This is a genomic window from Neoalteromonas facilis (assembly GCF_002807665.1).
Taxonomy (GTDB): domain Bacteria; phylum Pseudomonadota; class Gammaproteobacteria; order Enterobacterales; family Alteromonadaceae; genus Alteromonas_E; species Alteromonas_E facilis.
In genome coordinates this window covers 518,916-576,586 of record NZ_PEAY01000003.1, presented here as the reverse complement: position 1 = coordinate 576,586, position 57,671 = coordinate 518,916, and the positions used below count along the sequence as shown (strand labels likewise).

The 57,671-nt window shown below is 43.5% G+C and carries 52 protein-coding genes and 2 pseudogenes (1 of these 54 only partly in view); 22 read left to right on the top strand and 32 right to left on the bottom strand.

Annotated features, from left to right (window positions below):
• The 10 genes from ispG to trmJ all read right to left on the bottom strand — a co-directional run.
• Window positions 1–566, bottom strand: partial view of a flavodoxin-dependent (E)-4-hydroxy-3-methylbut-2-enyl-diphosphate synthase gene (ispG, locus tag CSH93_RS10895; RefSeq protein WP_100643260.1) — the 5' portion only. The gene continues 559 nt to the left of window position 1, outside the view; 566 of the gene's 1,125 nt are visible here — the first part of the coding sequence; it begins with the start codon at window positions 564–566; the stop codon falls past the left edge of the window.
• Between the two features lie 7 nt (window positions 567–573).
• On the bottom strand, window positions 574–1,611 hold the full coding sequence (locus CSH93_RS10890) for a RodZ domain-containing protein (protein ID WP_100643259.1): 1,038 nt from the start codon (window positions 1,609–1,611) through the stop codon (window positions 574–576).
• A 10-nt stretch (window positions 1,612–1,621) separates the two neighbouring features.
• Window positions 1,622–3,112: a type IV pilus biogenesis/stability protein PilW gene (pilW, locus tag CSH93_RS10885; RefSeq protein ID WP_164078351.1), complete on the bottom strand. Its 1,491-nt coding sequence runs from the start codon at window positions 3,110–3,112 to the stop codon at window positions 1,622–1,624.
• 97 nt (window positions 3,113–3,209) lie between these two features.
• Window positions 3,210–4,388: a dual-specificity RNA methyltransferase RlmN gene (gene rlmN / locus CSH93_RS10880; RefSeq protein WP_100643401.1), complete on the bottom strand. Its 1,179-nt coding sequence runs from the start codon at window positions 4,386–4,388 to the stop codon at window positions 3,210–3,212.
• An 8-nt stretch (window positions 4,389–4,396) separates the two neighbouring features.
• Window positions 4,397–5,494 carry an RNA-guided endonuclease InsQ/TnpB family protein gene (locus CSH93_RS10875; protein WP_100643257.1) on the bottom strand — a complete coding sequence of 366 codons (1,098 nt, stop codon included), beginning with the start codon at window positions 5,492–5,494 and terminating at the stop codon, window positions 4,397–4,399.
• A gap of 107 nt (window positions 5,495–5,601) precedes the next feature.
• A complete protein-coding gene (ndk, locus tag CSH93_RS10870; RefSeq protein ID WP_100643256.1) occupies window positions 5,602–6,033 on the bottom strand; it encodes a nucleoside-diphosphate kinase in 432 nt (143 codons plus the stop codon).
• Between the two features lie 100 nt (window positions 6,034–6,133).
• The gene (locus CSH93_RS10865; protein WP_100643400.1) at window positions 6,134–6,688 is read right to left on the bottom strand and encodes a lipid-binding SYLF domain-containing protein; all 555 of its coding nucleotides are present in this window, start codon (window positions 6,686–6,688) and stop codon (window positions 6,134–6,136) included.
• 286 nt (window positions 6,689–6,974) lie between these two features.
• The gene (locus CSH93_RS10860; RefSeq protein ID WP_100643255.1) at window positions 6,975–8,144 is read right to left on the bottom strand and encodes an IscS subfamily cysteine desulfurase; all 1,170 of its coding nucleotides are present in this window, start codon (window positions 8,142–8,144) and stop codon (window positions 6,975–6,977) included.
• Window positions 8,145–8,172: 28 nt separating this feature from the next.
• Window positions 8,173–9,006, bottom strand: coding sequence for a serine O-acetyltransferase (gene cysE / locus CSH93_RS10855; RefSeq protein WP_100643254.1), 834 nt, complete (start codon window positions 9,004–9,006; stop codon window positions 8,173–8,175).
• A gap of 18 nt (window positions 9,007–9,024) precedes the next feature.
• The gene (trmJ, locus tag CSH93_RS10850; protein WP_100643399.1) at window positions 9,025–9,786 is read right to left on the bottom strand and encodes a tRNA (cytosine(32)/uridine(32)-2'-O)-methyltransferase TrmJ; all 762 of its coding nucleotides are present in this window, start codon (window positions 9,784–9,786) and stop codon (window positions 9,025–9,027) included.
• A 216-nt stretch (window positions 9,787–10,002) separates the two neighbouring features.
• Between trmJ and suhB the strand changes: the two genes are divergently transcribed.
• On the top strand, window positions 10,003–10,776 hold the full coding sequence (suhB, locus tag CSH93_RS10845) for an inositol-1-monophosphatase (RefSeq protein ID WP_100643253.1): 774 nt from the start codon (window positions 10,003–10,005) through the stop codon (window positions 10,774–10,776).
• Between the two features lie 175 nt (window positions 10,777–10,951).
• Here the strand turns inward: suhB and CSH93_RS10840 are convergent, their stop codons facing one another.
• From CSH93_RS10840 to CSH93_RS10810, 7 genes are all read right to left on the bottom strand, one after another.
• Window positions 10,952–12,928 carry an acyltransferase family protein gene (locus tag CSH93_RS10840; protein ID WP_100643252.1) on the bottom strand — a complete coding sequence of 659 codons (1,977 nt, stop codon included), beginning with the start codon at window positions 12,926–12,928 and terminating at the stop codon, window positions 10,952–10,954.
• Window positions 12,929–13,069: 141 nt separating this feature from the next.
• Complete coding sequence (gene secF / locus CSH93_RS10835) at window positions 13,070–14,011, bottom strand: protein translocase subunit SecF (RefSeq protein ID WP_100643251.1); 942 nt, start codon at window positions 14,009–14,011, stop codon at window positions 13,070–13,072.
• Between the two features lie 11 nt (window positions 14,012–14,022).
• Entirely contained in the window at window positions 14,023–15,867 is a 1,845-nt protein-coding gene (gene secD, locus CSH93_RS10830; protein ID WP_100643250.1) for a protein translocase subunit SecD, read from the bottom strand.
• A 50-nt stretch (window positions 15,868–15,917) separates the two neighbouring features.
• A complete protein-coding gene (yajC, locus tag CSH93_RS10825; protein ID WP_100643249.1) occupies window positions 15,918–16,253 on the bottom strand; it encodes a preprotein translocase subunit YajC in 336 nt (111 codons plus the stop codon).
• A 22-nt stretch (window positions 16,254–16,275) separates the two neighbouring features.
• A complete protein-coding gene (gene tgt / locus CSH93_RS10820) occupies window positions 16,276–17,388 on the bottom strand; it encodes a tRNA guanosine(34) transglycosylase Tgt (RefSeq protein ID WP_100643248.1) in 1,113 nt (370 codons plus the stop codon).
• 66 nt (window positions 17,389–17,454) lie between these two features.
• The gene (gene queA, locus CSH93_RS10815) at window positions 17,455–18,489 is read right to left on the bottom strand and encodes a tRNA preQ1(34) S-adenosylmethionine ribosyltransferase-isomerase QueA (protein WP_100643247.1); all 1,035 of its coding nucleotides are present in this window, start codon (window positions 18,487–18,489) and stop codon (window positions 17,455–17,457) included.
• Between the two features lie 283 nt (window positions 18,490–18,772).
• Entirely contained in the window at window positions 18,773–19,036 is a 264-nt protein-coding gene (locus CSH93_RS10810) for a DUF6471 domain-containing protein (RefSeq protein ID WP_100643246.1), read from the bottom strand.
• 189 nt (window positions 19,037–19,225) lie between these two features.
• Here CSH93_RS10810 and CSH93_RS10805 point away from each other — a divergent pair, with 189 nt between their 5' ends.
• From CSH93_RS10805 to CSH93_RS10775, 7 genes are read left to right on the top strand one after another with little or no spacing between them, the layout of a single operon-like run.
• Entirely contained in the window at window positions 19,226–19,624 is a 399-nt protein-coding gene (locus CSH93_RS10805) for a DUF2170 family protein (protein ID WP_100643245.1), read from the top strand.
• An 18-nt stretch (window positions 19,625–19,642) separates the two neighbouring features.
• Window positions 19,643–20,323 (top strand): PspA/IM30 family protein, encoded by a 681-nt coding sequence (locus CSH93_RS10800; protein ID WP_100643244.1) that lies wholly within the window; start codon window positions 19,643–19,645, stop codon window positions 20,321–20,323.
• Between the two features lie 9 nt (window positions 20,324–20,332).
• A complete protein-coding gene (locus tag CSH93_RS10795) occupies window positions 20,333–21,388 on the top strand; it encodes a potassium channel family protein (protein ID WP_205663287.1) in 1,056 nt (351 codons plus the stop codon).
• Window positions 21,389–21,391: 3 nt separating this feature from the next.
• Complete coding sequence (locus CSH93_RS10790) at window positions 21,392–22,036, top strand: YjfK family protein (protein ID WP_100643243.1); 645 nt, start codon at window positions 21,392–21,394, stop codon at window positions 22,034–22,036.
• 35 nt (window positions 22,037–22,071) lie between these two features.
• The gene (locus CSH93_RS10785; RefSeq protein ID WP_100643242.1) at window positions 22,072–22,488 is read left to right on the top strand and encodes a DUF350 domain-containing protein; all 417 of its coding nucleotides are present in this window, start codon (window positions 22,072–22,074) and stop codon (window positions 22,486–22,488) included.
• A gap of 10 nt (window positions 22,489–22,498) precedes the next feature.
• Window positions 22,499–23,116 (top strand): DUF1190 domain-containing protein, encoded by a 618-nt coding sequence (locus CSH93_RS10780; protein WP_100643241.1) that lies wholly within the window; start codon window positions 22,499–22,501, stop codon window positions 23,114–23,116.
• Window positions 23,117–24,310, top strand: a complete 1,194-nt coding sequence (locus CSH93_RS10775) for a glutathionylspermidine synthase family protein (RefSeq protein ID WP_100643240.1) — start codon at window positions 23,117–23,119, stop codon at window positions 24,308–24,310.
• A gap of 1 nt (window position 24,311) precedes the next feature.
• Here CSH93_RS10775 and CSH93_RS10770 read toward each other — a convergent pair whose 3' ends face one another.
• The gene (locus tag CSH93_RS10770; RefSeq protein WP_100643239.1) at window positions 24,312–24,950 is read right to left on the bottom strand and encodes a YiaD family glycine zipper/OmpA-like lipoprotein; all 639 of its coding nucleotides are present in this window, start codon (window positions 24,948–24,950) and stop codon (window positions 24,312–24,314) included.
• Between the two features lie 197 nt (window positions 24,951–25,147).
• Window positions 25,148–26,323, bottom strand: a complete 1,176-nt coding sequence (locus CSH93_RS10765; protein ID WP_100643238.1) for an RNA-guided endonuclease TnpB family protein — start codon at window positions 26,321–26,323, stop codon at window positions 25,148–25,150.
• Window positions 26,324–26,356: 33 nt separating this feature from the next.
• Here CSH93_RS10765 and tnpA point away from each other — a divergent pair.
• The 3 genes and pseudogenes from tnpA to CSH93_RS10750 form a co-directional block, all read left to right on the top strand.
• A pseudogene (tnpA, locus tag CSH93_RS10760) lies at window positions 26,357–26,800 on the top strand (IS200/IS605 family transposase); the annotation flags it as partial.
• 101 nt (window positions 26,801–26,901) lie between these two features.
• Window positions 26,902–27,441 (top strand): rhomboid family intramembrane serine protease, encoded by a 540-nt coding sequence (locus CSH93_RS10755; RefSeq protein ID WP_100643237.1) that lies wholly within the window; start codon window positions 26,902–26,904, stop codon window positions 27,439–27,441.
• A gap of 46 nt (window positions 27,442–27,487) precedes the next feature.
• A complete protein-coding gene (locus tag CSH93_RS10750; protein ID WP_100643236.1) occupies window positions 27,488–28,216 on the top strand; it encodes a VC0807 family protein in 729 nt (242 codons plus the stop codon).
• A 66-nt stretch (window positions 28,217–28,282) separates the two neighbouring features.
• On the opposite strand, the gene CSH93_RS10745 is transcribed toward CSH93_RS10750, so the two are convergent.
• Together CSH93_RS10745 and CSH93_RS10740 are read right to left on the bottom strand one after the other, a co-directional pair.
• Window positions 28,283–29,722, bottom strand: a complete 1,440-nt coding sequence (locus CSH93_RS10745; RefSeq protein ID WP_100643235.1) for an alkaline phosphatase — start codon at window positions 29,720–29,722, stop codon at window positions 28,283–28,285.
• Between the two features lie 63 nt (window positions 29,723–29,785).
• Complete coding sequence (locus CSH93_RS10740; protein ID WP_100643234.1) at window positions 29,786–30,739, bottom strand: chemotaxis protein CheV; 954 nt, start codon at window positions 30,737–30,739, stop codon at window positions 29,786–29,788.
• Window positions 30,740–31,025: 286 nt separating this feature from the next.
• On the opposite strand from CSH93_RS10740, the gene CSH93_RS10735 reads away from it, so the two are divergent.
• A complete protein-coding gene (locus CSH93_RS10735; RefSeq protein WP_100643233.1) occupies window positions 31,026–32,621 on the top strand; it encodes an isocitrate lyase in 1,596 nt (531 codons plus the stop codon).
• Between the two features lie 77 nt (window positions 32,622–32,698).
• Here the strand turns inward: CSH93_RS10735 and CSH93_RS10730 are convergent, their stop codons facing one another.
• Together CSH93_RS10730 and CSH93_RS10725 are read right to left on the bottom strand one after the other, a co-directional pair.
• Window positions 32,699–33,493, bottom strand: coding sequence for a lipase family protein (locus CSH93_RS10730; protein WP_100643232.1), 795 nt, complete (start codon window positions 33,491–33,493; stop codon window positions 32,699–32,701).
• Window positions 33,490–34,953 (bottom strand): WS/DGAT/MGAT family O-acyltransferase, encoded by a 1,464-nt coding sequence (locus CSH93_RS10725; protein ID WP_100643231.1) that lies wholly within the window; start codon window positions 34,951–34,953, stop codon window positions 33,490–33,492. Before CSH93_RS10725 ends, CSH93_RS10730 begins: the two co-directional genes overlap by 4 nt.
• Window positions 34,954–35,147: 194 nt before the next feature.
• Between CSH93_RS10725 and CSH93_RS10720 the strand changes: the two genes are divergently transcribed.
• Both CSH93_RS10720 and CSH93_RS10715 read left to right on the top strand, forming a co-directional pair.
• Window positions 35,148–36,089 (top strand): LysR family transcriptional regulator, encoded by a 942-nt coding sequence (locus CSH93_RS10720; RefSeq protein WP_100643230.1) that lies wholly within the window; start codon window positions 35,148–35,150, stop codon window positions 36,087–36,089.
• Window positions 36,090–36,221: 132 nt separating this feature from the next.
• Complete coding sequence (locus CSH93_RS10715) at window positions 36,222–38,402, top strand: malate synthase G (protein WP_100643229.1); 2,181 nt, start codon at window positions 36,222–36,224, stop codon at window positions 38,400–38,402.
• Window positions 38,403–38,414: 12 nt separating this feature from the next.
• On the opposite strand, the gene CSH93_RS10710 is transcribed toward CSH93_RS10715, so the two are convergent.
• Both CSH93_RS10710 and CSH93_RS10705 read right to left on the bottom strand, forming a co-directional pair.
• Window positions 38,415–39,464, bottom strand: a complete 1,050-nt coding sequence (locus tag CSH93_RS10710; protein WP_276307703.1) for an asparagine synthase-related protein — start codon at window positions 39,462–39,464, stop codon at window positions 38,415–38,417.
• 35 nt (window positions 39,465–39,499) lie between these two features.
• Window positions 39,500–40,036 carry a hypothetical protein gene (locus CSH93_RS10705; RefSeq protein ID WP_100643227.1) on the bottom strand — a complete coding sequence of 179 codons (537 nt, stop codon included), beginning with the start codon at window positions 40,034–40,036 and terminating at the stop codon, window positions 39,500–39,502.
• 253 nt (window positions 40,037–40,289) lie between these two features.
• Between CSH93_RS10705 and CSH93_RS10700 the strand changes: the two genes are divergently transcribed.
• A complete protein-coding gene (locus CSH93_RS10700; RefSeq protein ID WP_100643226.1) occupies window positions 40,290–41,117 on the top strand; it encodes a patatin-like phospholipase family protein in 828 nt (275 codons plus the stop codon).
• Here the strand turns inward: CSH93_RS10700 and rfbB are convergent.
• Window positions 41,114–42,133 carry a dTDP-glucose 4,6-dehydratase gene (gene rfbB / locus CSH93_RS10695; protein ID WP_205663285.1) on the bottom strand — a complete coding sequence of 340 codons (1,020 nt, stop codon included), beginning with the start codon at window positions 42,131–42,133 and terminating at the stop codon, window positions 41,114–41,116. The two genes, CSH93_RS10700 and rfbB, sit on opposite strands and share 4 nt — an antisense overlap.
• A gap of 114 nt (window positions 42,134–42,247) precedes the next feature.
• Between rfbB and CSH93_RS10690 the strand changes: the two genes are divergently transcribed.
• Window positions 42,248–43,597, top strand: coding sequence for a UDP-glucose dehydrogenase family protein (locus CSH93_RS10690; protein ID WP_100643224.1), 1,350 nt, complete (start codon window positions 42,248–42,250; stop codon window positions 43,595–43,597).
• Between the two features lie 81 nt (window positions 43,598–43,678).
• On the opposite strand, the gene CSH93_RS10685 is transcribed toward CSH93_RS10690, so the two are convergent.
• The 3 genes from CSH93_RS10685 to CSH93_RS10675 form a co-directional block, all read right to left on the bottom strand.
• On the bottom strand, window positions 43,679–44,695 hold the full coding sequence (locus tag CSH93_RS10685; protein WP_100643223.1) for an NAD-dependent epimerase: 1,017 nt from the start codon (window positions 44,693–44,695) through the stop codon (window positions 43,679–43,681).
• A gap of 9 nt (window positions 44,696–44,704) precedes the next feature.
• The gene (tviB, locus tag CSH93_RS10680) at window positions 44,705–45,976 is read right to left on the bottom strand and encodes a Vi polysaccharide biosynthesis UDP-N-acetylglucosamine C-6 dehydrogenase TviB (protein WP_100643397.1); all 1,272 of its coding nucleotides are present in this window, start codon (window positions 45,974–45,976) and stop codon (window positions 44,705–44,707) included.
• Between the two features lie 108 nt (window positions 45,977–46,084).
• Complete coding sequence (locus CSH93_RS10675; RefSeq protein ID WP_240615574.1) at window positions 46,085–46,807, bottom strand: S1 family peptidase; 723 nt, start codon at window positions 46,805–46,807, stop codon at window positions 46,085–46,087.
• A gap of 263 nt (window positions 46,808–47,070) precedes the next feature.
• Here CSH93_RS10675 and CSH93_RS10670 point away from each other — a divergent pair, with 263 nt between their 5' ends.
• The 4 genes from CSH93_RS10670 (at window position 47,071) to CSH93_RS10655 (ending at window position 51,582) form a co-directional block, all read left to right on the top strand.
• Window positions 47,071–47,886: a PEP-CTERM/exosortase system-associated acyltransferase gene (locus tag CSH93_RS10670; RefSeq protein WP_100643396.1), complete on the top strand. Its 816-nt coding sequence runs from the start codon at window positions 47,071–47,073 to the stop codon at window positions 47,884–47,886.
• Window positions 47,887–47,890: 4 nt separating this feature from the next.
• A complete protein-coding gene (locus CSH93_RS10665) occupies window positions 47,891–48,748 on the top strand; it encodes a ThiF family adenylyltransferase (RefSeq protein ID WP_100643221.1) in 858 nt (285 codons plus the stop codon).
• 159 nt (window positions 48,749–48,907) lie between these two features.
• Window positions 48,908–49,864: a THxN family PEP-CTERM protein gene (locus CSH93_RS10660; protein ID WP_100643220.1), complete on the top strand. Its 957-nt coding sequence runs from the start codon at window positions 48,908–48,910 to the stop codon at window positions 49,862–49,864.
• Between the two features lie 77 nt (window positions 49,865–49,941).
• Window positions 49,942–51,582, top strand: a complete 1,641-nt coding sequence (locus CSH93_RS10655) for an asparagine synthase-related protein (RefSeq protein WP_100643219.1) — start codon at window positions 49,942–49,944, stop codon at window positions 51,580–51,582.
• Here CSH93_RS10655 and CSH93_RS10650 read toward each other — a convergent pair.
• Window positions 51,562–52,692 (bottom strand): hypothetical protein, encoded by a 1,131-nt coding sequence (locus CSH93_RS10650; protein ID WP_100643218.1) that lies wholly within the window; start codon window positions 52,690–52,692, stop codon window positions 51,562–51,564. The two genes, CSH93_RS10655 and CSH93_RS10650, sit on opposite strands and share 21 nt — an antisense overlap.
• Window positions 52,693–52,877: 185 nt before the next feature.
• On the opposite strand from CSH93_RS10650, the gene CSH93_RS10645 reads away from it, so the two are divergent.
• Entirely contained in the window at window positions 52,878–54,218 is a 1,341-nt protein-coding gene (locus CSH93_RS10645) for an O-antigen ligase family protein (protein WP_240615583.1), read from the top strand.
• A 108-nt stretch (window positions 54,219–54,326) separates the two neighbouring features.
• Here the strand turns inward: CSH93_RS10645 and CSH93_RS18285 are convergent.
• Both CSH93_RS18285 and CSH93_RS10640 read right to left on the bottom strand, forming a co-directional pair.
• A pseudogene (locus tag CSH93_RS18285) lies at window positions 54,327–54,456 on the bottom strand (transposase); the annotation flags it as partial.
• A 105-nt stretch (window positions 54,457–54,561) separates the two neighbouring features.
• Window positions 54,562–55,380, bottom strand: coding sequence for a polysaccharide pyruvyl transferase family protein (locus CSH93_RS10640; protein WP_100643216.1), 819 nt, complete (start codon window positions 55,378–55,380; stop codon window positions 54,562–54,564).
• Between the two features lie 638 nt (window positions 55,381–56,018).
• On the opposite strand from CSH93_RS10640, the gene CSH93_RS10635 reads away from it, so the two are divergent.
• On the top strand, window positions 56,019–57,644 hold the full coding sequence (locus tag CSH93_RS10635) for a right-handed parallel beta-helix repeat-containing protein (protein WP_124748966.1): 1,626 nt from the start codon (window positions 56,019–56,021) through the stop codon (window positions 57,642–57,644).
• Window positions 57,645–57,671 lie beyond the last annotated feature (27 nt).

Below are 57,671 nucleotides of genomic sequence, written 5' to 3'. Positions count from 1 at the left end.
ACGGCTAAAAATACATCTGAGGCCTTAACGCTGACTTTAAACTGAGTAAAGTTAAGCTTATCGAGAATATCCACATGTCGCATGGCAGACTCAACCAGCGCCTCTGGTGTTGGCTCACCGTACTTTTCTTGCAAATCTTTCTCTAATGATCCGCCATTTACACCAATTCGGATTGGAATGTTTTTGTCTGCCGCGCAATCAACGACCGCTCTTACACGGTCCATCTTGCCTATGTTACCTGGGTTTATACGCAAGCAATCAGCACCGTATTCAGCGACTTTAAGTGCGATGCGGTAGTCAAAGTGAATATCGGCGACCAAGGGTACAGTCACTTGCTGTTTAATCTTTTGAAACGCTTCTGCCGCATCCATAGTCGGGACGGAGACTCGTACAATTTCGCCTCCCACCGCCTGTATACGTTTGATTTGCGCGACGGTAGCTTCAACATCCGTCGTTGGCGTATTGGTCATGGATTGCACTGCTATAGGTGCACCATCGCCAATCGGAACATTGCCTACATTAATGCGCGTCGACTTACGTCGAACAATAGGAGTTTCAGCAAACATGGTAGATTTACTCTCGAGGTACGCTAAATCGTGCACTGCGACCTGCTGGAATATCACTCATATCAACAGGCTCGCCATCATAAGTTATAGAGACATTTTGTGGGGCACCCAGTGTGACCACAAACGGGGGAACGCCAGATATTGGCATTACGCGGCCTTGTACTTTAGTACCGTAAGCAATCGCCTCACCGGTCGCGTCGGTAATATTGACCCAGCAGTCATCCTGAAAGGTGAACACTAGCTCGATTAGTCCATTTTCCTCATCAGCTGAACCAATGGTAGACACCTCGACCTCGTCCACTTGATCAATATCGGCATCGCCGCTATCTGGTTGTCGCGTATTGTCTTCGCTAGCGACTTCCTCAAAAGTTTGTTCAGCCGTCGAGAATTGTGATGCGACCTCATCCTCACTCGTTATGTCTGCGCTAAAGCCATTGGTGCGGTCGACTGTTTCATCATTGATACCATCACTCGCTGACACCTCAGTATCAGCGACTCTCACTTCATTTGATTGCGGTGGATTATTTTGTGCTACCGTCGAACTTGCCGTGTTCGCGGCCACCATTTCACCTTGGGGTTCAGCGGTCAATGCTGCCGATGTTGAAGTGTCGGTTCGGTTGAGCGCAGTATTATCCGGTTGCTGATACCACCACAAAATAAACAATGCGATGACAACCAACAAAATAAAATAGGTAAACATCATCCAACGACTGTCATTGGCTTCTTTTGATACTCGCTTAGAAAAGCTTTGCAGCTTGTGAGGTGGCTTCTGAACGTTTGCATCTTGACTTAATTCTTCAAGAAGGGGCTCTGGATCTAGACCGACATTCTTAGCATACAGCCTAACATACCCTTTAATAAAAGTTGGTGACGAATACTGACTAGTATCATCTAGCTCGAGTTGCTCGATCACACTCACCTTTAAAAATAATTTATCCGCTAGGGCTTGTTGGGATAGGCCCTGAGCTTCACGCGCAGCCTTAAGTCGTTGACCCACGCTTGGCGTCGATTGCGCCACTTCCTGTTCCATTTGATCTTCTGTCATTGACTTAGCATTACTCTTGGGTAACTGATTCAGGGTCTACAACCCATAATGTCATGCCTTTCTGAATGGACCCATTTTCGGGTAACTGGTTCCATTCAATAAGGCTACTCATCTTGATGTTATACCGAAGTGAAATCCGATAAAGATTCTCACCTGCAGCAACCGTATGTTTTTGTACAACTTTATCTTCTGTATCCAATTCAGAGTCCATCGCTGTACTCGAAGATACAGTCGAAGCAGCCTCTGCATTAGATAAGGTATCACTGTCTTGCAAAGATTGTTCAGTTGATGTCTCTGCTTGATCTACCGCCCCATTCTCTTCGACAACATCCTCTACTGGGTAATCGTTGGTCGCGGAAATGCTATCATCAACATCGGTTTCATCAGTCACTGTAGCAACATCGCTGGACGCATCGGCTACCGGGATCTCATCGCTGTCTGGCTTGACGGTAGTTTCGACGGTAGCCTCGACGACAGTCTCGGCTTCAGTATTGGCGGCAGTCTCTTCACTGACCTCTGCCATTGTATCAGTTACACTATCAACTACAGTTTCAGCGGCGCTTTCCGCCTTCGCCACTTCTGCGGTTTCTCTCGCTTCTGTTAGTGCCTTATCCTCTTCATTGATACTTGGCGCAGTATCAACATCAGATTTCACTTGTTCAGGCTCAGGCTGGATCGGCTCCACTGGTGCCGCAACGGGTTTAGGCGTTTGTGCCACTTTAGGCGTCACCAATGGTTTATCCATTGACGCAACATAACGTTGGGTTAATCCATGGCGGGGATACATGCGCATCATCATGTCGCCGAACCCCTTCGCTTCGTCCATTTGCCCAAGCCCTTGCGCAATTTGCACAGACATCCAAAGTGTCTCTGCTGAAACGCGGGCTACTCGCTGGTAGCGTGCTAGAGTTTGCTTTGCCAGTGCAAACTGCTCTTCTCTGACTTGTAATTCCGTCAGTAAAAATAGGCTTTTCGCTCTGGTTGGCTGGTGTTTGAGCGCTGTTTGTAAATAATCAATGGCCTCGTTAGGGCGATCCTGACTTAAGCTACATAGCGCGATATTTTCATAGGTTTCCGCTGAATTCGCATAGCTTTGGCTATTCACCGCTTTGAGAAAGAAGGTTTTAGCTTGATCATAACGACCTTGTTGACATAAAAACGCACCGTAACTATTGGCAATATCAGGATTACGCGGATCAAGATCCATCGCATTTTCATAGGATTGCTCTGCGCGGGCGAACTCTTCAACTAACTGGTAATAATAGGCAAGACTGTAGTGCGCATCCGCCAAACGGGGCGCAAATTCCAACGCTTTGTCTAGATTTAATTTGGCTTGGGTATAGTTACCATTTTTAAGATAGGTTAGACCTAAAGAAATGCGTGTTTTAGCGGCTTCTACTTGGTCAAAATCGTTAGTCCGTTCAAAACCTTCCGGTAACGGCTCGCTGACGCAACCGGCCAAGGCGAGCAGTAACAAAAGCGCAAATAATCGTGCAAACATGAGATTGCTCATTCCATCGTTATAGTTATCTGCACAAATTTATCAGAATAGCGGCCAATAACAATGCCTTATCGTGGTTTTATTGGGCGTAACGCCATTATTCTGCGACTTTTACCGGGATCGACTGCCCTTTTTCTTGTTTCTTGAGCAATCGCTTGGTGCGATCGACGACATCACCGACCAATTGACCACATGCCGCATCGATATCGTCACCTCGGGTTTTACGCACCATAACAGTAAAACCATGCCCCATGAGCACTTTGGCAAAACGGTCTATGCGACTGTTGCTAGAACAGGTGTAAGGTGAACCCGGATAGGGATTAAACGGGATCAAGTTGATCTTGCTAGGAGTATCCTTCAATACTTTCGCCAGCTCATGCGCTTGGTCCGTACTGTCGTTGATCTGATTTAGCATCACATACTCGACGGTAACGCGGCCTTGATTCGCCTTAGATTTCGCTAAGTAACGTCGTACACCCGCCAAAAACGCCTCAATATTGTACTTTTTATTGATTGGCACAATTTCATTGCGCAGCTCATCTGTTGGCGCATGTAATGAAATAGCAAGCGCCACATCAATTTGATCGCCTAGCATGTCTAACGCGGGCACAACCCCTGAGGTTGATAACGTGACACGGCGTTTTGATAGGCCAAAACCGAAATCATCCATCATGATGTCCATGGCCGGCACGACATTTTTAAGATTTAACAGCGGCTCACCCATCCCCATCATGACAACGTTCGTGATCGGGCGTTTACTGGTGTCGTTGGATAAACCCAGCGCCGTTGCTACGCGCCAAACCTGACCAATGATCTCTGCAACAGACAAGTTCCGGTTAAAACCTTGTTGTGCGGTTGAACAGAAAGTACATTCCAGTGCGCAGCCAACCTGAGAAGAAACACACAATGTGGCTCTGTCAGTTTCTGGGATCCAGACCGTTTCCACTTCCTGACCGCCGTCAAGTTTCAATGCAAACTTAATCGTACCGTCAGTCGCGTTTTGTTGATACGCAATTTCAGGTGCTCTCACTTCACAGTTTGCTGATAACTTTGCTCGCAACGATTTATTGAGGTTAGTCATTTTGTCAAAGTCATGTTCACCATGTTGATAAATCCACTTCATCAACTGGTCTGCACGAAACGGCTTTTCGCCAATCGAAGCAAAATATTCGCGCATTGCAGCGCGGTTGAAATTAAGCAAGTTGACACTTTTTTCACCGGCATCGATGTTTCCAGTGTTTACCGCTTGTTGCTCGACAGATTGACTATTTGACATTTTAGGCCTCATTGAATACGCAAAAAGGGAGCGTTGACATCTATCCCTCTTTTTAAAGAGAGAATTCCTTCAGCAAGACGGCGATGCCCCGCCGCGGCAATGTTAAGTGCAGCATTGATATCTCTGTCATTTTGAGAATCACAACTTGCACACTTCCATTGCCTCATTCCAAGACCTGTTCTACCTTTCGGACTATTGTCGGGTATCTCCCCACAATTGGAACAAGTCTGGGTTGAAAATGCTTCATCTATCACGTCAAATACAACACCTGCGTAAGCACATTTATATTCCAATGTTGACTTGATTTTTCCCCACGCTGCATCAGAAACTGACTTGGCGAGGTGTGTCTTAAGCATTTGTTTTGAATTAATATTTCCTACAAATATTGCTCTGCTGGAATCTACTAGTCTCCGAGTAAACTTATGAATGTTATCTTTCCTACGATTTGCTATCTTTGCGTGAATATTTCTCAATCGTTTCTTGTTTCCGGCTCGCTGTGCTTTTCGCAAATCATCTTGCAACGAGCGATATTCTTGTTTATCCATCATGTCACCATTCGAGGCGGTAGCGGCCACTTTGCAGCCTAAATCAACACCTATGATTTGGTCACCTTTGGAAAGATGATTATCCACTTCAACTACTACATTAAAGTACCATCTTCCTCTAGCATCTTCGTTAAAGGATCCAGCTCTAAAACTGAATTTAGACATTCCAAAACTATCCCAAATGCCAAAGTACTTGCCGTTGAAAAAAATGCATCCATTTTTGAACTTAGCGGCTCTTGAGTTCACTGGTATCCAACCTAAAGCCTTACTTGCTCCCATTGACTTACGCCAACGAAGTGAGACCTTTTTAAATTGTTTACGCCGAGTCACATATTCTGAAGCTATACATTGAACGCTCTGACTATGCAGCCCTAACTCTTTCGCAGAGCCTTTAGTATAAGGGTGAATGTCATATGCTGACATATAAATATGCCGCTCTTTAATCGCTCTGCTACTTATTTCGTTTATATAGTTCCAGACATAGTTCACTGAACGAGCTTGTCTATTCAGCTCTTTCTTGTGTTTGTCTTTAACTCTAACTTTAAGGGTTTTCAGTCTCATGCTGTAATTATATACAGCATCCCAGCAATTGCTAATTCAAAATAAAAAGACACAGAAACTTCACATTTCTGTGTCTTTATTTTAAACAAAAAATGTTTCGCAATATTTTAGCGAGTGCGTGGGCAAATCTCTTCTTCTGAGAAGAAGTATGCAATTTCACGCGCTGCTGATTCTGGCGCATCTGAACCGTGAACCGCATTTTCATCGATTGATTCAGCATAATCAGCACGTAAAGTACCTGCAGTTGCATCAGCAGGGTTAGTAGCACCCATGATTTCACGGTTGCGTACTACTGCGTTCTCACCTTCTAGAACCTGAACCATCACTGGGCCAGAAGTCATGAAGTTTACCAACGCGTTAAAAAATGGACGCTCTTTGTGCTCAGCATAAAAGCCTTCAGCTTGCTCTTTGCTCATGTGGATCATTTTTGACGCAACGATACGCAAGCCAGCAGTTTCGAAACGGTTGTAGATTGCACCGATTACATTTTTAGCTACTGCATCAGGCTTAATGATTGAAAAAGTACGCTCGAGAGCCATGCTCTATCTCCGAAAAATAGGGTTAACAAAATTTTGGTCGCGGATTATATGCAATTACACTGCAAATGCCTAGTGTTGGCGCGCATATAATCGACAGACGTTAATTCAGTTCACTGTCTTTCCAGAATTTCGTCCCTTTAACCGTGGCTTGTAACGCTAATCCGCTTTCGGTCAGTGTATAAACCGTCACATCTCCGTAATACGCTTCAGCTTGCACTGATCCGCCCTTGTTGCCTGCTTTTGCAGCGGCATCCGCATTACCACCAAACGTCCAGCCCGACTCGACAAATTGTTTAATGGCAGCTTGCGTGTGGAACACCATGATAATGCGGTAATCTTTCACACCCAACCCAAGTCCTACGCCACCTTCAGCCATGTTCATGTAGGTTCGAGTACCCGATTGATTGTTTTGAACGACACCATATCCCGTGCCAGCCGCCATAAAGATCAAATTAATGTTAGCATTTGAAAACACGGCATAGCCTTGTGCTTTGCTGATCTGACTTTTGGTATCTGGCTTCTCTTTATACAAGGCTTGCAATGTTTCAGCGCGCATGTCCAATATGGCTGACCGCTTATCAGCAGCGCTGCCACCGCCCATTGAGGCACAGCCGAATAAGGTTAAAACTAGAAACATCGTAAAAATAGCGCGCATGTCGCCTCCATTGATTGCTTTGACAGAATAGCTAACCCGCCGCCAAGAGGCAGGTTTCTTTTGATTCATCAAGATTGTAGCTAACCTAAGGATAGACCTATTGCAGGGATTTCACAGAATCGGTCAAAATTACTGGCGCCAATTAACGCTATAGAGCGACTACTAAAAGGGGCAGCCCGCAACCAACCTCGCGAGCGATGCTACGACGTACGCTGTAAAGAAAAGTGTCCGACACAACGGTGAAAAACACGTACCCAATTGAGTTTAGACGGTAAAAGTCTAGCCGTTAGGTATTTGCTACATCTCTGAGTTTGGGGATCACATCGTGGATCACTTGTATTGCATGATCAACTTCAGCTTCAGTCGTAAACCGGCCAATACTGATCCTTAACGAACTGTGTGCGTCAGCTTCACTCAGCCCTAGTGCGGCTAACACGTACGACGGTGCCATAGTTGCACTGTTACATGCTGAGCCCGAAGAAACAGCAAGATCACTTAAACCACGCAATAGAACCTCACCATCAATACCGGCGAAGCAAATATTTAAATATCCTGGACAGCGCTGATGTTCATCGCCGTTAAGAGTAACGTTTTCGATGTCTTTAATGCCATCCCATAAACGTTGGCTTAGAGCAGCAATAAGGGTTTGCTCTTGCGTCATCTCATGCTGCGCAATTGTAAAAGCCTCGCCCATACCGACAATCTGATGGGTCGGCAACGTCCCCGAGCGCATGCCTCTTTCATGTCCACCACCGTGAATAAGCGCTTGAATAGTTACTTTAGGTTTACGCCTCACATATAACGCGCCGATCCCTTTAGGGCCGTAACATTTATGTGCTGAAAATGACATCAAATCGACACACAAGGTTTGCAAGTCAATTGGGACTTTACCGGCACTTTGTGCTGCATCGACATGAAATAAAATACCTTTCTCTCGGCACAGTTTTCCTATAGCCGCGATGTCCTGCAGTACGCCGATTTCATTATTTACATGCATAACAGACACAAGTGCCGTGTCTTCGCGTAATACCGCCAGCAAGTCGTCTACTAGCAATATGCCGTTTGATTGAGGGTTAACATAAGTCACGTCAAAGCCTTCACGCTCTAACTGTTCACAGGTATCAAGTACCGCTTTGTGCTCAGTCGTTAACGTAACAATATGGCGGCCCTTGCTAGCATTGGCATATGCAGCCCCTTTAATCGCCAAATTATCCGATTCTGTCGCGCCACTGGTGAACACAATTTCGCGCGGATCAGCATTCACCAAATCTGCTACTTGGTTACGAGCAATATCCACCGCCTCTTCAGCCATCCAGCCATACTTGTGCGAGCGAGACGCAGGATTACCAAAATGTCCTTCAGGGGTTAAATACTGCATCATCTTTTCAGCCACACGCGGGTCGACAGGACGAGTGGATGCGTAATCAAAATAAATCGGCGTTCGTACTTGGGTCATTTTGGGCAACTGCTAGTTAAAACATCACTTAAATATGTGGGTCAAAAGCTTCTTTCGCTTGTTCTTTGCTAACACTGACTTGAGGTTTTAACCCTGTATCAGCAAAGTCTTCAACGGTCAGTGCATGTAGCGATTTTGTGCACACCTCGCCCCCCATGGCTTGAATAGCTGCGCACATCTCCTCCACCTTCGCGTCCATTAAATGTACATGCTCTAGCATAACGCCCATTGCATTGGCAACGGGGTCAGGATTATCTGCTGCTACCGCATATGCATCAAAACCGTATTTTTGTGCGATCTTACTGCGTCTTTTATTGTGTTCTTGCGCATCTTCAGATTCACTGTCCGCTCGAGCGTTGATGATCCTGCCGGGAATACCGACCGCAGTTGCTCCTGCGGGCACATCACGCACTACGACCGAATTGGAACCGACTTTAGCCCCCTCTTCGATAGTGATCGGACCTAATACTTTAGCACCAGCTCCTACGACCACATTGTTCTTCAACGTTGGGTGACGCTTACCACTTTTCCATGTCGTACCGCCCAGCGTAACCCCATGATATAAGGTTACATCATCACCGATTTCTGCCGTTTCACCAATCACCACCCCCATGCCATGATCGATGAAGAAACGCCGGCCTAATGTGGCGCCCGGGTGAATTTCGATCCCCGTAAGCCAGCGAGAAAACGTAGAGATACTGCGCGCTAACCACTTCCAATTGCGGCGCCACAAGCGGTGTGCAACACGGTGGATCCATATCGCATGTAGACCAGGATAATTGGTCAGCACTTCAAAGGTATTACGTGCTGCAGGATCGCGATGAAATACGCTAGCAACGTCCTCTTTAATGCGTTCAAACATGCAATATGCCTCCTCTGTTTATTGGCTGTCGTCTTTGTCGGTAGATGCTGGCTCGGCATCATCCTTGTGCACCACTGATTTGTCGATTGAAGACAAGATCCCGCGCAAAATATTAAGTTCTAACGATTCAGGACGAGCACGATTAAACAAGCGGCGTAATTTAGTCATTACCATGCCTGGATGATTCTTAACAATGAACCCGGTTTTGGTCAGTGTCGCTTCTAAGTGGGTATAGAATCGCTCCAAATCGACTGACAGTGGATACTCTTCTTCTACCGAGGGGTGCTCATTTTGAGCCAAAAACGCCATACGCACCTCATAACAAAGGGTTTGAACCGCAGCCGCGAGGTTTAATGAACTGTACTCTGGGTTGGCAGGAATACACACATGAAAATGGCACTGTTGCAGTTCTTCATTCGTCAACCCGTTATTCTCACGACCAAACACCAGGGCCACCGGGTACTGACTTACTTCACTGATTAATTTCAGGCCACAATCACGCGGCCCCAACATCGGCCAGGAGTGTGTGCGCGAGCGCGCGGATGTGCCAATCACCAATCCACAATCAGCTACTGCCTCTTCTAACGTGGCGACTGTTTTTGCCGCCGCTAACACATCACCTGCGCCAGCCGCCAAAGCCGAAGATTTGCCGTCCGGAGGTGATACAGGGTCGACTAGAACCAGTTGACTCAGGCCCATCGTTTTCATTGCACGTGCGGCAGAACCAATGTTGCCGGTATGGGAAGTATTGACTAATACAATGCGAATATTTTCGAGCATATAATCTGTTTGATAGGTTGAATTTTGTGCTTGATATTGCGCGGAGTCTACCACAGAACAAGCGGTCTGGCAGTTACAAAAAGGCGTATATCAGAACGCATGCTTCTTGATTAAATCATTGCAAAAAAAATCGATTCTGATACCATCCGCTCGTTTTTTGGCCAAGCTAATAGCGTTGGCCTTTTTCATGTTCTTTTACAACTGATGGTGACTACAATGCATCCTATGCTAAACATTGCGGTGCGCGCTGCACGCGTGGCCGGAAATATCATTGCTCGCGGTTTTGAAAACCGAGACGATCTGGATACTAAATCAAAAGGTAAAAATGATTTCGTAACACGAATCGATAACGAGGCAGAACAAGCCATCATCAGTAAAATCAAACAGTCTTACCCAGACCATGCTTTCTATGGCGAAGAATCTGGCAAGCAAGGTGCTGATGAAACTTTCACGTGGATTATCGATCCACTAGATGGCACCACAAACTTTATTAAAGGTATTCCACACTTTTGCGTATCCATTGCATTGCTGCATAAAGGTCGTTTAGATCAAGCCGTGGTGTTCGATCCGATTCGCGGTGAATTGTTTACCGCCAGCAAAGGTGCTGGTGCTCAGTTAAACGGTTATCGCATTCGTACAGGCAAGCAAAAAGACCTTGATCAAACCGTTCTTGCAACCGCCTTTCCTTTTAAACAGAAAGAAGAGCTCGCTAGCTATACAGATAGCTTCACTAAAATCTTTTCTGTCGCCGGTGACATTCGTCGTACTGGCTCTGCAGCGCTCGATATGGCATATGTTGCCGCAGGTCGCTTTGACGGCTATTGGGAACGCGGTGTACAACCTTGGGATATCGCAGCAGGTGAATTGTTAGTACGCGAAGCTGGCGGCTTAGTGACTGACTTTAAGGGCAACAATGATCCACTCTATGCAGGTGAGATGGTTGCTGGAAACCCACGTGTAGTGCAACAGTTAGTTAAGAACTTAAAGTAATTCGACACTTTAACAAAATTAATGGTGACCTATCCCCAGAGGAGGTTAGGTCATTTATTGTTATCGCTGGGGCTATTTGATTAAATCAAAGTGTATTTAATTATTAATAGTGACTTTTGAAACCAAATGTGTTCAAAGGAGTATATCAATAAACAACTATAAGAATTATTAACTGTTAATTGGCTAATAAAAATTCCGTCTGTTTTTCTAACCGGTCAAAGAGTATCCTCGCTCCATCAACGCTAAGATGATCATCATCGAAATATAAAGCCTTATTATCAATGACAGCTGGGCATCCATCTTCATCGCAAAAAAGGTCATAGACTCTAATACGCCTAACCCCTTTATTTTCGTTAAGTGTATTTAGTTTATCCAAAATAAAATTATGTCTCTTATGGTAATATTCAGACGACGTTGCTCGATATAAATCAAGTAGCGTAGACTTACCATAAATTGAAAAAGGATTTGCTCCTTTACTAATATGGACGGGAAGTTCTGGAATAGGATCTAAAAGCCAAACCGTTTTATTTGAATCTACCAACCTTGAGATTATTTCGCTTAAATTAAGCCAATACAATTCTAACTTTTCGTTGTCATTTATGTCACTACTATCAACAATATCTAATTCTATTGCTTTCGGTATTTGTGGGTAAATACCCACGTTGTCACCGAAGATTCCATAACTATATCTAAATCCTACTAAAACATTTTCGACTTCTGATTGTTGTTCCAAATAAGTCAATGTTTCATTTAGCCACTGAGAGCACATTTCACGATTTTTTAACGTAAAATTAAGCGCTGGCACACAACCTGAATAACTATGATGCTGCAAACCTATCTGCTTTCTCTCGAGCATCTCTGCCAACGCGTATGCTGGTTCAACAGTGTGACTATCACCAAAAGTTGCCCATTTAACGTTGGTATGGTTAAAGTAAATACAAGCATCTTGAGGTGTAATGTAATTCCTGTCGCTAGCATGACATTCTTTCCTCTTAGCGCTGTGCTTTATCGAATCCTCAAATTGTTCTAAATATACAAACCGCTCAGGCAGTCCTTGGGTGAAATGCCCCGTCAACCCCATTAGACTGAAGAAAGAAATGCCGAATAATGATAGATAGAAAACATACGCTCGGGTGTATCGAGCCTTGTTACGGAAAGGCGTTTCAATGTATTTATAACTTACTATAGCTAGAAAAAAAGTTACTACTATGGCTGCAGAAAAAATGACGAGGCTTGGATGGCCGAATGTTTTCATTCGTAAAAAAGCGAAAACTGGTTGATGCCACAAGTATAATGAGTATGAAATGAGTCCAATGAAAACAACTTTTTCACGGGACAAAAGTTTAAAACTAATTGAGTTTTCATTCGGAAAAAGAACAATTAGACACGTTGCTACAACAGGCAAGAGCGTTAACTGATTAGGATGTACCGTATTTTCCGGCCATAAAATAATACTCCCAAGAAGAATTAATAATCCAATATCTGCAATATAATTAAATTGCCTGCTTCTTGATGAGCTGAAGATCGCACATATTGAACCAGCTAATAGCTCCCAAGCTCTCGTAATAGGCCAATAAAATGCGGCAGAGTTATCCACAGAATCCATTTGGATAAGCATCAAGCTGAAGGATAAAATAGCAATAAATACTAAGAAATAGAGAACAATCCTTACGCCGAATTTGTAGGCAATGAAAAGAAAAGGAGGAAACAATAGATAGTATTGTTCCTCTATTGCGAGAGACCAAGTATGAAGCAAAGGCATCTCTTCTGCAGCTAACGAAAAATAATCAATCTCTAGATAAAAGAAAATATTAGACAAGAATAAAACTACAGAGAAAAGACTCTGCGAATATTCTTTAAACTCATATGGAGACATAAAAATAGCCCCCACAATTGTTGTTGCTAAAAGTACTACAAATAGGGCCGGGAGAATTCGCCGAGCTCGTCTCTCGTAAAAATTGACTATCGAGAACCTACCATCATAGAGTTCATTCAATAGAATATTGGTAATTAAAAATCCGCTAATTACAAAAAATACATCAACACCTAAATATCCACCGCTAAAAAAATCAAAGCCAGCATGAAAAAATATTACAGGTAACACTGCGACAGCTCTAAGGCCATCAATATCGGGTCTATAATTCAATTTCATTTGTCCTAATTTCGCTAAGATATATGTAATTAGTTGGGGTGATTGATACAATTCAAATTTTTTATGATTTTTAATATACAGAATTTCCCAAACAAAAACCCGCTTATTGAAGCGGGTTTTTTATGACATAAACCAATGCACTTATGGCATTTCGTCGAACTCTTCGCCTTCTTTTTCTACCTGAGGCGGCATTAGGTCTTCTTTACTAATACCTAATGACAGTGCAACAGAACTGGCGACATATATCGATGAATAGGTACCGATAATCACACCAAACAATAAAGCTGTTGCAAAACCATGGATCAATGCACCGCCCTTAAAGAACAAAGCGAGAAGTACTAACACGGTGGTTAATGACGTGATAATCGTACGGTTTAATGTTTGCGTTAAAGAGATATTGATAATCTCTTCCGGCGTACCTTTACGTACCTTGCGGAAGTTTTCGCGAATACGGTCTGATACAACAATGGTATCGTTCAGTGAGTAACCTATAACCGCCAAGACAGCGGCTAATATAGTTAGATCAAACTCTAACTGAAGTACCGCAAATAAACCCAAGGTAATAATAACGTCATGTGCCAAGGCCCCTACAGAACCTAATGCAAAACGCCATTCAAAACGCATCGCAACGTAGATCAAAATACAAATGAGCGCGACTAACATGGCTAACCCGCCCTGCTCAGTCAATTCTTCACCGACATTTGGACCAACGAATTCGATACGACGCATATCAACTTCATCACCATCGGCTCTTAATGCTGCAAGAATTTGATCGCCAATGGTCGCTGAATTCACACCTTCACGCGGCGCAATGCGGATCAAAACGTCTTGGCTACTACCAAAGTTTTGCACAATAGCATCGCCAAAATCAGCATTAGTTAATTGGATCCGTATCTGCTCCAAATGCGCAGCATTAGGGTATCCGACTTCAATTAGCGTACCGCCGGTAAAATCGAGTCCCCAGTTAAGCTTATTCGTGCTTAGCGCAACAATTGAGCCGAGGATCAATATGGTTGACAACACCATAGCGGGCATGCGCAAGCGCATGAAATTAACGGTGCTGGATAATTTAAGTAACTGCATAATGATCTCCCTTAAATCGCCAGCTTGTTAACTTTACGGCCACCCCAAATGAGGTTAACCAAGGTACGAGTCACGATAATTGCAGTAAACATTGACGTTGCAATACCGATCATCAGTGTCACTGAGAACCCTTTGATTGGGCCTGTGCCAACCGCAAACAAAATAAGACCTGCAATAAAGGTTGTGATGTTTGCGTCTAAGATGGTTGAAAAGGCACTATCAAAACCGTGGTGTATCGCTTGTTGAGGACTTCGCCCATCGCGTAACTCTTCTCGAATACGCTCAAAAATCAGAACGTTAGCATCTACAGCCATACCAACGGTTAATACAATACCGGCCATACCAGGAAGCGTTAAGGTGGCCCCTGGGATCATCGACATCACGCCCACAATCATAATCACGTTTCCGACCAAGGCGATATTGGCAACGATACCGAACGCTTTGTAATATATCAGCATAAACGCCAATACCAGTGCCAAGCCCCACATAATGGCTTGCATACCGAGTTCGATATTTTCTTTACCTAGGCTTGGCCCAACGGTGCGTTCTTCTACGATTTGGATCGGCGCAATCAAAGCACCTGCACGTAGTAGCAAGGATAAGTCACGCGCCTCTTTGGGTGAATCGAGTCCGGTAATGCGGAAACTACTGCCTAATTGCGCTTGAATGGTCGCAACGTTGATAACTTCTTCGTGCTTTTCAAACACTAACTTACCGTTTGCATCACGCTCGTCAGTGGCTTTGTACTCAATAAACACGGTTGCCATTGGCTTACCAATATTTCCACGCGTGTTGCGCGACATTTTGTTGCCACCGTCACTATCCAACGAAATATTAACCTGCGGGATCCCGTATTCATCAACACCACTGCTAGCGTCAATAATGTGGTTACCGGTTAACATAATGCGTTTTTCTAATAACTGAGGAACACCATTACGATCTTCGAGTAATTGCGAGCTCGCAGGTACACGACCATTCAATGCATCGCGAATGTCGTTGCGTTGGTCCACCATGCGGAATTCCAACGTTGCTGTCGCATTCAGAATTTCTTTTGCGCGTGCTGTATCTTGGATCCCCGGCAACTGCACCACAATACGATCAGCACCTTGCTTTTGCACCAATGGCTCAGCAACACCCAATTGGTTCACACGGTTACGGATGATCGTAATGTTTTGTTTAACCGCATAATCTCTGATTTCAGCCAAACGCGCTTCCGAGAACGTCGCTTCTATGCGTAAATCACTCTTTTCTTCAAATACCAAATCACGGTTTCGGTTACGTAAGAAAAACTCTGCGCTGTCGAGTGTTTCTTGGTCACGAAAAACGATTTCTACACCATTATCCATCGCTCGCACTGAACGATAACGCAAGTTCTCTTCACGTAGCGCTGTTCTGAAGTCACCCTGCGCATCTTCTAGCGCTTTCTCAATCGCCGAGTTCATGTCGACTTCCATCAAGAAGTGCACACCACCGCGCAGGTCTAAGCCAAGTTTCATTGGCGCACCGCCAATGTTGGCTAACCATTCCGGTGTATCGGGTGCCAGGTTCATGGCAACAAAATAATCATCACCCAATTCACTTTGCAGCAACTCACGCGCTAACAATTGGACATCACCATCCGCAACTCGCACTAATATTTGTTCATTGGCAAATTCAATGCGTTTGGTTTCGATATTGGCTTTCGTGAGCGCTTCGTTGACTTGCTCAACCATGGCTTCTGTGACTTGGGCGTTTCGCCCTGCGGAAATTTGTACTGCATGATCTTCGCCGTAAATATTGGGCAATGCATAAAGCGCACATCCCAACACTACGATGAAAACGAGTAGTGTTTTCCAAAGAGGATTTTGATTTAACACAACAACATTCCTTTGAGGTCAGCCGCACGGCTAACCTCATATTGATTCGACTAGATTGCTTTCATTGTTCCTTTCGGAAGAACAGCAGTGACAGCGGCTTTTTGCACAACGATATTAGTTGTGTCATTTAATGCAATTTCAATGAAGTCTTTTTCTTCATTGACCTTTGTGATCTTACCCACTAAACCACCTTGTGTGAGCACCTCATCGCCTTTACTAAGAGAGGCCACTAGGTTTTTATGCTCTTTTACGCGCTTTGCTTGTGGACGGTAAAGTAAGAAATAGAAAATCAAACCGAATACCACCAGCATGATAATCATTTCAAAACCGCCACCTTGTGGGCTACCGGCTGCTTGCGCATGTGCATCAGAAATAAAAAAGCTCATAAAACTCCCCAATTATTTATTGTTATAGTGCCGGTACCGGCATATTTTTTTTAGCATAAAAATCTTGCACAAATTCATCCAGCGCATTTGCATCAATTGCATCGCGTAAGCCTTGCATCACACGTTGGTAATAGCGCAGGTTGTGGATGGTGTTTAAACGCGCTCCGAGGATCTCGTTGCACTTGTCTAAGTGATGTAAGTATGCACGAGAATAATTTTTACAAGTGTAACAGTCACAATTTTCATCTAACGGTGATGTATCCGTCTTGTGAGCAGCGTTTCGGATCTTAATAACCCCTTCGGTTACAAACAGGTGGCCGTTACGTGCATTTCTTGTTGGCATAACACAATCAAACATATCAATGCCGCGCCTAACAGCTTCGACAATATCTTCCGGTTTGCCCACGCCCATCAAATAGCGCGGTTTATGCTCAGGAATTTTGGGTGCTGTATGTTCAATGATGCGGATCATATCTTCTTTCGGCTCACCAACCGACAATCCGCCTATTGCATAACCATCAAAATCAATCTCTAACAAACCTTCAAGTGATACGTCACGCAGTTGCTCATACATGCCACCCTGAATGATGCCAAACAAGGCTGAGGGACTGTCACCATGTTCATCTTTACTGCGTTTAGCCCAGCGCAGCGACAGTTCCATAGACAGTCTCGCTTCTTGTTCAGTCGCAGGGTATGGTGTGCATTCATCAAAAATCATGACGATATCTGAACCCAGATCGCGTTGAACTTGCATCGACTTTTCGGGCGTCAGCAGAATTTTTTCACCATTTATCGGTGAGCGAAAGGTAACGCCTTCTTCGGTAATTTTACGTAAATCGCCGAGTGAGAATACTTGGAAACCGCCACTGTCTGTTAGGATAGGTTTATCCCAGTGCATAAAGTCATGAAGGTCGCCATGCTGGCGGATAATACCGGTCCCTGGGCGCAACATAAGGTGGAATGTATTACCTAGGCATATGTGAGCACCAGAAGCTTCAAGTTCTTCTGGTGTCATTCCTTTTACAGTGCCGTATGTGCCTACCGGCATAAACGCAGGCGTTTCAACGACTCCGCGCTCGAACACTAATTGTCCGCGCCTTGCGCCTTTATCAGTGTTTAACAGTTTAAACTGCATGTTTCTTCCGATAACTATGTTATTGCTTAATTTTGGGGCGCGATTATACCAGTTATCTCAAGAAGGTCATGTGTTATCAGCCTTTTCAATGAACATCGCATCTCCATAGCTAAAGAAACGATACTCTTGTTCGATCGCTTGCTGATATGCATTCATCACATTTTCTCTTCCCGCAAAAGCACTTATTAACATCATTAACGTGGATTCTGGCAAGTGAAAATTGGTGATCATCGCATCAACTACATTGAAATGGTAACCGGGGTAAATGAATATACTGGTATCATCAAAAAACGGCTCTATTTCGCCGCTTTTGCCCGCAGTTTCTAGCGAGCGCACTGATGTTGTACCCACCGCAATAACACGACCGCCGTTCGCTTTAGTGTGTTTAACTGCGTCGACGACTTGCTGTGGAATTTCCGCATATTCCGCGTGCATCTGATGCTCTTCAATATTGTCCACACGTACCGGCTGAAACGTCCCAGCCCCCACATGCAGGGTAACAAAAGCCAATTGAACCCCTTTGGCCTTCAGCGCATCTAAGGTCGCATCATCGAAATGCAATCCGGCTGTCGGCGCCGCAACCGCACCGGGCTTTTCGCCATAAACGGTTTGGTAACGGGTTTTGTCTGAATCTTCATCAGGTCTATCAATATAGGGGGGTAACGGCATGTGCCCGTATTGCTCGAGCATGGCAAGGATCGAGTCTCCACCTTTAAACTCAAGTTCGAAAAGCGCGTCTTTGCGTCCGATAACTTCAACATCGATTGCTCCCTCAAGGCGCAATAAAGTCCCTGGTTTAGGGGCTTTGCTGGCGCGAACATGAGCAAGCGCAGTGTTGGTTTTCAAAATACGTTCGATCAACACTTCAACTTGTCCGCCAGTCTCTTTCTGCCCCATCAAACGAGCAGGTATCACTTTAGTATTGTTAAACACCAAAAGATCGTTTTCATGAATCAACGATAGAACATCGGTGAATTTGCCATGCGTTACGGCGCCAGTATTACCGTTTAACTGTAACAATCGACTAGCGGTGCGATCTTGGGTTGGATACTTCGCAATAAGATGTTCGGGTAAATCAAAATGAAAATCTGACAATTTCATAGGATGGTTTCGCAAATTTAAAGACAGCAGATCGTAACCGTGAAGTTACTCGTGAGGGCATGATTTTACGTATAGTTTCCAATACCTGCAATGCGTTTTTGATACCTGTATAACATCGATTATTTCGCATCGATTGACTAAAATATAGACAGCTTCACTAGCAGTATCGTTTAAACAGTGTTGTTTTCCTAAACTTCTTCTTTGACGCTCGCATTGCGAGCGTTTTTTTATGTCCGATTTAACGACACTGAACTATCGCAATATACACTCTTTACGCACTAGGCTATCGCCGAATATCCTCTAGAATTTCCGCCAATCCTTCAAAATCTAGCGCTTTGACATTTAACACTGACAAAATTTGTAACAAAAGATCAGCGCCTAAAATGCCTTTGTTCACTTTATTGCGTAAATTATCCGCGGTTTGCTCAATACCAATCTTCGCTAACCTATCGCTTAGCCCTTGATACGTCACGCCTCGTTTAGACATTTCGACTTTAATGACCCGCTGCACAGCACTGCGCCACTGATTGTTTATTTTACCTGACATTTATCACCACAAATGTAAATTATAATTCACATTTGATTCCTATTGTTCACTTTTGTTAAAAATAAAGTTTGACAATTACTCGCCCTAATGTCTACACTTTTTTGGCGCTTTATTACAGCCCGTGTAATAGTGTTATTCGCCCAACAAGGGTAAAGTATAATCTTGGAAGTCAGCAACAGGAGAATGTAAATGAGCTGGGACTTGCAACAACTAACGCAACTGCTTACTGAGCAGAGTCAATACGTAGTAACAGAGGAAGAGCACTGCTTATTGATAGCGAATGAAGATGGCATTGATGCCTGGTTGGCCATTAGTGGCGAGCAAATTTTGGTTGAAAGTTTACTGTTTGCCGTTTCTGAAGTTCAGGACACAACGGCTTTGAATGACGAGATACTTCGCACGCACATGATTTTTCCGCTGACGACAGTCGGAATCTCAAGCGTTGCCGGTGACGACTATTACACAGCATTTGGTTCGTTAAGCGCACAATCAAAAGGTGAAAGCGTACTCATTGAGATAGAGACATTGTTCCAGAACGTCGCGGCGTTCCTCGACGCGTACCAGTCTCATTTATCCATCTCAGTGTAATTTAGTCAGGAGAAGATTATGTCAGTATGGCGAAAGTTAGTTACAGCAGTGAAAGGTGGTGCTACGGAAGCGGCGCAATCTGTTGTTGACAGTCAAGCGATCCGAATTCTTGAACAAGAAATTCGCGAAGCAAAAGAAGAGCTGCGTAAATCAGACCATGCGCGCACCCAGATTTTAGCCAAGTGCAAATTGGCGCAACAAAAGGTCAACAGTATTAATGAGAGCATGGCACAGTATGAAGAGCATGCGCGCAAGGCAATCGATACTGATCGTCAATTGGCGTTAGATTGTGCACAAAAAGTGTCAGATCTTCGTGCAGAATTAGACACAGAGCAAAGCTACTTAGACCAGTTTCAAAAGTCTGAAGCACAACTGGCTCAGAATATTTCTCAAGCAAAAGCCAACTTGCGCCGTCTAGAGCAGCAAGTGGATATGGTGAAGGCGACTGAGTCTGTGCAAAAAGCACAAGTTGCGGTTTCTTCTCGCCACATGGGCGCGAATAGTAAAATGAAAACCGCAACAGAATCATTGCAGCGTATTCAAGAGCGTCAAACCCTGAGAAATGCAGAATTAGAAGCCGCTGAAGAGTTAGCTAGCAATGACTCATCTGACGATTTAGAAAAACGTCTTGCGGCTGCCGGCATAAAAGGCGGTCAAACATCGGCAGATGATGAGTTGAGCCGTATTCTTGGTAAATAGGCTGGCAATATGAGCTTATGGGTCAAAGTCCGCAAAGTCATGATGCAGTACTTTGCGGAAGCTCGCTGGTACACCATCGCGCTAGTGCTTGTGTTTTATACACTGAGCAGTTGGGTGCTGCTATACTTCGCGGGCGAGACCTCATTATTATCTACCCACGATTTCATTTATTGGTTAGCGGTCACCGGATCCACCGTTGGATACGGTGACTTTTCTCCTTCTACCCCAGCCGGCAAGCTTATTGTTGCGTTTTATATTATTCCGTTAGGTTTAAGCATATTCGCCATGGTGATTGGACGCATAGCAAGCTGGGTTTCGGGTCAATGGCAAAAGGGAGTATTAGGTTTGAAGAGTCTATCGGTGCAAGATCACATTCTGGTTATTGGTTGGAATGATAATCGAACACTTCAACTGCTGAAATTGTTAATGCAAGAACGCGCAAACGCCAAAGATGCACCAGAGATTGTGTTGTGCGTTAGAGCTGAAGTTAACAATCCTATGCCAGGTGATATTGAGTTTGTCAGAGTTAATTCGTTTAACAACGATGAAATGGATCGCGCTGGTGTTGCAAGCGCTAAAACCATCATCATTGACAATCCCCTCGATGACATCACGATGACGACGTCGCTGTATTGCGCCCAGCGCAATCCTGATGCCCATCTAGTGGCGTACTTCCATGATGAAAATCTTTCTAAACTGTTAGAACAACATTGCCCGAACGTGGAATGTACACCCAGTGTTGCCGTGGAAATGCTGGCCAAGTCGGCATTTGATCCCGGCTCAAGCGTGCTGCATCATGATTTATTGGATGTGCAAGAAGGACAAGCACAGTACTCCGTTACCGTACCGGATGAATTAAGCTCTCTCTCTTTAGAATCCATATTCATCAATTTAAAACGTCAATATGAAGCCATCTTTATCGGTTATGCACCGCGTGGTGACTATCGAGCGATGCATGTAAACCCAAGCCTATCGGGGCACTTAAACGGTGGTGATAAGGTGTTTTATATTGCAGATAAACGCATCGCATCCTTGGACTGGGACAGATTAGTAAAAGGACATTAAGCCATGTTTAAGAAATGGTTTGGCAAGACACCTGACACGACACCAAAAGCGCCTGAAATAATGGGGCTCTATTTAGGTGGTTCATTTGAACTTGATAGCTTAAAGCTGCGCTTACTGGTACCCGACTTAATGATAGAAGAACCGGCGAGCAAACATATTATTCAAGCTGTTGGCGAAGTACATCTGGATAGCGGCGGTAAAATGCTACGCTTCTATACTGACGATGATGCCTTTCTTCAAGTCGTGCTGGATGGCGGTGACACTGAAGCGCACATCACAGATGTAAAGCTATGGTATTTTTACGAAACGCTCACGGTTGGCAATGAGCAACAATGGCAACAAGCCTTATCGCACACCATTTCCAAGCCGTCCTATACCTTAGCAGATGTCGAATTTACACGTGTTTGGAATGCCGTTGGTGAAGAATCACCGCCAGTTGCGTTTACCGAAAAAACCTATGAAGAAGACGGTGACACTAGTCAAACCGATCAATTTATGATGTTGTATGAACGTCCCATAGGCGAACAGCAGTTTGAATCATTGCTCGTTGCCGGAGAAGAAAAAATTATTGGGCAAAACGCAGACCGATGCATCGTCATCAGTACAGGGTTTGACATACAACCGGCTGATATCAAAATATACGGCTGACCCTTTAACGAATATCGCAACCTTAAGGAAAACTCATGGACGCACTCTTAGCCTCAATTGCCAATTTAGATTCATTCGCCTTGTACTTTGCGATCAGTATCGCTTTTTTATTCATTTTTAAGATTGTCTATGCCTTCGTCACACCACATGATGAATGGCATTTGGTTAAAGAGAAGCAAAGCGTTGCCGCAGCTATCGGGTTTGGTGGCGCAATGATCGGCTTTGCTATTGCACTTGGCGGCGCAGTCTCTAATTCACAATCGTTGGTAGATTTCGCTGTTTGGGGCGTTGTTGCGATCATTGCACAAGCATTTGCATTCGCTGTATTGCGCTTTACCTTTATGCCCAAAATTGCCGAGCGCATCAATAATGACGAAGTGTCCGCAGGAATCATGCTTGCGTCGGTATCGATAGCTGTTGGTTTGTTAAATGCTGCTTGCATGACGTACTAAGGGGGTCAACATGACATCTCAAAAACGCTCTTCCAGCATAAACTTACATCGCATGCGCAAATTCTTTGCGCTCAAACCGGTAGCAGTGGGTGTAGCGTCAATATTCCTAACTGCGTGTGGCGATCGTCAGGAAGGTGTTATCTATACCACGCTAGACGAATGTATTAACGATAATCCAGCCTCTGCCGCTGATGTATGTAAAGCTGCATATGAAGAAGCGCTTGCTGAAGCCGAGCGCACTGGACCTAAATTTGCTAACCAGAATGACTGCGAATATGAATTTGGTGCCAACCAATGTCACCACGTTGATACCAACCAAGGTTCATTCTTTATGCCATTTATGGCGGGTTACATGGTAAGCGAGTTGTTGTCGCCGAAAAAGCGCTATTACACGCAACCCATGTACACCTCTTATTCTCGATACTCTCCATTCAGAATGCGTTGGGCAATGGCTGATGGCTATGTATTTGACGGGGATATCCGTGATAAGCGCTACCGAGTAAAAGAGTCGACATTTACCAAGAAACCGGCTGTCTCGCGTACGATTTCTCGTGGAGGCTTTGGTAGCACCGTTAGGGCCAAGTCAAGTTGGGGCAGTTCGTCGCGCAAAGGCAGTTGGGGCGGCTAATTGCTTCGTATTCCGATTAAAGAACGGCCGCGCTGGCGTGAACGCGCGGCCGAATTCGGCTTTAACTTCCACACCATGTACGGTGAACCCTACTGGGACGAAACTGCCTATTATCAGTTCTCTTTGCAACAAATTGAGCGTGATATTGAAGATCCCACAGCCGAATTACACAGCATGTGCCTTGCTGTCGTCGATAAAGTATCGAAGGATAGTTTCTGGCTCGAACGCTTTCAAATTCCCGAATTATACTGGGATGCCATCGCGCAATCATGGCAACAACAACAGCCTAGTTTGTATTCTCGTTTGGATCTGGTTTACGACGGTCACTCAGCAGCAAAGCTGCTGGAAAACAATGCCGATACGCCCACGTCGCTGTATGAATCAGGTTTTTGGCAATGGTTGTGGTTGCAAGACAACGTAGACAAAGGGTTGCTGCCGCGCGGCAGTGACCAGTTCAATTCCCTGCAAGAAAAACTAATCAAACAACTAGGCGTAATCGCAGATTATTACCAAACACCAGACATGCACTTCAGTTGCTGTAAAGACACAGAAGAAGATCGCGGCACTGTGCAGTATTTACAAGACTGTGCCAGCGATGCAGGTGTCCGCAATCATTTTGTATTTATCGAGGACATCGGTATTGCCGAAGATACCAACGGTGAAACAATATTTTCTGATCTTGATGACACTGCAATTTCAACGTGCTTTAAATTATATCCTTGGGAATTTATGTTGCGAGAGGACTTTGGCCCAGAAATTCTCAACGCGAAAACTCAATGGATTGAGCCGATTTGGAAAAGCATTCTGTCAAATAAAGCATTACTTCCTTTGCTATGGGAGATGTTTCCAAACCACCCTAACCTGCTACCTGCGTTTTTCGCCGATAAATGGAATAAACCAGGTAGCATTGAGACTTCATTTGGAAAGTGGGTAAAAAAACCCTTGTACTCCAGAGAAGGCGCAAACATTAGCATTTTAGACGGCAGCAAACCGGTCTACGCTACTGAAGGCCCCTATGGCGATGAGGGCTACATTATTCAGGCCCATACGCCTCTGCCGCGCTATGGTGATAACCATACATTGATCGGCTCATGGTTAGTCAACGATGAGCCGGCCGGTATTTCAGTAAGAGAAGATATTTCCCCTATCACACAAGATTTATCACGCTATTTGCCGCATGTGATTAACGGCTAGATCAAGACGTTCGTAGCGGCTCTATAGTTAATTCCACTCGGCGGTTTTGCTCTCGCCCAGCAGCCGTCTCATTTGAAGCGATGGGCGCCATTTCTCCCATACCTTGCGTCACCATACGGCGAGAGTCGACGCCTTTGTTCAACAATGATTGTTGTACACTCAGCGCACGCCCTTGTGATAGTTGAAGGTTGTATTCCGCAGTGCCTGTACTGTCGGTATGGCCAACTATTCTCAACACAGTTTTATCGTATTTGTTCAACACCAATGCGACATCGGATAACACTGGCTCAAAGTGTGCAGCAAGCACTGCTTGATTGGTTGCAAAAGTAATGTTGGATGGCATTACAAGACGAATATTGTCACCATCGCGATACACCCCAACACCGCTATCGGCTAATTCGTCACGGAATGCTTTTTCTTGTTCATCCATGTAATTGCCAACCGCCGCACCAGCCAACGCACCGACAACCGCGCCCCAAGCATAGCGACTTTTGTCATGATCGCCCGTACCTTTACCCGCGATTGCACCTAGCACTGCACCAATCGCTGCGCCTTTTTGCGTATTGGAATACTGCTGATTAGCACAACCCGCACTCAATCCGAGTGTCAAACAAAGCGCTACCGTAAGCTTTTTAGACATATTGACTTCCCCATTTCCCAAAAATTAAGTAGACACCCACAGGCTACAAAAGTTGAGCCTTTAATGTAAGTCATTGGAAAATACTCCGTAGCGGAAATCTATAACTATTGAAATCAGTGTTATCGCTCGAAAATCGCCCCTCATGTGATATTGTTTCTGTGACTCCACCCGCCATAAATGGCGAGGTTTCTTACTTCTCAGGCCGCAGCTTGTTCGTGACAAGTCTTACACAAGCCTCCATAAGCAGTAACGACAAGTCCTGCCGCCTTAAGTTCTAGAATACCTTTGTCACGAATATTAAGCGCAGCATTGACGTCGCGATCTATATCTTGGGTGTCGCAAGATGGGCAATCCCACTTGCGAACCGATAAAGACATATCATCCATTTTATGACCACAACAATGACAGGTTTTCGAGCTGGCAAACCATTGGTCAATTTTGATCAGATGCTTGCCTTGCTGCTTCGCCTTGTATTCCAGCTTTGTCACAAAGCTATACCACGAGGCATCAGCGATATGCTTAGCAAGTTTGCTATTTTTCATCATGTTAGCTGATTTTAATGTCTCTACAATCACCGCTTGGTTTTCGTCAACGAGTGTATGAGATAATTTATGTTGAAAATCAGCACGCGCATTGGCCGTTTTTTCGTGGCACTTTGCCACCAGTAAACGGGCTTTATTCCGATTGGCGCTTCCCTTTTGTTTTCTGGATAGCTGGCGTTGTTTACGTTTTAGGTTACGCTCTGCACGTTTAATAAAGCGCGGGTTGACGGTTTTCCTTCCGCTAGCTTCGACAACGAAAGCCGATAAGCCCAAATCTACCCCTGTAATCTTATCAATGGTGTTAGCTGGTTTAGGCACTTCAAGCCCATCATCAACCAAAATTGATGCGTAGTATTTACCTGTTCTGGTTAATGTAACCGTAATGCTTTTGACCGTCCCGTTTATCTCTCTATGGATCTTCGCAGAGATCGGCTGATTTAGTTTGGGTAACTTTATTGCTTCATCAAAAACCTTAACACCCACACAATGATAACTGGATTGCTTACCGTGTTTACTTTTGAATTTTGGGTATCTAGCTTTGAGCTTTGGGTTGAAAAAATTATCAAAGGCTGTATGCAGGTTGATAACCGATTGCTGTAATGCAATTGAATCGAATTGCTTAAGCCAGTTGTATCTTCTAGATCTTTTACCCACTGAAAGCAGTGGTTTTAAGTCCTTCTTCGGGCTTAAGGTCTGCCCGTAGCGACTGTAAAAATGTTTCTTGATATGCAGCGCTTTATTATACGCAAACCGAACCGCGCCAAACTGAGCGTTTAAAAACTCCGCCTGTTCTAGTGTTGGGTAAATGCGTACTCTTGTGGCCCTTAACATTTTCAGCGCTCATTGATATAGCTCAACAATATTATGGGCTACATAGGAATATATCAAGTTAGTGCACATAGTCAGGAGTTACTTTCTGACTATCTCAAAAAACGACATAACGTGACAAAGCTCGTTGTTCATTTGGTTTTGATTACCAAATACAGACGCAAACTGTTTGAAAGAACGATGATCCAGCAATTGCGTGAAGCTCTCGAATCATTATGTGAAAAACTGGAATGTAAATTACTTGAAATAGATGGCGAACGAGATCACGCACATTTACCTGTTTCCTATCCGCCAAAACTGGCCGTTAGCGTCATGATTAATAACTTGAAAGCTGAAGGCTCCCGAAGACTCAGAATACTTAATACGTACCTGACAGTTCAAAGTAAATCGGGTATGTTATGGTCAAGATCTTATTTTGCCTGTAGCTCTAGCGGTGCCACTATCGAAACATTAAAAGAGTATGTAAATAGTCAAAGTACGAGTGTTTATAAATGCAACGCACTTTCCGCTTGTATCCCCGCCCGATTGGGCGAGGTTGACAAGGATTTTGCTAACAAGAACCCTAACCCATTCACACTACGATGTATCCAGTTAAACAACCGTTAAAAATCGCTGCGGCGATCGCTACTACATTGCTAGTGGTCGAAATTATCAATTTACTCACTCAACGCAGCCTAGTGTACTTCGGGATATACCCCAGGAATCTGCACTATTTACCGATGATTTTTACCAGCCCTTTTATACATGCAAGTGTGCAACATTTATTGGCCAATCTGATCACGGTAAGTGTGTTTGCAGGGTTGATCAGTACACAGGGTACCAAGCGATTTCTAACGGTTTCACTTTGGATCATTGTGGTTACGGGGTTGCTCGTGTGGTTATTGGGTCGTTCAGCTATGCATGTGGGAGCCAGCGGCGTCATATATGGCTACTTAGGGTATTTGCTTATCGCAGGTTGGCGCAGCAAGCAAAAACGCATGTTACTGATCTCACTTCTTGTCGCAGCATTTTATGGGTCGATGATTTTCGGCGTGCTCCCCAGCGCAGGATTCATTAGCTGGGAGTCCCATCTTTTCGGCTTTTTTTCAGGGGTAATCGCCGCATGGTATTGGGCAAAATAGCAGAGTTCAGTATACTGATGCTCAAAATGGAGTGACCAGAAATCGCATGTCTGAACAACAAGAAATAAAAACTGCCCAGCAAACTGATGCAAAGGATAAACCCAACAGTGGGTTCTTTGGTAACCTAATTTTTAATATCCTTATTCCCGTAGTGATCATGAGCTATGCAAGCTCTGACGAATGGCTTGGTCCTGCGTGGAGTATAGTCGCTGCACTTGCATTCCCAATTTGTTACGGATTATGGGACTTGAAAGTCGCTGGCAAAGTGAATGCGTTTTCTATTCTAGGTATCGTCAGCGTATTACTGACAGGCGGCATTAGTTTACTTGAACTACCCGCTGAATATATTGCGATAAAGGAAGCGACTATCCCTGCACTTATCGGACTTGCCGTCATCATCACCCAATATACACATAAGCCTTTGGTCAAGATTCTGGTGTTAAATGATCAAATCATCAATTGGCCTCACCTCGATAAAGTACTCGCAGAAAAAGGCAAAGTAGATGAGTTTGAGAAAAAAGTAGCGAATAGTAGTTATATTGTCGCCAGCTCCTTTTTCTTAAGTGCAGTGCTTAACTACGTGCTGGCAAAAGTTATCCTAGTAAGTCCGCCGGGAACAACCGAATACACCGAAGAGCTGGGACGAATGACAGCATTAAGCTACCCCGTTATCGTCATTCCCAGCATGATCCTACTGATAACGGCGTTGTGGTACTTGTTCGCGCAAATCAAGAAAATCACCGGTGAAGACATCGAGGATTTTATCAATCAATAGGTGCTGAGAAATGCTCTCGGTAAACTTAACAACTGCAACTAGCATCGAAGGAAATGAATAATGGCGCTATTCACAGCGCCATGAATCTTTAAAAGAGCACGGGCCATTTTCGCCAGTCGCATCTTTAACCTTTTCATCGGAAGATATTGAAACGTTTGTCGTAATGCTCCCCTTGTGAGCCGCTAGAAACATAAAGATATTTTTTGCTATATCGGTGTTATCCATAGCGCCTCTGAAGGCTTCAGCTCCCGAGCCGAAACTAAAGACATCTACGTCAACCCCAGTGTGCCCAGAGGTCGTCCACCCTGTATTCGTTCTGGCATCAACTATTCCTTTGAGCACCGCCTGTTGAGCACGTGCTTCAGCAGATAAATCTATTGCATTGATGAGGGACTTCTCTTCCTCATTTAATCCAAAGCCAAAGGCCTTCTCTACCAACGAAACACGATCATCTGATAGGGCTAATTGCTTAGTCGTTGTCTCAATCGAAGCCGTCATATTGTGCAGGTATTCCGGACTCCAGCGGTACTCACCATTGGCTGCGATGGTCAGTCCACCGGTACTGTGGTCGGCCGTCAATATCACCAATGTATCAGGGTTCTGTTTGACATAATCACGCAAAAATTCAACCGTAAGAGCCAAATCATGCATTTCCGCCATAGCAGATGCAATATCGTTTGCATGCCCAGCCCAATCAACCTGGCTAGCTTCGACTAACAAAAAATAGCCATTCGGGTTTTCTAAATGTTTAATCGCATGTTGCGTTAGATAACGCAGTCTGTCTTTGCGATTGTCATCAAGCACCCATGGCAAGCCAACGGGCGCGAACAAACCCAGTAGACGCGTAGGCTGTGTCAAGGTCGCGAGTTTGTTGTAGGTATCTACATACTGGTAACCGGCATCAATAAATTCGCCGGTAATATTCCGATCACTTCGCTCAAAAAAGCTTTGACCACCGCCCAGAATAACATCAACGACAAAGTCACCGTTTAACCTGTCATCAAAGAAACTTTCTGCTAACTGATCATAGTTGCGACGATTTTCATTCGCCGCAACGTAAGAGGCAGGCGTTGCATGAACAACCTGAGAGGTCACGGCAACACCCGTTTTCATACCATTTAATTTGGCTTGGTGTAATACCGTTTTAACCGGTTGTTTGTTGACATCAACTCCAATAGCACCATTGTATGACTTAATGCCGCTGGCTAGCGCCGTCGCACTGGCTGCTGAGTCTGTCACATAACCGGATACCTGTGCCGGGTAGGTACTTGCTGTTCCCATCAAAATTTCATCAAACACGACCTTTTCAACATTCGGTGTAGTCGGATCATCTTTGAAGTTACGATATGCAGTCACATAAGCCGGTCCCATGCCATCAGACACGATCATAATGATGTTTTTAGGCGTGTTACTGGCTTGAGAAGAAGACTCTTTTGGCCCGGTAGCCATACAAGCTGAAAGCGCTAACGACAAAGACGCAATCCCTAGAGACTGAATAAAACGCATTTTGAAATCCTGTGGGTAAAATCCCATCAATTGTAAAACAGCCGGCAATGAAGTGAAACTGTCTTACTCAAGAATTTCCCGCATGCGTTGCTGTACTACATCCACTAGCAGATCCGGTTGGAACTTGGAAATAAATCGGTTACAGCCAACCTTTGCCACCATAGCTTCATTAAAGCGACCACTGAGAGAAGTGTTTAACGCAATAAACAAATCACTCATACGCGGATCGTCACGGACTTCTGCGGTTAAACGGTATCCATCCATCTCTGGCATTTCCGCATCGGTGAACATCATTAATATTTTATCCGTGACCTTTTCCCCATTGTCAGCCCACTTTTTCAGGCGTTTCAAAGCTTGGAGGCCATCATTCTCCTCAATGATATTAATACCCAGTTGCTCCAGCGTTTCACGAATTTGATTGCGCGCAGTAGATGAGTCATCAACAATCAGCACTGTTTGGCCTTTTAAATGCTCAATAACATTGTGATCAATAATTTCTTCAGAGATATCGATATCGTAATCAATGATCTCGGCCAGCACTTTTTCCACATCAATGATTTCAACCAGCTCAATTTTATCTTCAATTTCAATCTGCGTGATTGCTGTTAAATAATTACGCTTTCCAATCGTGTTGGGCGGTGGCTGTATATTGCTCCATGAGGTATTGACGATATTTAACACTTCACCAATCAGAAAGCCCTGCACGCTGCGATTATATTCGGTAATGATTACGTTTAAGTGTTGCTTTTCCCGCGCTTCACCCCGTAATTCAGGCATTTTAATCGCCTGGCGCAAATCAATAATGGGGATTGATGAACCTCGGTAATTGGTCACGCCTTTTAAATTGGCGTGAGAACCCGGCATCTGATTTAACTTGGGAATAGTGATGACTTCTTTAACTTTAAATACATTGATTGCAAACACATGACGAGTGCCCAGCTTGAACATAAGGAGTTCAAGCCGATTCTCCCCAACAAGCTGGGTTCGTTGATCAACTGAAGCTAAGATGCCCGACATAAATTCTCGTTATATTAGGTGCCACCAAAAAAGCATAGACCCAGAGTCTAGGATTGACAATCTAACTCGCGCATACAATGACTTGGGCAGCTCTACACGTATTTTCATATCGGCACACACTGGCATTTTCTGAGTAATTGAGCTTTTTTATATAGACAGATAAATACAGGCATATTCACGCAATTTATATCGAACATGAAAATTATACTGTTTCGTTATCCTCATAAAGCGCTTAGGATGAATTCACGAATCGATACAAACCTACTTCTAAAAGAGAGGACTCAACATGTCTCAGTATCAACAAGACTTAGCAGCAATCGCTAAATTGAAAGACGCACAAAATGGCACATGGAATGGCATCAATCCAGATTTTGCGGCCCGTATGAAAATACAAAACCGTTTTAAGACTGGATTGGACATTGCTAAATATACTGCAGGGATCATGCGCAAAGATATGGCTGAGTACGATCAAGATAGCAGCCAATACACTCAGTCATTAGGTTGCTGGCATGGTTTTATTGGTCAACAGAAGATGTTGGCCGTGAAAAAACATCAGGGCACTACCAATAAACGTTATTTATATCTTTCTGGTTGGATGGTAGCGGCACTTCGCTCAGAGTTTGGTCCTCTGCCTGATCAGTCTATGCATGAAAAGACGTCTGTACCTGCATTGATTGAAGAGCTTTACACCTTCCTTCGCCAAGCTGATGCGCGTGAACTAGGCGACTTATTCAAGAAATTGGATGCAGCGAAAGCAGCGGGTCAAGACACCAGTGCGATTCAAGCAGAAATCGATAACTATGAAACGCACATTGTACCCATCGTAGCGGACATTGATGCAGGTTTCGGTAACGAAGAAGCAACGTACCTACTTGCCAAGAAAATGATCGAAGCCGGTGCATGCTGTATCCAGATTGAAAACCAAGTATCTGACGCTAAACAATGTGGTCACCAAGACGGTAAAGTAACCGTTCCACATGAAGATTTCTTAGCAAAAATTAATGCTGTTCGTTACGCATTCCTAGAGCTAGGCGTAGATGACGGCGTTATCGTGGCACGTACTGACAGCTTAGGCGCTGGTCTTACACAAAAGATACCTGTATCACAAAGCGAAGGTGACCTAGCGGCTCAGTACAATGCCTTCTTAGAGACAACACCAGTAAACTCTGTTGCCGACTTAAATGAAGGTGACTTAGTACTTAAACAAAATGGTGAGTTGGTTAAACCTACGCGTTTACCAAACGGCTTGTTCAAATTCAAAGCTGATACCGGTTTCGACCGCGTAGTATTGGATTGTGTAACATCACTTCAACACGGTGCTGACTTACTGTGGATTGAAACTGAAAAGCCTCACGTAGGTCAGATTGCAGAGATGGTTAATGCAATTCGCGAAACTATACCGAATGCGAAATTGGTATATAACAACTCTCCATCGTTCAACTGGACCCTAAATTTCCGTCAACAAATCTTTGACGCATGGAAAGAAGAAGGTAAAGACGTATCGGCATACGATCGTGCAGGCCTAATGAGTGTTGAATACGATACCACTGAGCTAGCTGTAGCAGCCGACGAGAAGATTCGTTCATTCCAGGCGGATGCGGCGCGCGAGGCGGGTATCTTCCACCACTTGATCACATTACCTACGTATCACACTGCGGCATTGTCTACTGACAACCTAGCGAAAGGCTACTTCGGTGACCAAGGTATGCTGGCATACGTATTAGGTGTTCAGCGTCAAGAGTTACGCCAAGGTCTAGCGTGTGTTAAACACCAAGCAATGGCTGGCTCAGATTTGGGTGATACGCATAAAGAGTACTTCTCTGGTGACCAAGCATTGAAAGCGGCCGGTGAAGACAACACTATGAACCAGTTTGATGTTTAATCCCTTCGAACATATTAACTAAACCGTTAGTTCGAATTTCAAGCCCGCAGGAAGCGGGCTTTTTTTTTGCCGTTGAATTAAGCGCGATTGGGATTTGGGTATAACAGCTTGTGCATGATTTTTTGGCGAAACGGTTGCCATTCCCCTTCTGCCTGAGCCAGACGATTCGCCACAATCCACAGTACTTGCGGATTATGCCCTAAGCCCATATGGCTACCCTTCACTTCAATATTCTCTGCACGAATTGCGTCATGCGCCCAATCATCGCGGCAAGCCTGCCAATGCGCTATACCATCTGATTTAGAATAGATGGCCGTTGATGGCACAGGGGGTGGCTTGAGCATACGTTCCATAGCATCGGGCGAACGTTCTGCAACGTCACCGTTTATAAGCTTAAACATACGAGCCGCAATGGGCGCAGCTCCCTGCGGGCCATTAAACGGACTGCCAAGAGAAATCACTTGGCGCACACAGTCCGGAATTTCGCGTGCAATTTCACGCGCTAAAATCCCACCTAAGCTCCAGCCAACCAGACTTACTTTGGCATCATATTTAACATGCTCAGTGATCACTCGATTGAGTAGTTGGTCACTAATAAGCCTCTCACCGTTGACTACGTGAGTACCTAAGTTACGCCCAAGCTCCCAACCACTGGCTGCATATCCTTTCATTTTCAAAAAGGTACGGATCAATCCTGTGCTTCTATCACTGGCTAAAAAACCGGGGATCACCATGACAGGGTGACCATCTCCTTTAGGGGCTCGCATGAGCAATGGCATCGCTAAACCTGCAGCGCCGAACTCCATTAAGGCGCGCCCTTCTCGCAATAAATTCAACCGAGAAGGTCGTTGAGTGGTCATTGCTTTACTCATAAATGATGCTCTTTATTACTGATTAATGCATTGAGTGCGGCAAATGCACTCACTCGTTTTTCAACTAACGCTTCCAGCTCTAATGCAGACTCCCTTAAGTAACGTGCGAACACGTTGATATCCGGCATGATGTTTTCAGCACTGGTTGGGCTGATTGACAATGTATTGTTGTAACTGAACACTGGGATCATAAGACCCATACCATCATATAAGGGAGCGGTGCCCATATTGACCAATAATTCATGTCCAGACAGGTATACGGGGATAGGTGGCCCCGGTACGTTGGTAATGACGAGATTGAACAAAGGATTATGCCGCTTGGCTAACGCCATTTTTGAATAGAACCGTGATGCGGCACCAGCCAAACCAAATGGTATAAGCTCTGCAAATCCCATTAAACTGCGAGCATCGACGGCTTTTTGATATTCTTTTTGCGTTTTTGTGTTTTGGACTATCGTTTTAAATCGCTCTAGCGGATCGTCGATATCCGTAGCCAATTGCACGTACATGGCCGCTACCTGATTGCCCATCGCATTCTTTTCTTCATTCGTGCGCGTGCTCACAGGCACCATTGCAACTATAGGATCTTCAGGCAGTTCATTTTTTTCCAATAAGTACCGCCGGATAGCGCCAGCACAGATGGCTAAAACCGCATCATTCAAAGAAGCGCCTTTAACGCCCCGGCGTAATAACTTCACACGCGACAAATCGAGTACGGCACTGTCCCAACAGCGCTGGCGCTCAACGGTGGTGTTTAATATCGATTTGGGTGCACTAAAGGGCAAAGTGGGTGGTTTAAGCCCTTCAATACGGGTTAAATAGCTGGCTTTTAATGCCGCTTTACCCGCATCCCACAACAATCCTGGCAATTGTGTAGGCCTAGAAACTAAATTCATTGCCGTGCGGCCTAATAATCCAAGATTACCAGGGGCTTCTTCTGTGGATGGCGCTTTGTCAGCAGGCGGAACTGGGCGCGGTGTGGGCGACACATCAAATAACATACTCATAAGATCAGCACCCGATTTACCATCAAAGCCAGCATGGTGAATTTTACTGACCAGCGCAATTGAACCTTTAGGTACCTGAGCAATGTCTTCGATACCGTCAACAAAGACAAACTCCCACAAGGGTTTATGTCGGTCAATTTGCCCTGAAAAAATGTCAGAAGCCATTGCTCGAAGCTCTCGCCAGCCACCAGGTGATGGGAGTGTTCGGTGCGCAAGGTGATTACTCAGGTCGAAATCAGGGTCATCGACCCAATAAGGTCTATCCAGACTCATGGGTACACTAACTAACTTTTGTCGTAAGCGAGGCACCGTGTGTACGCGTTGCTGCATAAAGGTAACAAAGTCTTCATAGGCAAGGGAACCTTGCAAGATGGCGACACCACCTATGTGCATCGGAATAGTATCCGACTCTAAATATAAGAAAGCTGCATCTAACCCGCTAAGCGATTCCATTGGATATCCTCGCACAGTTGTTAATTTGATGTTAATTCACTCAATCAACATCATCAAGCGAGTTCAGCAGGATTTAACACCCTAACATCATACTTAATGATGGTTATGTATAAGACTAAAGAACTAGCTATAAATCTAATTCAAACGCTATATAATCAATTTTAAGAATCTGGACAGGCAGACCTATTAAAAACATGAATATCGCAAAAGTGGACTTGAATTTATTGGTGTATCTCGATGTGCTGTTGAGGGAAGGCAGCGTCACCAAAGCTGCCAACCAGTTAAGCATTACCCAACCTGCAATGAGTAACGGCCTTAAACGCTTGAGAGACCTATTCAAAGATCCCTTATTAGTGCGCACCAGCGAAGGGATGACCCCTACCCAGAGAGCCACTGAACTACAACCGATTATTCGTGATGTGCTCGCCCGCCTTGAAACCTCAATTCAGCCTGAAACTGAATTTGACCCGGCGTCTAGTGATCGCACCTTCAGGATCATGACCTCTGATTATGCTGAATCTACTTTGGTACTTGAGTTAGTGGGCCGATTAAGAGAACTTGCCCCCAACATAACACTCGATTTAATCACCCCAAGTGACGTCAACTTTCATGATGTTGAGCAGGGCAAGGTTGATATGGCGATCAACCGATTTGATGAACTGCCTTTGTCATTCCATCAGAAGGTTATTTGGTATGACACCTTCTCCTGCGTGATCAGCAGCAATAATCCGCAAAAGAAAAACTTCGACCTTAATGCATACTTAAGTGGTCAGCATATTTGGGTCAGCAAGACTGGCTTTGGTGTGGGCGTCGGCATTGATCCGAATGAAGTTCAAAAGCTTGGCTGGGTTGATGCTGAACTGACAAAGCTGGGTAAACAACGCGACATAAGGGTATTCACCCGCCATTATCATGCTGCCCTGCAAATGGCGAAAACACAGAATTTGATTGCTACCCTGCCAAGTCGTGCTGCGCGCATTCTTGCAGATGATCCTGCTGTCAGTATTGTTGATCCGCCTTTTGATATTCCACCCATTGCACTTAAAATGGCGTGGAGCGCTTTACTTCATCATGACGCCGGTCATATATGGCTGCGCCGTTTAATCGCCGATGTTGGCAACGACATCGCGAGTTAGGTAAATAGTGTGACATCGACCTCTCAAATGCATTCACATAATTTATAGTAGGCATCGGAGGCATAAATTAAACATTAGGTGCCACTCATGATTAACTAGTGGCGTCACTGTTAATCATTCATGAGGCCGTTTATGACGTCGACAAGCCAACAGCGCGAAACACGCAATGAACTTCAAATCGCAAAATGTCTATTTGATTTTATTGAAGACAAAGCCCTGCCGGGCAGCGGTGTCACCAGTGAACAATTCTGGCAAGGTTTCTCCACTGTATTGGCTGAATTCACCGATAGAAACGTTGCGTTGTTGCAAAAGCGTGACACTCTACAAGCGAAAATCGACCAGTACCACCTGCAACACTCTGAACTTGACGCGGCCGACTACAAAGCCTTCCTAGCGGACATCGGTTATTTAGTTGATCAACCCGACAATGTCAGTATAGAAACCCAAAACGTCGACGATGAAATTGCCGTTAAGGCAGGTCCTCAACTCGTGGTACCGATTAACAACGCTCGCTACGCATTGAATGCCGTTAACGCGCGCTGGGGCAGTTTATACGATGCACTGTACGGCACCGATATCATTGACGAAGAGTCTGGCAAATCGCGTAGCGGCGGTTATAACCCCACGCGTGGGGCTGAAGTTATCCGTCAAGCTCGTCTGTGGTTAGATACGATTGCCCCATTACAGAATGGATCTCACGTTGATGCCATTCGATACTCGATTAGTGATGATGGCTTGATCGTAACGCTGTCTGATGAGTCCAATACTACGTTAGCGAATAGCGGAGCGTTTGCCGGTTACAAAGGCGATGTAAGTGCACCCTCTGCAATTTTATTGCGCCATAATGGCCTGCATGCAGAGTTGCAAGTCGAACCCGAACATCCCATTGCAAAAGACGACCCCGCGGGGCTAAAAGACATCTTATTGGAATCCGCCCTCACAACCATTATGGACTGTGAAGACTCGGTTGCCGCCGTCGACGCAGAAGATAAAACCTTGGTGTACAGTAACTGGCTTGGCCTTATGCAAGGCACACTTAACGTGAGCATGGACAAAGGCGGAAAAACGTTTACCCGCTCTATGAATGAAGACCGTCACTATGACCGGTTGCATGGTGGCAATTATACGGTCTCGGGCAGAAGCTTGATGTTTGTGCGTAACGTAGGCCATTTAATGCGCAATGACGCGATTTTATTCCGCGGCGAACCGGTATTTGAAGGACTGATGGATGGCGTCATCACGAGCTTGATCGGTAAACATGATTTATTACGCAACAGCCCTTTTGTTAATTCCACTCAAGGCAGTATTTATATCGTGAAGCCCAAAATGCATGGGCCTGAGGAAGTTGCATTTACCAACGATTTATTTGCCGCCGTCGAAAATGTGTTATCGATTCCCAACAATACGTTGAAGATGGGAATTATGGACGAAGAGCGTCGCACAACGGTGAACCTAAAGGCCTGCATCAATGCAGCGAAAGAACGTGTTGTATTCATTAACACCGGTTTTCTTGACCGCACCGGTGATGAAATCCACACCTCAATGCATGCTGGAGCTTTTGCAGACAAGGCTGCATTGAAAACCATGCCATGGATCAAAGCCTATGAGCATGCCAATGTGGCGATTGGACTCTCTTGCGGGTTAAGCGGAAAAGCGCAAATCGGTAAAGGCATGTGGCCGATCCCTGATCAAATGGCCAATATGATGCAAGCCAAAATCGGCCACCCTCAATCAGGCGCGAATACAGCATGGGTCCCCTCTCCTACAGCAGCTACTTTGCATGCCCTGCACTACCATCAAGTTGATGTGTTTAGTATTCAGGAAAAACTGAAAAGCGAGGCATTTGACGGGCTAGATGACATACTCACGATCCCATTGGCAGATCCTGCCAGTACACTTAGTGATGAACAAATTCAACGTGAAGTAGACAATAATGTTCAAGGCATTCTCGGCTACGTTGTACGTTGGGTTCACCAAGGGGTCGGTTGCTCCAAAGTGCCCGATATCAATAACGTTGGGCTTATGGAAGACCGCGCCACATTGCGCATTTCAAGCCAGCACTTAGCGAATTGGTTACTGCATAAAGTCATTACGCCACAGCAAGTGCAGCAATCGCTAGAGAAAATGGCGTCGTTAGTTGATGAACAAAATGCAGGTGACCCTGAGTACATTCCGATGGCTCCGGATCTTGCCTCTTCGATTGGTTTCCAAGCCGCCAGCGAGCTTATATTCAAAGGCTGTGAACAACCTAGTGGCTACACCGAGCCCTTGCTTCATGCGAAGCGGATTGAGATGAAATCAATTCAAAAGTAAGCCCTAAATGGCTTACTTTTGATGCTTTAATTGTTTCAGCTTTAGTAAGTTGTATAACGTCCAGTAAGTCTGAACAGGCATGCTCTCGAGAGTTAAGCTTGGCAGGTCATTAAACAATTCAGACATCCAACGATCGTATGGCGTTGGGAAGTCAAGTTTGCGCTTATAGACCATGTCTGCGTCAATATACTTGTTTGCTATTCTCTTTATTAACGGCTTGCATTGGTGCTTATTATCTCTCTTGAAATTCTTCAGTATGGAGACTCCAGCATTTCCGTATAACTGCTCAAAAGACAAACTTGCTGATATTCGATTTAATTCTCTCGAATAAAACGGAGTCACCACCCTAATACTATGAGATTGAGCGCTAGCTTCGATTTCAAGCATATGAAGCCTACATTCGGTGTCAAATATAAGTTTCTTAGACCAATTAAATTGACGAACCAACGATCCCTGGGGCAACTGTTCTTGCATGAAAGGGCTGTCCATTTCATTGACATTAAATACTTCAAGAATTTTATTCCGATGTTTCTCGTTATTCGGGCCCAAGCCTAAAATTCCCAAACGTGAAACACCGTATCTGAGAGAAGATAGTATTTGTCTTACCTTTTTGCCTCTTAAAAATTGAGGAATTAACTCAAAGAGGTTTTTATATTTATTGTCAACTAGCTGAGTTTTGTTGTCTTTATCACCAAACAATATATCTGCATTCAATCCGTAAAAAACATGCTTTTCATTAATTGCAGCAAATAACGCAGGGTAGATTAGCGAACTAAAATTGCGTATGGGTCTTCCTATTGACACCAATATAAGCTCGCAACCCGCTTTTATATCTTCATCGCTGATCGGGACTACTATATGTGGCACTCCCAAATGCGCTGCCATTACCTTTGCTCTATCTAATTCCTCGTTGTTAGCATTTTCTATTTCAGGACTATAGGCGATCACTTGAGAAAAAATCTTCTTAGCCATTGCCAAAAGTATAAAAGAGTCAGTGCCTCCACTAAGTAATACTGCACATGTTTCAGTTTCTCTGCGAACGCTTAACATTGCTTGTTCAATTTCTTGCTCAATCGCTTTAATTGCCCTTTCATCTGTCAGTCGAGTGCAATTTTGCGGATAAAAAAGTCGAGCTTCGGAGTTTGGACATATTCTACACTACCACCTTTCATTTCAACCGCATGACCAAATAACAGCTCTTGCCAACTGCCATTCAAATTGAAGAATCGAGATTTAGGGTCATTCAAACGGGTTAATGAAATATCTATGAGTACTTCTGAATTAAACATCTCGTCATTGCTGACTAAGCCTTCTTCTAACCAACTGGTTGCAACTGTCAGTTCATCTGATTCAAGTTTAAAAAAGACGACTTCACTGCCAAACCTATCTTGCACAATTCTAATACACGGACTTTCGTCGTTAAATTCGATGTATATAAGAGTATAGTGACCATGAGCTATTTCATTGAAATCATAGTTGGAGTTACTTAAATCAACCATCAATTGGCTAATATCGATTCCAAGAGGTAGAAAACTGTATAGTAAATAACTACCTTCAGATTCAAATAATTCAAATCCATTCTTTAATGCGATATTAACGCTTACTTTATCGAACTTAACTAACAGTTTTCTCATGGCTGTGGTGGGCTTTATTAATGCTGCGACTTATACAGTAACATGCAATATTCAATATGATAACGATATATCTCAGGATATCAGTGCTACTTTGCATAGCGTTTAACTCATTGAAAAAATACCGGTCGAAATAGTTTCACATAAAACCGTTCTATCTGGAGATCTATGGCCTAATACTCAAGTCATATACTGGCGTATCTTAACGACAGAACCTAAGCTGTCATTATGACTAGTATGGGAGTTCAATATAACAATGCAGCCAATTGTTCCTATTTTTTCTGGTGGTGGTACTCGCCTTCCCGCTCACATAGGCATATTGCAAGCATTGCACGATTTAAAAATATCCTTCGATACCATCGTAGGCGTGTCCGGTGGTTCAATCGTTGCGGCATTATTTGCTTCAGGTTATCAACTCGAGGATATATACAAACTGGCCCGGGATACTAATTTTAAACAATTTCGTGAATTCAATTTATTACGCCTTATATTTCAAGGGGGCTTGGCCTCTGGTGAACGTTTCGAAAGCTGGATGGACAAACAACTTCATGGCAAATTGTTTGGTGATTTAGACATGGATTTGAATATATTGGCGACAGATATCAATGGCGGTGGGCCCGTCGTTTTTAATCGAACGCTAACACCTGAGATTAAAGTCTCAAAGGCAATCCGTTATTCAATGTCGATACCGCTTATTTTTAGTTTTCAAATCTATAAGCAACACGTCATGGTAGATGGCGCAATACTCGCAGAGGATGCCCTATTTGAAGACTGGCGTGGTGATGGCACCCCAAGTGTTTGCTTTCGTTTAAAAAGCGAATTGCGAGAACGGCCCTTTGACAGTAAAAGCAGGCTGATGCTACCGCAGTATGTAGGATTGCTTATTCGAACATTTATGACCGCTTTATCACGAGAATATGTGCACGCTGATTATTGGCATAACACCCTGGTAATTAACACTGGAGATGCATCAGCGGTCGATTTTGATATGACGGAAGAGCAAAAAGAGCAACTGTATAACGCTGGATATAATACTGTTTTCGAATATCTTCCGACCAAACTACCTAAAGCGAAAAGAGTTTAGTCGTTTCGATCAAACTCGCTCAAATACCAATCGATTGTGCGCGAAAGCCCATCTTCTAGAGGTACCTTAGGCGCCCAAGCACATAGCTTTCTTAGCTTATCTGAGCTAATAAAGTATCTCTTATCATGTCCAAGACGATCGTTAACATGGTGTATCAATGAAGACGGATTTATATTCGTTTTACACCTATTGTTTTTAGATAGCGTTTTCAACAAAAGTCTAACTAAATCAATATTAGATATAAGCCTTTCTGACGCAATATTGTATGTATTACCTATAACTCCATTCTCAGCAAGTCGACATAAAGCATTGACGTGATCATCTACGAAAATCCAATCACGCTGCTGATTGCCATCCCCATAAATTGGGATGACTTTTCCCTCAATTGCGTTTTTGATTACCTTTGCGATAAGTTTCTCTGGGTGTTGATAAGGACCATAGTTATTAGCACTATGCGCTATTAATGAGGGCAAGCCGTAAGTCACATACCAACTGTTAACGAGTAGAGCTGCACTTGCTTTAGACGCTGAATAGGGAGAGCTGGGTTCAAATGCACGACTCTCGCTAAATGGCGTATTTGTTTCATTACTGCCATAGACCTCATCGGTCCCCACATAAAGAAACCGAAAATTTTCTTTTTTTTGCCCAACACACCCTTGCCAATATGCCTGAACCGCTTTCAACAGGTTGTATGTACCAAGAATATTGCTGTGTATAAACGTATCTGGCGCCGCAATAGAATTGTCAACATGTGATTCTGCGGCGAGATGAAATATAATGTCCGGTGCAAATGATTGAATAGCTTCAGATACTGTAACCAAATCATTTATATCGGATTTGAGAAAACGGTAACGAGGTTCATATTTGACAGCATCAAGTGCGTTCGGATGTGATGCGTAAGTTAAATTGTCAATGCAGAGCACATTATATTGAGTATTTAGTATCAAATGTCGGATTAACGCTGAGCCAATAAAGCCTGCGCCGCCAGTAACTAAAACTTTTCTAAAACCGCTCAAAATAAAGACACACTCAATTCACCTATCTCATGTCTCGATTTTATCATGTAGTTCCGATTGAAATACCTAAATTAAATAGGTAGCTTACGCGGAAATAGTATCGGAGAGAAATCATTGAAAGTAACAATTTTTGGAGTCGGCTATGTTGGGTTAGTTCAAGCCGCTGTTTTGTCCGAAGTGGGACACGATGTAATGTGCGTAGATGTTGACCAAAAAAAAGTAGATAACCTTAAGAAAGGTATCATTCCAATCTATGAGCCAGGCTTGACGCCTCTTGTCACTTCAAACTTCGAAGCAGGCCGCCTCAAGTTTACAACTGATGCTGCAGAAGGAATTGGACATGGCAATATTATCTTCATTGCGGTAGGCACTCCGCCAGATGAAGATGGCTCAGCCGACCTCAAGTACGTGTTGAGTGTCGCTAACATCATTGCCCAAAATATGATTTCCCCTAAAATTGTTGTTAACAAATCTACCGTCCCAGTTGGTACCGCAGATAAAGTGAAAGCTGAGGTGGAACGGATACTAAAGAACCGAAATGTGTCTATTAACTTTGATGTAGTCTCAAACCCCGAATTTCTCAAAGAAGGGGCAGCTGTTGGCGACTGTATGAAGCCAGATAGAATAATAATCGGGACCAATAGTCCACAAGCTGAGAAGCGCCTCAGAGAACTTTACGCGCCGTTTAATAGAAATCATGATCGCGTTATTACAATGGATATTCGCAGTGCTGAATTAACTAAATACGCTGCAAACTGCATGTTGGCTACTAAAATCAGTTTTATGAACGAAATGTCTAACCTAGCCGAAAAGTTTGGCGCAGATATTGAAAACGTGCGCAAGGGTATCGGTAGCGATCCTCGCATTGGCTTTCAATTTATCTACCCCGGATGTGGTTATGGTGGCTCTTGCTTCCCTAAAGATGTGCAGGCATTGGCAAGAAGCGCAAAAAGTGTCGGTTTTGATGCTCGATTATTAAACGCCGTAGAGGCGGTTAATTACAGTCAAAAGGAAAAATTATTCAGTTACATTAATGACTTCTTCCACGGTAATATAGCTGGTAAAACGTTCGCGGTTTGGGGGTTATCATTCAAACCTAATACCGATGATATGAGAGAGGCTTCCAGCCGTGTACTCTTGGAATCATTGTGGAATGCTGGAGCCAAAGTACAAGCATTTGATCCTGAAGCAATGGAAGAAGCTCAACGGATCTACGGTATTCGAGATGACTTAACCTTGACGGGCACTAAAGAAAGCGCCTTAACAAATGCTGATGCACTGGTCATTTGTACCGAGTGGCAGTCGTTCAGAGCACCAGATTTTGAACTTTTAAATGATAAGCTAACTGAAAAAGTTATCTTTGATGGGCGTAATCTGTATGAGCCGAGCCTTGTTGAAGAGTATGGCATAAAATATTACGGTATTGGACGAGGCCGTTCGGTAAGAAGCGAGCCAACTCTTTGAGTTTAAAGATGAAAAGGAGTCGCAAACATATTGTGCTTGTGACTCCTTTTCAAATACCTCTAATATTCAGGTAATATCAACTTAAACCTTATAAAAGTCTCTATACCATTCAACAAAGTTACTGATCCCCTCTTTGATAGTGGTTTTAGGACGGTAGCCCACATCATCTACCAAAGCTTCTACATCAGCATATGTATCGGGTACATCGCCTAGTTGTAGGGGCAGTAAGTTTTTCTCAGCGGTTTTACCCAGTGCATTTTCAAGGGTTTCGATATATTCGAGCAAGTGCACCGGAGTCTGAGCGCCTATGTTATACACACGCCAAGGCGCTTTACTTGTACCGGGATCGGGCGTTTTACCATCCCATTCAGGGTTCACTGGCGCGTTGTGATCCAGTGTGCGAATAATCCCTTCAACAATATCATCAATGTACGTAAAATCTCTGCGGTGATTACCAAAGTTAAATACATCGATCGGTTTATCTTCAAGAATCGCCTTAGTGAATAGGAACAACGCCATATCTGGGCGCCCCCAAGGACCATAAACGGTAAAGAAACGTAACCCTGTCGTCGGCAAGTTATACAAATGACTATACGTATGCGCCATCAACTCGTTGGCTTTCTTACTGGCTGCGTACAGAGATACCGGGTGATCCACATTGTCATGAACTGAAAATGGCATGCTCTCATTGGCACCATATACCGAGCTCGATGATGCATAAACTAAATGCTGCACTTTGTTGTGGCGACAACCTTCCAAAACATTCATAAACCCAACTATGTTAGCGTCAATGTACGCATGCGGGTTTTCCAGCGAGTATCTCACACCCGCTTGCGCCGCAAGATGCACAACCTTATCAAATTGTTGTTCCACAAATAGTGCCGGCATTCCCTCACGATCTTCAACTGCCATTTTAATAAAGCTAAAGTTGGCGCCGTTTTTATGCGCCTTAATTCTCTCAAGCCGCGCTTCCTTTAGCGATACATCGTAATAATCATTGAGGTTATCTACACCGACCACTTCATCGCCACGCTCAAGCAAATAAAGCGTAACATGAGATCCAATAAATCCTGCTGCACCCGTTACTAGTACTTTCATAACAATCCCTTACAGACGTATATCGACTGCATCTTTATCAAACATATATTTAAGGTCAAAGATGACTGCATTCGGTTTACACAATGCTCTAAGCTGCTCATTGTTCCACGCTTTAAATTGGTGATGCGCTACTGCCCCGATGACTGCGTCATATTTACCTGACTCAGGCTTTTCAATTAATGAAAGGCCATATTCATGTTCAACTTCTTGAGGCGTTGCCCATGGGTCATAAATATCTAAATTAACGTGGTAATTGGCTAATTCTTCTGCGATATCAACGACTTTAGTGTTGCGAATGTCAGGGCAATTTTCTTTGAATGTGATGCCAAGCAATAAAATGTTCGCACCGTTAACCATTATCTGTTTGCTCAGCATACTTTTAACTAGACGAGATACCACGTACTCGCCCATGCGGTCATTAATGCGACGCCCAGCTAAAATAACATCCGGGTGGTGCCCAAGCTCTTCCGCTTTGTGAGTTAGATAATAAGGATCAACCCCAATGCAATGCCCGCCTACAAGGCCTGGCCTAAAGGGCAAAAAATTCCACTTGCTACCCGCCGCTTCGAGCACTTCTTCAGTATCAATGCCGACGCGTGCAAATATCATCGCGAGTTCATTAATTAATGCAATATTCAGATCGCGCTGCGTGTTTTCAATCACCTTGGCAGCTTCAGCCACTTTAATAGATGACGCACGGTGGGTGCCGGCAGTAATGATTGAACGGTATAACGCGTCAACCTTATCCGCCACATCGGGCGTACTACCAGAGGTTACTTTTACAATCGTTTCAAGGCGATGTTGTTTATCACCTGGATTAATACGCTCTGGTGAATACCCAGCAAAAAAGTCTTTATTAAAGACTAGCCCCGATACTTGCTCAAGAATGGGGATACAAACTTCTTCGGTCGCACCTGGATACACTGTTGATTCATAAATCACTGTAGTATTCGGTTGCAGAACACTGCCAATCATCTGACTGGCTTTTTGCAACGGCGTCATATCAGGCTGCTTGTTTTTGTCTATCGGTGTCGGTACCGTCACGATAATATAATCACATGATTTTATATCTTGAGGGTCACAAGTAAACGTTAACTGCTGAGCTGCGGCCAGCTCTTCACTAGACACTTCCAGAGTACTGTCGTGGCCGGTATTAAGTTCGTCAACACGCGCTTGATTAACATCTAACCCAATCGTTTGATAATGACGACCAAACGAAACAGCCAAAGGCAACCCTACATAACCCAACCCAATGATCGCTATTTTATTGTTATTGTTCATAGATCCCGCTGCATACATTTATATCTCACATCCTATAAGCTCAAATGTTGGCACACTTTGTCTCATTCACAAAACGCTAATTAGTCCAAATTTATCCTTTTGATAGGATCACAACGAAATTCCATGCTTTTGAGCCAGCCTATATACCTCACCAATGGGGATCGCATAAGTGATCCCACTTGGGTCTTCAATCGCGGATTCTTTGGTTTCCTTGATAAACACTTGGTTGATCACACCGAATACTTCGCCCGTTTCAGCTAAATAAACAGGGCTACCGCTGTTGCCGGGATACGCTGTTAGATCAAGTTGATAAATCATTAGCGGATCTGTCACCTGGTGCACAAATTGTTGTGACATTTGTGAGCTATGTTGGGCTGGAATGATATTTGGCGTCATTGCCGCAACAATTCCCGCATGAGTAGCAGGAAAAAGCCCTAACACCGCTCCAATTGGGAAGCCCGTTATCGCAATAGAAGAACCATCGTCAATGATATGATCGGTAGCAGTAAGCTTTACTGGCGGAAGTACTTGTTCAATTTCTACAATCGCGATGTCATGCCTATCATGTATGTAAATTTGCTTAATCGGTAACGTGATGGTGCGCCTTCCATTTGGTACAAAAACTACACGCTGAGACTTTATGCCCTCCTCCAACTCCGTATTGATAACGTGTTCATTGGTGACCACATATTTACCATTACCCACCACAAAACCAGTGCCCTGGAGTTGATTACTTACTGTCGCCATTGGCGCATACACGCCTATGCCCACAATTGAGGGCTTTACTTCCTTAACCACTTCAACCAGGGTTTTAGCGAATGAAGGAGACATAGAAAAACATAATAGTACTACTAAATAAATTGAATAGTGCTTCATGCTCAATAAGGCCTATACTTGTTAAAGATGTACGTGAGTTACCCTGAGACATATGAGGTAACTATATAAAGTTTAATCACATTTTGCAGTTAACAGATTGCAAAGTGTCGTAAACGCTGTGCTATATTAGACCTATTCAAAAGGATTTGTCGCTCTTAGCTTGAGGTTAACTAGTGAATTCAATTAACTCGAACAGTCTGTCTTTGCGACCTTATACTATGGCAAACCCGATAAATTCGGTTTTTGACAGAGTGAAAAAGGTCATGACCGGCTACAGCAAGTTAAAAGAAGCCAAGCAAATCTCTAAACATTTTGCCGATTACCTGCGCCCAGTTGTAGCCGAATCTCAGGAAAGCAAGTCTACCGTCTATAACATACGCCATCAGGTTTACTGCGAAGAGTTAGGGTTTGAACCCGTTCGCGATAACGAACAAGAATCTGATGATTTCGACGCATTCTCTATTCACGCCATGATCCAGCACTTACAAACTGGCAATTTTGCAGGTACGGTGCGAGTCGTTCACCCAACGGATGAATCCCAGCAACTGCCGATAGAAAAGTATTGCCTGCATTCCATTACCGATGAAGAGCTAACCCCTGCACGTTTTCCTCGGCACAGTGTATGCGAAATAAGCCGTTTAGCCGTACCAGAACGTTTTAGACGCAGAAAAGCAGACCAATTTGAAGGCGCAGCAACAGGTGTCATCAATACGCAGACATATTCTGAACAAGAACTACGCTGCTTTCCCTTTATTGCCATAGGTCTTTACATGTCGGCTGCTTCAATTGTGATAGCGAAAAACATTCCGCATACATACGTCATGATGGAGCCGCGCTTGGCACGTAGTATGAGCTTCTTGGGCATTAAGTTTCACAAACTGGGCCCAACAGTGGAATACCATGGCCAACGAGCGCCATACTACATTAATCCTGCACTTTTAATGCAAAATCTCACGCCGGCATTTAAAACCATGCTGAGAGACATACAACAATCAATAGAGACACAGAAACACATGTTTAACACAGAGGAATAGCAGCGTGTTTAATTATAACGACGCCTTTTCCCGCAATATTGGTTGGGTAACTGAGCAAGAACAAGCCATCTTAAGAAATAAAAAAGTCGCGATTGCAGGTGCTGGTGGTGTTGGCAGTCTACATATGCTAACGCTTGCGCGTTTGGGCATTCAGAATATGCACATATCTGATTTCGATGAGTATGAAGTACATAATTTCAATCGCCAATTTGGGGCTTTTATGTCAACTCTTGGCCATCAAAAAATGTCAACCATGTCTGCCATGGTTAAAGACATTAATCCAGAGGCCAGTGTAAAGGAATTTGACGGTGGCGTAACGGTTGAGAATGTCGATGAATTTCTAGACGGTATAGATTTATACGTCGACAGTTTAGACTTCTTCGCTTTATCAGCACGTAAGTTAGTTTTTCAAAAATGTTATGAAAAAAATATTCCCGTGGTAACCGCTGCCCCCTTGGGCATGGGGTGTGCACTGCTGTGTTTTATGCCCGGTAAAATGACGTTTGAAGAGTACTTTCGATTTAACGACAAACAGACAGAAGAAGATCAGTTAATCCAGTTTCTTATAGGCTTGTCACCAGCCATGTTGCAACGCAAGTATTTGGTGGATGAAAGCAAAGTAAGCTTTAAACAGAAGAAAGGCCCTTCCACAGTAATGGCGGTGAATTTATGTGCAGGCATGGCTGAAACCTATGCGCTCAAAATACTGCTCGGTAGAGGGGAAGTGCTGTGCGCACCATACGGCATACACATAGACGCTTATCGAAATGTGCTTAAGAAAACGTGGCGCCCATTGGGCAATCGAGGCTTAGTGCCTCGTATAATGTTTAAAGTGGCCAAGAAAGTAGTAAACGAGAAATAACCTTCCCAAATAACTTGTCAGCATTTTTTACAAATCAGTAATCCCAAAAACAACAAAAACAAAAAAAACCTTTACAAACAACATGTTGAATTTTTGGCACGGTAGATGCTTTATCTTTTGCAAGCGTAAACTATCGACGTGTTTGACAAAGGAAACAACATGAAAAAATTTAAACTTTTAGCAGCGGCAGCAGCATTGAGCGTTAGCTCAGCATCTTTCGCAATGCCGACTCTTATTACTGAGTGGGATTTCATTAACGAAGCAGGTTGGATGAATTGGGATCCTGCCACAGACGTAACAGCGAGCGCTGCTGATTCTGACGGTGGCAACGGTTCAATCCTAACAACAGGTCCTTTATCTACTCAAATTTGTTGGGGTGACCCAGTTGTTGGAAATCAACAAAGCTGTTTAGAAGTTGACTCACCTATTACTGAAGGCACTACTCAGGTTTGGGATGAAAACGGTGTATATCAAGACGTAAATGGTGGCGCGGCCCAAGGTCGAGTTCAAACAGTTGCGGCATTTGGTGACTACACAACTGCGTTTAAAAACGGTACGGCTCTTCGTCACGACAACTTCAAATTATGGGCTAACACTAGCACCCCAATTGAGTCAGTGACATTAGTAGACGGTTTGCAACTTACTGGTTTCTACAACATGGGTGCGAACAACACAGGCGCAGTATTGGCTCCTGAACTACAATTTGCTGTAGATTTCAACGAAACTCGCAACGATGGCGGTTTCGACGGCATCTGTGAAGATGGTAATGCAGTTGGTGTTGGTGTTAACGTTAACGGTTGTGCGGACATTTTCAGTGTAATTGGCTTTGCTGGTGGTAACATCATCGGCGGTGGCGCAGACTTTATCGATTTCGCTGTAGAGTTTGTTGTTAGCGGTGTTGGCCCAGACGTACACAAGCGTTATGAACTAATCACTCGTTTGAGTGGTCTTCAAACTCTAGGTGGCGGTGCATTTGGCTTCCTTACTGAAGAAGAAAAAGTAAACGTTCTTAATGCACAGTTCGCGGTTAGAGCGGTTCCAGAGCCTTCAACGCTAGCAGTGTTTGCTTTAAGCCTAGTTGGTTTAGTTTTGGTTGGTCGTCGCAAGAAAGCGTAAGACTTACACATACAGAGAAGCCGGCTTTTATGCCGGCTTTTTTTTTGAAATTTTTTGCTTAAAACTCAAGACTCAATATGAATTTTCTAACGATAGACATTACTCATCCGACCGATTCTCATAAAAGCTGCGCGATTAATAGCAATGCTCCAAATACGTATATCGCAAATATCGAAGATTCAAGTAAAACTCTTTTGTATACACGACTACCGAGCGGACTTTCGGCAGAAGAGTTAATGATAAAAATTGAGCGCAAAGACTGGCGATTTATCGCTACTAGCGAATACAACTTTGTAGTGGCATTGATTGTTGAAAGTAAACAAGGAACGTCAGTTACTCTAATTCGAGACCGATTTGCTAGCCAGAGGGTTTTAATATCGGAAACCCCACACAAAACGCTTATAACTACCGACCCCAATCATCCAATATTAAGAAGTAAGCCTTGGGATCCCAAAGCAATTGTACGAGCGTTATCGTCTCGTATAGTCACGAATTCAGCCTTGGAAAAAGAAATACAAGTACTTCCTTTTCTTCAAGGCATATCGATATCTACATCACGCAAACTTCAGTATTTCAATACTCATGACTCTTCTTTAAGCATAGAGAAGTCCTCCAACAGCATCAGTGACGCAAGTGCTATCAAAGGTATTAAGCAGAGCTTAAAGAACACTTTTCAAGAACTCCAAACAGATGAACCGATTGCCGTATTACTGAGCGGTGGAGTCGATTCATTTATCCTTGCAGCGACCGCTGCACAGTATTTTGATAGTGTTATTGCCTATACTCCTGACTGGAGTGACGGAGAAAACCCGGAGCTTGAGAGAGCCAAGCGATTCGCTGAAACGTTGCAGATACCCCACAAGATAATTCAGATAAACGAGCAAGACTTTATCCAGGCATTTGACGAGCTCATAAATGCGATAGGCGTTCCCATCCGAAACTACAGTGCATTAGTATTGCACTCTTTGCTCAAACATATAGATGAAACGGATATTTTGTATGGTCATTACGCAGATACGTTATTTGGAAGTAGTCAAATAAAGTCAGGAATAATTGATGCCAAATTGCTGAAAGTAGCCAAGTATGTTCCTTCAAAGCTTATGCCCATCGCTATTCGCAGAACACTTGAAAAGATCAAAGCGAGTGGCCTGCGGGATCTGGTCGTTATTCCTGAAATAGCAGATGACGTAATAACTAAACAACTCTATGCAATGGGTTATGAAAATCCGCAAGTCACTCAGCACGAACACAGGGCTGATTTTTCCCGAGAGCGCGCGATTGAGTTCAATATTGCCGTCAGTTGCTCTCATCAAATCTTTGAATTAGAGACAAGTGCACTACATATGGGTAAGCGAATCGTTTCACCTTTTTATAATGCGAGTATGCTTGAAATCTCAAATAGATTAAGTGATCAGCAAATGTTTGGGCTAAGCGGCGCTAGCCTAATCAAATCATTCAAACAGGATACTTCTGATCAGGTAAAACCGTTATTAAAACAATTAGCCTGTGAATACATAGAAAAAGATGCCATTTATCAAAAGAAGCTGGGCTTTCCTATTCCACGAGATCAATGGGTGCGGGCACTGTTGAGCTCAAACACTTCGCCACTTTACTCTGATCATTTAGCCAAATTAGAATTAATGAATACCGAAACAGTTTGGAGCCTATTTAACATCAACTACCTGAACGACAAGCGTTTACCCTCTGGCAATGAGTGACTTGATCTTTCTCAACGTTTTGAGGCCAGCTCCGTGTAAAAACTTATTATCAAAAGACTTAATTCGCTGACGTCGTTCCCAGTCTTTCATGATCCGCATTATAGGGGGCAATAAATCTTCTCTACCTTTGGATTTTGCAGCTTTATAGTTGTCTACCCAGAATGGATAAATAAACTCATCCCAGATTTTTATAGTTTGCAGCTGTTCTACATTCAATTTAGGTAAACTGTTGGTTTTACCACCATAAATCTCAATGGCAGTCATGGTTCTAAGGCACTTTTCACACTTCCCGCAGTTGTAATCAGCAAACCTATTACACACTCTCAACGCTTCTAACGAGATACCAGATTCAACTATATAACGCGTTTTTTCACTTCTTTCAGCGGCGCCATCATGTGTTACTAACATCTGATCAGTACTCAGTAGTGGATCTAGAATGGGATGGCTCCCCCATAAAAACAGGTCTTTGTAACTAAAAGAGGCCGGCACAATCAAACGGTCTAGATCTAGCAACATAGCTGTGCTTATTAGGATTGCCCCGTGATTATCGACGTCGTAAGAATCCGTTTGCATATGACAAGTAAAATCTTTGGCATTAGTTTCAACTAACAGTAACTCTTTTCCGTACTGATCGGCAAAGGCCTTAATTCGTTCAACCGTGTCTAGCCAACGTTGCTCTTCATGAATGGGTATGTCTAAACCACGACAAAGTATAATATGAGTAATTTCTTTTTGGTTTCTTACGAAGGAATAAAAGCTGTCGACACCGCCACTAAAAAAGCAGCCAACCTTCTTATTTGCGCTTCTCTGAGAGAAAGAGGCCTTTGCTTTTATATCAACAACTTCAAGAGCAGGTACCCAAGTGGCAAAGAACTCCTGATAGAACTTCAAATTTGACGACAAGCTGCTAGATACGGAGACATCACTTTCAACCGATACAGCGCAATGAGCATTCATTGCTGGAATTAATCCCACAGCAATGAAGGGGTCTAGCACTAAGTATGAAGGAGTCTCAGGAAGCTTGTAATACAGGTATTCGCCGTCTAACTCCATTGAAACTATGCATGATGAGTCTGTATTATTAACGACATCAAGATTATCAAGATGCATAGGAGAGTCCTTAGCTGTTTTTTTGTGAAGAAAATGATGATACTCAAGTTTACGCTTACTTTAAATTGTATTTGAGCAATTCCTAAAACTTATCTTGAGCTAATATCCATTATGTGAAACTCTAACGGGGTGTAAAAAATGCTTGAAAAGCAATGACTATTAAATAAGGCAAATGCTTGATTAGTGTGGCTTTCGTCACATTGCAAGAAGAAGCTTTTCCAACGTACTATGTAAATATCGAAATGAGTCCAAACAATAAATCGAGTGCAACGCTAAGTGAGTTCTGGTTTCTAAAATTACCGTCACTGTGGGCTTATTTCAAAAGTGAATCCATCGCGTTTAAAGCAATTTGCTGCTACATGTTTGTTGAATATTTTAGACCGCAGTCCATTTTCCCTATAATTGATTTTCTTCCGTGGGCTCAGCTATTTCTTATCATCGCGTTGGCAGCTTCGTTTACCGATGAGACCTCTCGATTAAAGTGGTCAAAATTACACACATTCATATTGCTGTTTGCAGTAACAATTAACTTGTCAATATTGACGGCATTCGACTCTAGCTGGTCAACAGAACATTACATATTTTTTGCTCAGTGGATAATCATCTTCTTTATAATAACGTCAATAGTCACTACCAAAGAGCGGCTTTATGTCTTTTTTTTGGTTATCTTTTTATGTTCCATCAAAATCGCCTTTGGTACTGCGAGAACCTACGTATTTAGAGGGTTTTCATTCACATCATGGGGCTTAATGGGACCTTCAGGATACTTCCAGAATTCGGGGGAACTTGCCATCCTGATGCTAACACTGTTTCCTGTTGCATTTTATCTTTATCGGAACAGAGCTACCAGTTTAGCCACATGGGAAAAATGGGTCCTAATAATTGCGGTAGTTAGCCCCTTATTGACGATACTAGGTGCCAGTAGCCGAGGAGCCCAAATTGCACTAGCAGTTCAGTTCACCGTTATGTTTTGGAAGAAAATCTTCAAACCTAAAGCATTAATAATGGGGGGGATTGTTATCTCTTTGGCATGGCAAGTGTTACCTGAAGAGCAGAAGGAAAGGTTTACCTCAATAGGAAAAGATAAGACCTCCATTCAGCGAACGTTGTATTGGAAAAATGGCTGGGAAATGATGAAAGAGCACCCTGCTCTTGGAGTTGGTTATCATAATTTCATCCCATATTACACAGCACACTTCCCACAAGATATACTTTACAAAAATGCGGAATTACCGCATAACATATTGATACAAATTGGAACAGATGCTGGGTTTACTGCTTTACTATTCTATCTTTTAATTATTTCCACTATCCTATTTACGAGAACTCCAAAGCATTTAATAAGTTGTGATGATTCTGGAGTACTGTTATCTATTTGGAGAGGGAACAAAATGGCAGTTTTGGGTTTTTTCATTGCAGGGCAATTTGTAACAGTGGGATATTACCCCTTTCTATGGATATCTGCATCTTTACATGCGTGTCTTGTATTTGTGGCAAATTCATCGAAATCTGCGTCAAAAACATAAACACAATGGACTTCACTGCGTTCACTAAACGGTTTGACCTAACTTGACTACGCGAACTGAATCATTAGATGACTGACGAGCCGTTTGATTGCCACTCAACAGGCTTCACCAGTGATATAGGGATTTAGTCGAAATACCAAGCCGATCAGCTACCCCCTAGACTGAATATTCCTCGGTCTGTAAGCTGCTTGACTGCTTCAATCTTAAATTCTTCGGTATAATGCATGCCTTTACTCATAAACACCTCTGTTTGAAGAGACATTGCACATGTTCAAAAGCGTCTAGCAAAGTCTGGAATTTCAAAAATCTTACCAATATGCAATGCATTTCTGTTACTCAATTACTAAAACGGACAAGCTTGAAGTAAGCGTTGTGCCACCGTTTCTGTGGTATCATAATGCTTCATGTCTTGAGCAAAACTAATTAACTCATCTATTGGTATATTGATTGCTCCATCAAGTTTCTGCGGGGAGAATTCACCGAGTGAACCGAAATGATCTAAGAACTTTACGCCATCTCCTGTTAGCTGGGAATCAAATGAAACCCAACCGACTGGAATACTATATGCGTGTGATAAGATTATCCCATGTAATGAACTACTAACAATGCACTCGCACTGATTCATCAAATCAATGATATGGTCAATTGGATATCTGACATCTATTATCACTATTTCTTCAGCACTAAAGATCTTAGCGACTCGGTCCATATCAGTATAATGCGGAATTATGCCAAGCTTGTATTTATTCATTCGGTCAGGATTGTAGAAACTAGGTAATGTTAGTCCGGGATCACCGAATACTTCAGGACAATCGTACCCCAGACTATCGCATAGCTCTTTTGTATAAGGACCTCGGACAGCTCGAATACTATGGGGCCGCGGGAAAAGCGTTTTGCGGCTCATAATTCCCGACCCCCAAACAATAGAGTTTTCTCGCGTAAACCCCATTATGCTTCCAGCGGTCATGTAAACAGTTCCACGGTCAAAAGATGAGGGTGATTTAAACCAAGGCTCTGATTTTGTTTTCTTTATATACAAGTATGGCCCTATCCAATCGCCGAAGTTAAAAGGATAATAAACTGACCAAAACATAAATCGAGGATTCTCCTTCCGCACATGCCGTAAACCTAAATTACAAATCGAACCCAACTGTTCAAACATAACCCCAACCCTTTCGCTTCTTTCACCGTAAAATTAATGCTAATGCAGAAAGTATATTCATTTGAGCTATTTTGTAACACGAAAAGAGATCTGATTCATGGTTTCGTTTCAGTCCGATCACTTCTTTCGGTCTAATCCTGCTTCCTGTTTCTGTTTCTGTTTCTGTTTCTGTTTCTGTTTCTGTTTCTGTATTGTTCATATAAAAGTGACGTTGTGGAAAACCGAAATCTCATATTTCCGTAAATCATATGTAAGGGCAGCATCGGCTAGGAAAAGTAATTTTTAATTGTGATTCCAAATGGTCGGATAAACAGGTCCGCCGTGCAGAACTTTTGAAACAAGTCTGCAGGTGCACTTTTGCTTCTCTGTAAATGCTCCGCAATAAAGGAACCGCTAATCCACAGGTACTACCACTTCAAGTTTGAGAAATTTGTAGGTTTTTACTAAAGAGGTTTTGATTGCTTCGTCGACGCATGGAAAAAATTCTGTCTTTTTTTAGTTAGATTACTTGTTCAACTTTAGTGTTTCTCAAAACGTCCTAAATTAGGTAACATATTACCCTTGCAATTAAAGGTCATGTTCAGCTTCATATTTTTCACTCCCCCCAAAGCCGCGTATGACTCTCGCCGAAAGGAAATATGATGCTACAATACTTTAATCTATTGAAAATCAATGCGTTGCGTAAATTACTGTTTTGGCTGATTGTCATCGTTACCTTCTCCCCACTACTTGGTTGCAATGACGAACAAACTGCTATTACACCAAACTCGTCAGATTATTTTGAAATCCAACAGGAATATAGCGAGCCAGTGCTCGATTTCAAAATTGAAAACCCTATTCCTGCCAAAATGCCGATGCATGTTGTATTCCCCCGACCTGATACCGAGACTCAAACACATGCTCGACATCGCTGGGCTCACCCGCAAATGCGCTATGAAATTCCTATTGGTGTGCAAGGTGGCGCTTGGCCTTTCAAATATGAGCTGTTACAAGCCCCGATAGGAGCTCAAGTTGGTCAAACGTTAGGTGAACATAATTACGGAATAGTGACTTGGACCCCTTTAACTAACTCGCACCAAGAGTACACATTTAAAGTGAGAGTGATTGATCAATTTTTAGACACCGTTGAGTTGGTTTGGCAAGTTTCAGTAGACCCGAATCAATTTGTATTTATACAGGATGGATGGCGTGGAGAACGCATTGGAACTATATCTGAACCGTTGGCAGAATTCTCAGATTGGTATAAAGGAGACCGAAACAATAGCGATTTCCACAACAAAATAGTTGTTTTCAGAGAAGGGCACTATGATTTGCTTGGAGATGCTAACGCCAACAATAACGTTCGACTAGATGCCAAAACAAAAACCCCTTCATTGATTGGGTACCCCGATGAAAATGCAGTATTGAACGCATCACGCGCAAAAATATTCACTGATACAAATAGACTAAACGACGTTTTCGTCGGAAATTTACGTTGGATTTCATCTAGACAGGACGTTAACAATGCCCATTTTATTTGGGCAATAGGTGAAGTAAGCAGAGCTACGTGGTGGAATAATACCTTTTCAAATCATGGCCCTGGCATCAAAGGAACTGATAATCCCGCGGGCGTATTCGTTTCCAACACCTCGCACCATAAAAAATATATCTTGTATAAAAATAACGTTCATGAGAAGTTCTTTAATGGTATTCGAAATGGCTCATATGTTGATATATACTATTCAAGCTATGTACTAATCGAGCAGAATATAGCACGAGACAGCGATAATAAGTGCGGTTTTTGGGCAAAAGGAACGACGAGTTTTGTTACGATCCGAGCAAACATTGCTTCTCATAACATAAAAAATGGAGGAATTTGTATCGGTTATGGTAAGGAGTCTCCCGAAGTTCCAAACAACCATGAAGTGGCATTTAACCGAATTGTTTTCCAGAGAGGCAAACCTACCAGAACAACTTTGCTATTTGCAACTGAAAGAAGTTATGAAGGTTTAACTTTTAACTCTTTTGTGTATCGAAATAGTTTCATCAATGGTTCTGCTTTATTGCGATTCTTAGACGCTAGTACTACTGATATTCAGGCAAATGTTGTCGTCAGTGATAAGCTAGATCGCTGGCCTTATACTCCATACAAAGAAGATTCTCGTTATTACAACCTTACAGGTACAGAAATTGACGAAATTACTGATAGTTTAGGGAACTTAAAAGGCGAGAAAAGAGAGATTTTTTATGGGAAACTTGGAGCCGAGATTGTTAACGTTAAGTAAATGGAAAGAATTAAGAAATCATATTAG

Coding starts and splice junctions, on each gene's coding strand:
- CSH93_RS10890 (WP_100643259.1), bottom strand. CDS start 1,611: ATGACAGAAGATCAAATGGAACAGGAAGTGGCGCAATCGACGCCAAGC.
- pilW (WP_164078351.1), bottom strand. CDS start 3,112: ATGTTTGCACGATTATTTGCGCTTTTGTTACTGCTCGCCTTGGCCGGT.
- rlmN (WP_100643401.1), bottom strand. CDS start 4,388: ATGTCAAATAGTCAATCTGTCGAGCAACAAGCGGTAAACACTGGAAAC.
- CSH93_RS10875 (WP_100643257.1), bottom strand. CDS start 5,494: ATGAGACTGAAAACCCTTAAAGTTAGAGTTAAAGACAAACACAAGAAA.
- ndk (WP_100643256.1), bottom strand. CDS start 6,033: ATGGCTCTCGAGCGTACTTTTTCAATCATTAAGCCTGATGCAGTAGCT.
- CSH93_RS10865 (WP_100643400.1), bottom strand. CDS start 6,688: ATGCGCGCTATTTTTACGATGTTTCTAGTTTTAACCTTATTCGGCTGT.
- CSH93_RS10860 (WP_100643255.1), bottom strand. CDS start 8,144: ATGACCCAAGTACGAACGCCGATTTATTTTGATTACGCATCCACTCGT.
- cysE (WP_100643254.1), bottom strand. CDS start 9,006: ATGTTTGAACGCATTAAAGAGGACGTTGCTAGCGTATTTCATCGCGAT.
- trmJ (WP_100643399.1), bottom strand. CDS start 9,786: ATGCTCGAAAATATTCGCATTGTATTAGTCAATACTTCCCATACCGGC.
- suhB (WP_100643253.1), top strand. CDS start 10,003: ATGCATCCTATGCTAAACATTGCGGTGCGCGCTGCACGCGTGGCCGGA.
- CSH93_RS10840 (WP_100643252.1), bottom strand. CDS start 12,928: ATGAAATTGAATTATAGACCCGATATTGATGGCCTTAGAGCTGTCGCA.
- secF (WP_100643251.1), bottom strand. CDS start 14,011: ATGCAGTTACTTAAATTATCCAGCACCGTTAATTTCATGCGCTTGCGC.
- yajC (WP_100643249.1), bottom strand. CDS start 16,253: ATGAGCTTTTTTATTTCTGATGCACATGCGCAAGCAGCCGGTAGCCCA.
- tgt (WP_100643248.1), bottom strand. CDS start 17,388: ATGCAGTTTAAACTGTTAAACACTGATAAAGGCGCAAGGCGCGGACAA.
- queA (WP_100643247.1), bottom strand. CDS start 18,489: ATGAAATTGTCAGATTTTCATTTTGATTTACCCGAACATCTTATTGCG.
- CSH93_RS10810 (WP_100643246.1), bottom strand. CDS start 19,036: ATGTCAGGTAAAATAAACAATCAGTGGCGCAGTGCTGTGCAGCGGGTC.
- CSH93_RS10805 (WP_100643245.1), top strand. CDS start 19,226: ATGAGCTGGGACTTGCAACAACTAACGCAACTGCTTACTGAGCAGAGT.
- CSH93_RS10800 (WP_100643244.1), top strand. CDS start 19,643: ATGTCAGTATGGCGAAAGTTAGTTACAGCAGTGAAAGGTGGTGCTACG.
- CSH93_RS10795 (WP_205663287.1), top strand. CDS start 20,333: ATGAGCTTATGGGTCAAAGTCCGCAAAGTCATGATGCAGTACTTTGCG.
- CSH93_RS10790 (WP_100643243.1), top strand. CDS start 21,392: ATGTTTAAGAAATGGTTTGGCAAGACACCTGACACGACACCAAAAGCG.
- CSH93_RS10785 (WP_100643242.1), top strand. CDS start 22,072: ATGGACGCACTCTTAGCCTCAATTGCCAATTTAGATTCATTCGCCTTG.
- CSH93_RS10780 (WP_100643241.1), top strand. CDS start 22,499: ATGACATCTCAAAAACGCTCTTCCAGCATAAACTTACATCGCATGCGC.
- CSH93_RS10770 (WP_100643239.1), bottom strand. CDS start 24,950: ATGTCTAAAAAGCTTACGGTAGCGCTTTGTTTGACACTCGGATTGAGT.
- CSH93_RS10765 (WP_100643238.1), bottom strand. CDS start 26,323: ATGTTAAGGGCCACAAGAGTACGCATTTACCCAACACTAGAACAGGCG.
- CSH93_RS10755 (WP_100643237.1), top strand. CDS start 26,902: ATGTATCCAGTTAAACAACCGTTAAAAATCGCTGCGGCGATCGCTACT.
- CSH93_RS10750 (WP_100643236.1), top strand. CDS start 27,488: ATGTCTGAACAACAAGAAATAAAAACTGCCCAGCAAACTGATGCAAAG.
- CSH93_RS10745 (WP_100643235.1), bottom strand. CDS start 29,722: ATGCGTTTTATTCAGTCTCTAGGGATTGCGTCTTTGTCGTTAGCGCTT.
- CSH93_RS10740 (WP_100643234.1), bottom strand. CDS start 30,739: ATGTCGGGCATCTTAGCTTCAGTTGATCAACGAACCCAGCTTGTTGGG.
- CSH93_RS10735 (WP_100643233.1), top strand. CDS start 31,026: ATGTCTCAGTATCAACAAGACTTAGCAGCAATCGCTAAATTGAAAGAC.
- CSH93_RS10730 (WP_100643232.1), bottom strand. CDS start 33,493: ATGAGTAAAGCAATGACCACTCAACGACCTTCTCGGTTGAATTTATTG.
- CSH93_RS10725 (WP_100643231.1), bottom strand. CDS start 34,953: ATGGAATCGCTTAGCGGGTTAGATGCAGCTTTCTTATATTTAGAGTCG.
- CSH93_RS10720 (WP_100643230.1), top strand. CDS start 35,148: ATGAATATCGCAAAAGTGGACTTGAATTTATTGGTGTATCTCGATGTG.
- CSH93_RS10715 (WP_100643229.1), top strand. CDS start 36,222: ATGACGTCGACAAGCCAACAGCGCGAAACACGCAATGAACTTCAAATC.
- CSH93_RS10705 (WP_100643227.1), bottom strand. CDS start 40,036: ATGAGAAAACTGTTAGTTAAGTTCGATAAAGTAAGCGTTAATATCGCA.
- CSH93_RS10700 (WP_100643226.1), top strand. CDS start 40,290: ATGCAGCCAATTGTTCCTATTTTTTCTGGTGGTGGTACTCGCCTTCCC.
- CSH93_RS10685 (WP_100643223.1), bottom strand. CDS start 44,695: ATGAAAGTACTAGTAACGGGTGCAGCAGGATTTATTGGATCTCATGTT.
- tviB (WP_100643397.1), bottom strand. CDS start 45,976: ATGAACAATAACAATAAAATAGCGATCATTGGGTTGGGTTATGTAGGG.
- CSH93_RS10675 (WP_240615574.1), bottom strand. CDS start 46,807: ATGTCTCCTTCATTCGCTAAAACCCTGGTTGAAGTGGTTAAGGAAGTA.
- CSH93_RS10670 (WP_100643396.1), top strand. CDS start 47,071: ATGGCAAACCCGATAAATTCGGTTTTTGACAGAGTGAAAAAGGTCATG.
- CSH93_RS10660 (WP_100643220.1), top strand. CDS start 48,908: ATGAAAAAATTTAAACTTTTAGCAGCGGCAGCAGCATTGAGCGTTAGC.
- CSH93_RS10655 (WP_100643219.1), top strand. CDS start 49,942: ATGAATTTTCTAACGATAGACATTACTCATCCGACCGATTCTCATAAA.
- CSH93_RS10650 (WP_100643218.1), bottom strand. CDS start 52,692: ATGCATCTTGATAATCTTGATGTCGTTAATAATACAGACTCATCATGC.
- CSH93_RS10640 (WP_100643216.1), bottom strand. CDS start 55,380: ATGTTTGAACAGTTGGGTTCGATTTGTAATTTAGGTTTACGGCATGTG.
- CSH93_RS10635 (WP_124748966.1), top strand. CDS start 56,019: ATGATGCTACAATACTTTAATCTATTGAAAATCAATGCGTTGCGTAAA.